At 59.5% G+C, this 56,922-nt stretch carries 56 protein-coding genes, 1 pseudogene and 1 other annotated feature (1 of these 58 only partly in view); of the genes and pseudogenes, 27 read left to right on the top strand and 30 right to left on the bottom strand.

What is annotated here, in order from left to right; translation table 11 throughout:
• The 3 genes from J2W40_RS17665 to J2W40_RS17655 form a co-directional block, all read left to right on the top strand.
• Positions 1-1,725: the 3' portion of a TonB-dependent receptor domain-containing protein gene (locus tag J2W40_RS17665; RefSeq protein ID WP_310227264.1), read on the top strand. Its footprint begins 1,008 nt before the window's first position; 1,725 of the gene's 2,733 nt are visible here — the last part of the coding sequence; its start codon lies off the left edge, out of view; it ends in the stop codon at positions 1,723-1,725.
• Between the two features lie 102 nt (positions 1,726-1,827).
• On the top strand, positions 1,828-3,123 hold the full coding sequence (locus J2W40_RS17660; protein WP_310227262.1) for a spinster family MFS transporter: 1,296 nt from the start codon (positions 1,828-1,830) through the stop codon (positions 3,121-3,123).
• Between the two features lie 7 nt (positions 3,124-3,130).
• Positions 3,131-4,606: a DUF1254 domain-containing protein gene (locus J2W40_RS17655; RefSeq protein ID WP_310227261.1), complete on the top strand. Its 1,476-nt coding sequence runs from the start codon at positions 3,131-3,133 to the stop codon at positions 4,604-4,606.
• Between the two features lie 2 nt (positions 4,607-4,608).
• On the opposite strand, the gene J2W40_RS17650 is transcribed toward J2W40_RS17655, so the two are convergent.
• From J2W40_RS17650 to J2W40_RS17615, 8 genes are all read right to left on the bottom strand, one after another.
• Positions 4,609-5,355, bottom strand: coding sequence for an SDR family oxidoreductase (locus tag J2W40_RS17650; protein WP_310227289.1), 747 nt, complete (start codon positions 5,353-5,355; stop codon positions 4,609-4,611).
• A gap of 11 nt (positions 5,356-5,366) precedes the next feature.
• Positions 5,367-6,365, bottom strand: coding sequence for an acyl-CoA dehydrogenase family protein (locus tag J2W40_RS17645; protein ID WP_310227259.1), 999 nt, complete (start codon positions 6,363-6,365; stop codon positions 5,367-5,369).
• 3 nt (positions 6,366-6,368) lie between these two features.
• A complete protein-coding gene (locus J2W40_RS17640; RefSeq protein ID WP_310227257.1) occupies positions 6,369-7,544 on the bottom strand; it encodes an acetyl-CoA C-acetyltransferase in 1,176 nt (391 codons plus the stop codon).
• A 17-nt stretch (positions 7,545-7,561) separates the two neighbouring features.
• Positions 7,562-8,740: an acyl-CoA dehydrogenase family protein gene (locus tag J2W40_RS17635; RefSeq protein ID WP_310227288.1), complete on the bottom strand. Its 1,179-nt coding sequence runs from the start codon at positions 8,738-8,740 to the stop codon at positions 7,562-7,564.
• 4 nt (positions 8,741-8,744) lie between these two features.
• Entirely contained in the window at positions 8,745-9,893 is a 1,149-nt protein-coding gene (locus J2W40_RS17630; RefSeq protein WP_310227254.1) for a thiolase family protein, read from the bottom strand.
• The gene (locus J2W40_RS17625) at positions 9,890-10,312 is read right to left on the bottom strand and encodes a Zn-ribbon domain-containing OB-fold protein (RefSeq protein WP_310227252.1); all 423 of its coding nucleotides are present in this window, start codon (positions 10,310-10,312) and stop codon (positions 9,890-9,892) included. The genes J2W40_RS17630 and J2W40_RS17625 overlap by 4 nt, the downstream gene beginning before the upstream one ends.
• A gap of 66 nt (positions 10,313-10,378) precedes the next feature.
• A complete protein-coding gene (locus J2W40_RS17620; RefSeq protein ID WP_310227250.1) occupies positions 10,379-11,176 on the bottom strand; it encodes a helix-turn-helix transcriptional regulator in 798 nt (265 codons plus the stop codon).
• A 2-nt stretch (positions 11,177-11,178) separates the two neighbouring features.
• On the bottom strand, positions 11,179-11,796 hold the full coding sequence (locus J2W40_RS17615; protein WP_310227248.1) for a TetR/AcrR family transcriptional regulator: 618 nt from the start codon (positions 11,794-11,796) through the stop codon (positions 11,179-11,181).
• A 218-nt stretch (positions 11,797-12,014) separates the two neighbouring features.
• On the opposite strand from J2W40_RS17615, the gene J2W40_RS17610 reads away from it, so the two are divergent.
• Complete coding sequence (locus tag J2W40_RS17610; protein ID WP_310227246.1) at positions 12,015-12,767, top strand: SDR family NAD(P)-dependent oxidoreductase; 753 nt, start codon at positions 12,015-12,017, stop codon at positions 12,765-12,767.
• Between the two features lie 10 nt (positions 12,768-12,777).
• Here the strand turns inward: J2W40_RS17610 and J2W40_RS17605 are convergent, their stop codons facing one another.
• Positions 12,778-13,470, bottom strand: a complete 693-nt coding sequence (locus J2W40_RS17605; RefSeq protein WP_310227244.1) for a carboxymuconolactone decarboxylase family protein — start codon at positions 13,468-13,470, stop codon at positions 12,778-12,780.
• Positions 13,471-13,640: 170 nt separating this feature from the next.
• Here J2W40_RS17605 and J2W40_RS17600 point away from each other — a divergent pair, with 170 nt between their 5' ends.
• From J2W40_RS17600 to J2W40_RS17560, 9 genes are all read left to right on the top strand, one after another.
• On the top strand, positions 13,641-14,528 hold the full coding sequence (locus J2W40_RS17600) for an SDR family NAD(P)-dependent oxidoreductase (RefSeq protein WP_310227242.1): 888 nt from the start codon (positions 13,641-13,643) through the stop codon (positions 14,526-14,528).
• Positions 14,525-15,277, top strand: coding sequence for an SDR family NAD(P)-dependent oxidoreductase (locus J2W40_RS17595; protein WP_310227240.1), 753 nt, complete (start codon positions 14,525-14,527; stop codon positions 15,275-15,277). Before J2W40_RS17600 ends, J2W40_RS17595 begins: the two co-directional genes overlap by 4 nt.
• Entirely contained in the window at positions 15,274-16,434 is a 1,161-nt protein-coding gene (locus J2W40_RS17590) for an acyl-CoA dehydrogenase family protein (protein WP_310227238.1), read from the top strand. Before J2W40_RS17595 ends, J2W40_RS17590 begins: the two co-directional genes overlap by 4 nt.
• Positions 16,431-17,864, top strand: a complete 1,434-nt coding sequence (locus tag J2W40_RS17585) for a DUF1254 domain-containing protein (RefSeq protein ID WP_310227236.1) — start codon at positions 16,431-16,433, stop codon at positions 17,862-17,864. The genes J2W40_RS17590 and J2W40_RS17585 overlap by 4 nt, the downstream gene beginning before the upstream one ends.
• Positions 17,861-18,931, top strand: a complete 1,071-nt coding sequence (locus J2W40_RS17580) for a phosphotransferase (RefSeq protein WP_310227234.1) — start codon at positions 17,861-17,863, stop codon at positions 18,929-18,931. Before J2W40_RS17585 ends, J2W40_RS17580 begins: the two co-directional genes overlap by 4 nt.
• Positions 18,928-19,710, top strand: a complete 783-nt coding sequence (locus tag J2W40_RS17575; protein WP_310227232.1) for an enoyl-CoA hydratase/isomerase family protein — start codon at positions 18,928-18,930, stop codon at positions 19,708-19,710. Before J2W40_RS17580 ends, J2W40_RS17575 begins: the two co-directional genes overlap by 4 nt.
• Positions 19,711-19,785: 75 nt before the next feature.
• Positions 19,786-20,541: a DUF2889 domain-containing protein gene (locus J2W40_RS17570; RefSeq protein ID WP_310227231.1), complete on the top strand. Its 756-nt coding sequence runs from the start codon at positions 19,786-19,788 to the stop codon at positions 20,539-20,541.
• 261 nt (positions 20,542-20,802) lie between these two features.
• Positions 20,803-21,138: a TfoX/Sxy family protein gene (locus J2W40_RS17565; protein WP_310227229.1), complete on the top strand. Its 336-nt coding sequence runs from the start codon at positions 20,803-20,805 to the stop codon at positions 21,136-21,138.
• Positions 21,139-21,519: 381 nt separating this feature from the next.
• On the top strand, positions 21,520-21,705 hold the full coding sequence (locus J2W40_RS17560; RefSeq protein WP_310227228.1) for a hypothetical protein: 186 nt from the start codon (positions 21,520-21,522) through the stop codon (positions 21,703-21,705).
• On the opposite strand, the gene J2W40_RS17555 is transcribed toward J2W40_RS17560, so the two are convergent.
• Entirely contained in the window at positions 21,616-21,855 is a 240-nt protein-coding gene (locus J2W40_RS17555) for a hypothetical protein (protein ID WP_310227290.1), read from the bottom strand. The genes J2W40_RS17560 and J2W40_RS17555 overlap by 90 nt on opposite strands.
• Here J2W40_RS17555 and J2W40_RS17550 point away from each other — a divergent pair.
• A complete protein-coding gene (locus J2W40_RS17550; protein ID WP_310227287.1) occupies positions 21,778-23,403 on the top strand; it encodes a recombinase family protein in 1,626 nt (541 codons plus the stop codon). The genes J2W40_RS17555 and J2W40_RS17550 overlap by 78 nt on opposite strands.
• A gap of 351 nt (positions 23,404-23,754) precedes the next feature.
• Here the strand turns inward: J2W40_RS17550 and J2W40_RS17545 are convergent, their stop codons facing one another.
• The 5 genes from J2W40_RS17545 to J2W40_RS17525 all read right to left on the bottom strand — a co-directional run bounded on the left by J2W40_RS17545 (position 23,755) and on the right by J2W40_RS17525 (position 29,214).
• Complete coding sequence (locus J2W40_RS17545) at positions 23,755-24,501, bottom strand: DUF2334 domain-containing protein (RefSeq protein WP_310227226.1); 747 nt, start codon at positions 24,499-24,501, stop codon at positions 23,755-23,757.
• Positions 24,488-26,836, bottom strand: a complete 2,349-nt coding sequence (locus tag J2W40_RS17540; protein WP_310227225.1) for a TonB-dependent receptor — start codon at positions 26,834-26,836, stop codon at positions 24,488-24,490. Before J2W40_RS17540 ends, J2W40_RS17545 begins: the two co-directional genes overlap by 14 nt.
• Positions 26,837-26,853: 17 nt before the next feature.
• Positions 26,854-27,840 carry a FecR family protein gene (locus J2W40_RS17535; protein ID WP_310227223.1) on the bottom strand — a complete coding sequence of 329 codons (987 nt, stop codon included), beginning with the start codon at positions 27,838-27,840 and terminating at the stop codon, positions 26,854-26,856.
• Complete coding sequence (locus tag J2W40_RS17530) at positions 27,824-28,489, bottom strand: RNA polymerase sigma factor (RefSeq protein WP_310227221.1); 666 nt, start codon at positions 28,487-28,489, stop codon at positions 27,824-27,826. Before J2W40_RS17530 ends, J2W40_RS17535 begins: the two co-directional genes overlap by 17 nt.
• 206 nt (positions 28,490-28,695) lie before the next feature.
• Entirely contained in the window at positions 28,696-29,214 is a 519-nt protein-coding gene (locus J2W40_RS17525) for a hypothetical protein (protein WP_310227219.1), read from the bottom strand.
• A gap of 142 nt (positions 29,215-29,356) precedes the next feature.
• Here J2W40_RS17525 and J2W40_RS17520 point away from each other — a divergent pair, with 142 nt between their 5' ends.
• A complete protein-coding gene (locus J2W40_RS17520) occupies positions 29,357-30,415 on the top strand; it encodes an endonuclease/exonuclease/phosphatase family protein (RefSeq protein ID WP_310227217.1) in 1,059 nt (352 codons plus the stop codon).
• Between the two features lie 54 nt (positions 30,416-30,469).
• Here J2W40_RS17520 and J2W40_RS17515 read toward each other — a convergent pair whose 3' ends face one another.
• Genes J2W40_RS17515 through J2W40_RS17495 form a run of 5 tightly spaced genes read right to left on the bottom strand, consistent with a single transcriptional unit; the run spans position 30,470 to position 35,398 of the window.
• Complete coding sequence (locus J2W40_RS17515) at positions 30,470-31,579, bottom strand: LptF/LptG family permease (protein WP_310227286.1); 1,110 nt, start codon at positions 31,577-31,579, stop codon at positions 30,470-30,472.
• 8 nt (positions 31,580-31,587) lie between these two features.
• Positions 31,588-32,748, bottom strand: coding sequence for a glycosyltransferase (locus J2W40_RS17510; RefSeq protein WP_310227215.1), 1,161 nt, complete (start codon positions 32,746-32,748; stop codon positions 31,588-31,590).
• Positions 32,749-32,761: 13 nt separating this feature from the next.
• The gene (locus J2W40_RS17505; RefSeq protein WP_310227213.1) at positions 32,762-33,280 is read right to left on the bottom strand and encodes a DUF2141 domain-containing protein; all 519 of its coding nucleotides are present in this window, start codon (positions 33,278-33,280) and stop codon (positions 32,762-32,764) included.
• Positions 33,261-34,199: a hypothetical protein gene (locus J2W40_RS17500; RefSeq protein WP_310227211.1), complete on the bottom strand. Its 939-nt coding sequence runs from the start codon at positions 34,197-34,199 to the stop codon at positions 33,261-33,263. The genes J2W40_RS17505 and J2W40_RS17500 overlap by 20 nt, the downstream gene beginning before the upstream one ends.
• Before the next feature lie 29 nt (positions 34,200-34,228).
• A complete protein-coding gene (locus J2W40_RS17495; protein ID WP_310227209.1) occupies positions 34,229-35,398 on the bottom strand; it encodes a glycosyltransferase in 1,170 nt (389 codons plus the stop codon).
• Between the two features lie 430 nt (positions 35,399-35,828).
• On the opposite strand from J2W40_RS17495, the gene J2W40_RS20605 reads away from it, so the two are divergent.
• Positions 35,829-35,990, top strand: a complete 162-nt coding sequence (locus J2W40_RS20605; protein WP_409050401.1) for a transposase — start codon at positions 35,829-35,831, stop codon at positions 35,988-35,990.
• A gap of 33 nt (positions 35,991-36,023) precedes the next feature.
• On the opposite strand, the gene J2W40_RS17490 is transcribed toward J2W40_RS20605, so the two are convergent.
• The 8 genes from J2W40_RS17490 to J2W40_RS17455 all read right to left on the bottom strand — a co-directional run bounded on the left by J2W40_RS17490 (position 36,024) and on the right by J2W40_RS17455 (position 44,125).
• Positions 36,024-36,320 (bottom strand): hypothetical protein, encoded by a 297-nt coding sequence (locus tag J2W40_RS17490; protein WP_310227207.1) that lies wholly within the window; start codon positions 36,318-36,320, stop codon positions 36,024-36,026.
• Between the two features lie 221 nt (positions 36,321-36,541).
• Positions 36,542-36,898 carry an IS66 family insertion sequence element accessory protein TnpB gene (gene tnpB, locus J2W40_RS17485; RefSeq protein WP_409050400.1) on the bottom strand — a complete coding sequence of 119 codons (357 nt, stop codon included), beginning with the start codon at positions 36,896-36,898 and terminating at the stop codon, positions 36,542-36,544.
• On the bottom strand, positions 36,895-37,287 hold the full coding sequence (gene tnpA / locus J2W40_RS17480; protein ID WP_310227284.1) for an IS66-like element accessory protein TnpA: 393 nt from the start codon (positions 37,285-37,287) through the stop codon (positions 36,895-36,897). Before tnpA ends, tnpB begins: the two co-directional genes overlap by 4 nt.
• 657 nt (positions 37,288-37,944) lie before the next feature.
• Positions 37,945-39,573 (bottom strand): FAD-dependent oxidoreductase, encoded by a 1,629-nt coding sequence (locus tag J2W40_RS17475; protein ID WP_310227205.1) that lies wholly within the window; start codon positions 39,571-39,573, stop codon positions 37,945-37,947.
• A 162-nt stretch (positions 39,574-39,735) separates the two neighbouring features.
• Positions 39,736-40,116, bottom strand: coding sequence for a nuclear transport factor 2 family protein (locus tag J2W40_RS17470; protein ID WP_310227203.1), 381 nt, complete (start codon positions 40,114-40,116; stop codon positions 39,736-39,738).
• 150 nt (positions 40,117-40,266) lie between these two features.
• On the bottom strand, positions 40,267-40,989 hold the full coding sequence (locus J2W40_RS17465; RefSeq protein WP_310227201.1) for a glutathione S-transferase family protein: 723 nt from the start codon (positions 40,987-40,989) through the stop codon (positions 40,267-40,269).
• An 89-nt stretch (positions 40,990-41,078) separates the two neighbouring features.
• Positions 41,079-41,810, bottom strand: coding sequence for an SDR family NAD(P)-dependent oxidoreductase (locus tag J2W40_RS17460; RefSeq protein ID WP_310227199.1), 732 nt, complete (start codon positions 41,808-41,810; stop codon positions 41,079-41,081).
• The gene (locus tag J2W40_RS17455; protein ID WP_310227197.1) at positions 41,810-44,125 is read right to left on the bottom strand and encodes a TonB-dependent receptor; all 2,316 of its coding nucleotides are present in this window, start codon (positions 44,123-44,125) and stop codon (positions 41,810-41,812) included. The genes J2W40_RS17460 and J2W40_RS17455 overlap by 1 nt, the downstream gene beginning before the upstream one ends.
• Before the next feature lie 379 nt (positions 44,126-44,504).
• Here J2W40_RS17455 and J2W40_RS17450 point away from each other — a divergent pair, with 379 nt between their 5' ends.
• From J2W40_RS17450 to kce, 7 genes are all read left to right on the top strand, one after another.
• Positions 44,505-45,233 (top strand): TetR/AcrR family transcriptional regulator, encoded by a 729-nt coding sequence (locus J2W40_RS17450; RefSeq protein WP_310227195.1) that lies wholly within the window; start codon positions 44,505-44,507, stop codon positions 45,231-45,233.
• 182 nt (positions 45,234-45,415) lie between these two features.
• A complete protein-coding gene (locus J2W40_RS17445) occupies positions 45,416-45,787 on the top strand; it encodes a hypothetical protein (RefSeq protein ID WP_310227192.1) in 372 nt (123 codons plus the stop codon).
• Positions 45,788-46,294: 507 nt separating this feature from the next.
• Positions 46,295-47,728, top strand: coding sequence for an IS4 family transposase (locus J2W40_RS17440; protein WP_310227190.1), 1,434 nt, complete (start codon positions 46,295-46,297; stop codon positions 47,726-47,728).
• Between the two features lie 139 nt (positions 47,729-47,867).
• Positions 47,868-48,842 carry a fumarylacetoacetate hydrolase family protein gene (locus J2W40_RS17435; RefSeq protein WP_310227188.1) on the top strand — a complete coding sequence of 325 codons (975 nt, stop codon included), beginning with the start codon at positions 47,868-47,870 and terminating at the stop codon, positions 48,840-48,842.
• A 59-nt stretch (positions 48,843-48,901) separates the two neighbouring features.
• Positions 48,902-49,915 carry an alcohol dehydrogenase catalytic domain-containing protein gene (locus tag J2W40_RS17430; RefSeq protein ID WP_310227186.1) on the top strand — a complete coding sequence of 338 codons (1,014 nt, stop codon included), beginning with the start codon at positions 48,902-48,904 and terminating at the stop codon, positions 49,913-49,915.
• Positions 49,916-50,002: 87 nt separating this feature from the next.
• Entirely contained in the window at positions 50,003-50,638 is a 636-nt protein-coding gene (locus J2W40_RS17425; RefSeq protein WP_310227184.1) for an NADPH-dependent F420 reductase, read from the top strand.
• Between the two features lie 59 nt (positions 50,639-50,697).
• Positions 50,698-51,624: a 3,5-dioxohexanoate:acetyl-CoA acetone transferase gene (gene kce, locus J2W40_RS17420; RefSeq protein ID WP_310227182.1), complete on the top strand. Its 927-nt coding sequence runs from the start codon at positions 50,698-50,700 to the stop codon at positions 51,622-51,624.
• Positions 51,625-51,768: 144 nt separating this feature from the next.
• On the opposite strand, the gene J2W40_RS17415 is transcribed toward kce, so the two are convergent.
• Positions 51,769-52,905: a VOC family protein gene (locus J2W40_RS17415; RefSeq protein WP_310227180.1), complete on the bottom strand. Its 1,137-nt coding sequence runs from the start codon at positions 52,903-52,905 to the stop codon at positions 51,769-51,771.
• Positions 52,906-53,104: 199 nt separating this feature from the next.
• Between J2W40_RS17415 and J2W40_RS17410 the strand changes: the two genes are divergently transcribed.
• Both J2W40_RS17410 and J2W40_RS17405 read left to right on the top strand, forming a co-directional pair.
• Entirely contained in the window at positions 53,105-54,067 is a 963-nt protein-coding gene (locus J2W40_RS17410) for an NmrA family NAD(P)-binding protein (RefSeq protein WP_310227178.1), read from the top strand.
• Positions 54,068-54,108: 41 nt separating this feature from the next.
• A complete protein-coding gene (locus J2W40_RS17405; RefSeq protein ID WP_310227176.1) occupies positions 54,109-54,696 on the top strand; it encodes a nuclear transport factor 2 family protein in 588 nt (195 codons plus the stop codon).
• A gap of 117 nt (positions 54,697-54,813) precedes the next feature.
• Here J2W40_RS17405 and J2W40_RS17400 read toward each other — a convergent pair.
• Positions 54,814-56,042, bottom strand: a protein-coding gene (locus J2W40_RS17400; protein WP_310227174.1) for an IS3 family transposase whose coding sequence is annotated in 2 segments (ribosomal slippage) — positions 54,814-55,754 and positions 55,754-56,042 — 1,230 coding nt in all. Because the reading frame shifts where the segments join, the coding sequence is not laid out codon by codon here.
• Positions 55,645-55,761 (bottom strand) — a sequence feature (AL1L pseudoknot). Its footprint overlaps the gene before it by 117 nt.
• A 100-nt stretch (positions 56,043-56,142) precedes the next feature.
• On the opposite strand from J2W40_RS17400, the gene J2W40_RS17395 reads away from it, so the two are divergent.
• Complete coding sequence (locus tag J2W40_RS17395) at positions 56,143-56,394, top strand: transposase (RefSeq protein ID WP_409050399.1); 252 nt, start codon at positions 56,143-56,145, stop codon at positions 56,392-56,394.
• Positions 56,395-56,592: 198 nt separating this feature from the next.
• Positions 56,593-56,888, top strand: a pseudogene (locus tag J2W40_RS17390) (transposase).
• Positions 56,889-56,922: the final 34 nt, after the last annotated feature.

Here is a 56,922-nt window from a genome sequence, read left to right as displayed (position 1 = left end):
CTCAACCCTGCGGTTCAGGCGCAAATGGGGCCGAATGACAGCTTCACCGTCTTCCGGTTCATCGGCGAGCAGGGTCCGATCCCGACACGCGAAAAGACAGACGCCTATCTGATCAATGGCGGGCTGGAATGGAACCTTGGCGGATGGAACATCACCGCCGACTACACCCATGGCAAATCCATCACCAATTTCGCGCAGACTCAGGTCGAGGTTCCCAAGCTCGCGGCGGCGCTGGACGCGGTTAGCGGCCCTGGCGGTTCGATCGTCTGCCGGGTGACGCTGACCAACCCCGGCCTCTATCCGGGGTGCAGGCCGCTCAATGTCTTTGGTGCAGGAACGCCTTCCGCCGCTGATCTGCAAACCGTCCTGGGCGTATCTCGCTACCGCGCACTGAACAGCACCGACGATTTTGTCCTATCTGCGCGCGGGGATATTTTCGAGCTTCCGGCCGGCCCGGTCACGGTCGCGATCGGCGGGCAGTATCGCAGGCAGAAGCTCGACCTGACGTCCAATTCCGATCCGGCTGTGCCCGTCGACTTCACCGGTCTGCGCGGCGTTCCGGCCAATCGGACGACCCGTTTCAACAACACCAATGTCGGTTCGGCCTTTGGCAAGCTGAACGTGAAGGAGGCGTTTGTAGAAGCACAGGTGCCGATATTCCAAGGGCAGGCTTTTGCGGAGGAACTGAGCCTGAACGGTGCGTTCCGCCTGACAGACTACAGCACCAGCGGGAGCGTCAAGACCTGGAAGATTGGCGCGGTCTACAAGCCAATCGACGACATCATGTTCCGTGTGACACGCTCGCGCGACATTCGCGCGCCTTCCCTGTTCGAACTGTTCGCCGGCACCCAGACCCAGCCGGTGAACTTCAACGATCCCCATACCGGGACGCCGGGGTCGATCCGTCAATTCAGTGGCGGCAACCCCAATCTCGATCCTGAAACCGGTGACACCTTCGCCGCAGGCGTGGTCCTTAGCCCCAGCTTCCTGCCTGGATTTGACCTTTCGGTCGATTATTACGATCTCAAGATCAAGGGCGCTATCGCAACGCAGGGGCTGAACGACGTCGTCAATGAGTGCGAAACGTCCAACGGCACTTCGCCGACATGCGCGCTCATCGAACGACCATTGCCGTTCAGCGATCGGTCGTCCGCGAACTACCCGATTTCGGTCAGCCTCATCACGCAGAATATCAGCTTCCTGCGCACCAGCGGCCTCGACATCACCGCGTCGTACCGGTCCAAGCTGGGCGATGGCGAACTCACGTTGCGCGCCTTCGCCAACTATCTGGATCGCTACAAGTCACAGACCAATTCCATCGCGCCGGTGATCGATTATGCTGGTCATGGCGTCAACAGTCAGACCGGCTACGCCTATCCCAAGTTCAGGGGTACGCTGAGCGCCAATTACACCCATGGTGGCCTGACGCTCTTCGTGCAGGAGCAGATGATCGGCAAGGTGACCATCGGTAACCTCAAGAATGATCCGACCTCTTTCTATGCGGTTCCGGCCATCAAGCCGGTCTTCTATACAGACGCAACGGCAGCCTATAAATTCGACGTGCGCGGAGAACCCGAGCTGTTCGTGACGGCGACCAACCTGTTCGACCGCAAGCCGCCGCTGGTGGCTGCCGCCGCCGCGCCGGGACTTCTCTACCCAACCCTGTTCACGCTTTATAACGTGGCCGGGCGGACGCTTACGGCTGGTGTTCGTTTCAAATTCTGACGGGTTGCCCGACGCGCTCCAACAAAGGAAGTTCGGGACGGGGGGAGGCTCGCCAGAAGGCGGACCGCCCTCCCACATAAGAGACTTTCGAGAGGTAATCGCATGAACAGCGCTCCCATCGGCCTAGCCACGCCGCAGACGACCTCCACGGCCAAGCTGCGGCGCACGATGCTGGTCATGCTGGGCCTGGTTTCGATGTTCAACTATATCGACCGGACGGTCCTGTCGGTCCTTCAGGAGCCGATCAAGCAGGAACTGGGGTTGAGCGACGGGCAGTTGGGCCTGCTCACGGGCCTTGCCTTCGCGTTATTCTATGCCACGCTGTCCCTGCCGATCGCTCGCTTGGCCGACCGCTTCAACCGCCGCAACATCATTGCCGCGTCACTGGCCACCTGGAGCGGGATGACGGCTCTTTCCGGCCTCGCGACCGGCTTTGGATCATTGGTCGCCTTCCGCATCGGCGTGGCGCTTGGGGAGGCGGGTTCCGTTCCCGCGTCCCACTCTATCATCGCCGACTATTACCCGCCCGAAAAGCGTGTTACGGCGCTCGCGCTTTGGGGTCTGGCGCTTCCGGCCGGGATCATGCTTGGCTACGCATCGGGCGGCTGGATTGCTGCGGCGCTGGGATGGCGTCTCGCCTTCGGGGTGATCGGCATTGCCGGACTGGCGCTTGCCCCGCTCGTCCTGTTCCTTGTCAAGGAACCCGTTCGCACCGGATCGGCAGGTCCGAACCAGGCGGAGCCGCCGCCGCCCTTTGGCGAGGCCATCCGCTTCCTGTGGCGGTTGCGGACGTATCGCTACATGTTGATCGGCACGACCCTTCACGCCTTTGCCCAATATGCGATGATGAGCTGGTCCGCGCCCTTCTATATGCGTGTCCACCACATGCCGCTTGCCGACGTCGCTTCCTGGCTGGCGATCATGAACGGCTTAGGGGGCGGCATCGGCATCTATCTGGGCGGTCGGCTTTCGGACGCAGCGGGATCGCGCAATCCTGCGGGCCGCGTCTGGGTGAGCGCCGTGGCGATGGTGCTGATGGTGCCGGCGGCAATGGTCCAGTTCCTGATCCCTTCTCTGGCGGCATCGCTGGCCTTCGGCTTCATCGCGACCATGCTGATGTTCTTCTATTATGGCCCGATCATCGGCGTGCCCCAGTCGATCGTTCCGCCCCGCATCCGGGCATTGACCTCAGCGGTCACCCTGCTGATCTTCAACCTGTTCGGGCTGGGCCTTGGACCGGCGGTGACGGGTTTCCTCAGCGATTATCTGGCAGCGGGCGGGTTGCCCGACACGTCGCTGCGTTACGCTTTGGCAACGGTCGTTCTGTTCTCGCTCGCTGGTGCCGGCAGCATCGCATGGGCGAGCCGCTACTACAGGGCCGAACTGAAGAACCATTGAGGATCGCATGATACCAATGCTTGCCCGCGCTTTGCCGCTTGCCCTGTTGCTGGGTATCATGGTCCCGCAGCCGCTTCGGGCAGGTCCGCTTCAAGGCGTGACCACGACGCAGCAGATATTCGACGGCGCAACTCACGATCCCTATATGCTCGCGGTTCGCGCTACCGTCTGGGGCTATCCTATGGTGCGGGCGGCGCAGCTGCGGCTGAAGGCAACCCAGCCGGACAATCCCTTTGCACCCCGCCCGACGACGGTCGCCACCGCCCCGATCAACCGGATCGGGCATGCGCGCGACCTTGCCGGGCCTGACACGCGGATCGGTGTCGCACCCAATAACGACACGCTTTACAGCCTCGCCTTCCTCGACACTCAGAACGGACCGTTCCAGCTCGAAACGCCCGACTTTCAGGATCGCTACTATGTCTTTCAGTTCGGCGAGGCGGACAGTTCGACCCAGCGGTCCTTTGGCCAGAGCAGTCATGGCGGAAAACTGCCACCCATCGTCATCGTCGGCCCGGACTACCAGGGCCAGGTTCCAGCGGGCGCGCAGATCGTTCGCAGCACGCAGCGCTTTCTCATGGTTGCCGGCCGCATCCTCGTCGATGGATCGCAAGACCTGCCGAATGTGCACCAGCTTCAGGACCAGATAAGGCTACGGCAATGGCTTGGCCTGGATCGCTTTGCCAATGCACCCATAACCTCCCAACGGATTTTGGCCGGCGAAGCGGATGACGTGCCCGATGGGTTGAAGCTCCTGGCCGATCTGGGAACGGTGCTTGGTGACTGGCATGTGTCGGACGAGGATGCCGGTCTGGTCGCGTCCCTGCGCCGTATCGGCCTCACCGCCGGACAAGGCTTCCGTTACGCGCGTCTGTCCTTGGCTGATCGCGCCGCCGTTGAGCGTGGCGTCGCCGATGGCCTCACCCTCATCCGGGAAAAGACGCGCCGCCTTGGCACGATGTCCGGCGGCTGGTCCACCAGCTATGCCGGCTCCCGCTTTGGCGATGACTTCCTCTTGCGGGCAGCCGTGGCGATGGACCAGATTTATGTGCTGGACAAGGATGAGGCGCTGTATCCGGTTGCTCATCTCGAGGCGCAGGGCCGACAACTCGACGGTCGGAACAATTACCTCCTCTGCTTTCGCAAGGATGATCTGCCCCCGGTAAACGGCTTCTGGTCGATTACGCTCTATTATGAAAAGGGCTTTCTGGCCGCCAATGCGCTCAATCGCTACTCGATCGGCGATCGTACGCCGGGTCTCACTTACGGATCGGATGGCTCGCTTGGCCTGCTTATCCAGAACGAAGATCCCGGTGCGAACAGGCGGACCAACTGGCTGCCCGCCCCGCGCGAACAATTCATGTTGATGATGCGCCTCTATCGGCCCAAGGCAGATGTGGCGGACGGAAAGTGGAATCCACCAGCCATCCAGCAGCTCAATGTGAATGTTCAGCCGACCTCAAGAGGCTGCAGCCTGCCATAGCATCAGGCCACCGTCCGGCCATTGTCGATCACAATCTCCGCCCCGTTCAACCGTATCGACTCGTCGGACACGAGAAACAGGACAAGGTCGGCGACATGCTCTGGCTGCCCCTCATGCTTTTGGGCGGCGTCGCGTAGTTCAGGCGCGGAGAAATGATAGGCGTCGCGGACCATCTGCGTATCGTGCGAGCCGGGGAGAACCACATTGGCGCGAACAGAATAGCCTTTCTGCTGGCAATGGACGATCAGGCTGCGCGTCATGGAGACTATGGCGCCCTTGGCCGCGCTATAGGCGAACACCGCCGGATTGCCGCGAATAGCGGCCACGGACGCGATGTTGACGATCGACCCCGCGCCGCTCGCCGCGAGCGCCGGCAGGCAGGTCTTGCATCCCAGGAAAGTGCCTTCCGCCGAAACGGACATCACGCTGCGGAATGCCTCCAGCGACGATTGCTCGACCGTTTCAAAGCGGGCGATACCGGCATTGTTGACCAATGCGTCAAGGCGGCCATAGGCCTGCATGATCTTTGCCAGCGCGGCCTGCCATTGGGCTTCGCAGGTCACGTTCAGCCGCAGGGCCATCGCCGACGGTAGCGTGTCGACGACCCGTTGCGCTTCCTGTTCGTCGACGTCGGCGACGATAACCCGTGCGCCCTCGCGTGCCAGCGCTTCAACGTCCGCCCTGCCCAGACCGTGTGCCGCGCCGGTCACGAGCACGACCTTGCCCTCGACCCTGCCTGGTTGCGCCATGAGCGATTCCATCACGCTGCCAGCGCGGCGCGGGCTGCGATGCCGCCGCCGTGAAGGCGTGACAGCAACAGCACGCGCCGCAGCCCCCGCCCGACCGCCAGTTCATCGGTCACGCCCATGCCGCCATGCAACTGCACCGCCTCTTCCGCGAGTTTCAAGGCGGCGTCGCAGACATAGGCCTGTGCCATCGTCACGGCCCGGCCGCGCGCTTCCTCGTCGACCATGGCGGCCTTCAAAAGCAGGGATCGGGACTGCTCCAGCCAGGTGTACATCCGGGCGCAGCGATGCTGCACGACTTGGAAGCTTGCGATCGTCTTGCCGAACTGCCGCCGCTGCCTGACATAATCGATGGTCAGGTCCAGCATCGTTGCCATCGCGCCGACCAGTTCAGCGACGATCGAAAGCCCTGCCAGAGCCTGAGCCTCTACCCACTGATTCACGGATACCGTGAGCGCAATGGCCTCCGCAGCGTCGAAATGCACACGCGCCGCCATGCTCCCGTCGACCAGACGGACAGGCATCCTGCCGACGCCGCTATCCTGCCCATCGACCAGAAAGAGCGCGCCTCCTTCCGTCTCCACCACAAAGGCGTCGGCATCCATACCGTCCCGGACAATGGTGGCTGATGCAGTAAGCCTTTCGTTCACAAGTTCTCCGCCTCGCGCGAATGCCAGAAGGGCGTCGCCCTGCAACAGCCTTTCGCTCCAGCCTTCGGTGGCCGGATGGCCGATAATAGCTCGGCCGCACATCAGGATGCATTCGGCGAGAGGGGAGATGGCTAGGGCGCGCCCCATCTCCTCCGACACGATCATCACTTCCGCAGCACCGCCCCCCAGGCCACCATCCTGTTCCGGCATCAGCAGCGCGAACAGACCAAGCTCGCCCAACGCGCGCCAGTCATCCGGAGGCATCGGCCCTTTTGCCATGGTTGTCGCGTCATATCGGTCCGCCAGAAAACGGCGGACCATGTCGCGGACCATCGCTTGCTCATCGCTGAGCGTCAGGTTCATGACTCAGAGCACCTCGATGATCGACGCGTTGGCGATACCGCCGCCTTCGCACATGGTCTGGAGACCATAGCGCTGGCCGCGCGCCCTGAGCGCGTGGATGAGCGTCGCCATCAGCTTCGTCCCGGTCGCGCCGAGCGGATGGCCCAGCGCAATTGCGCCGCCGTTGACGTTCAGCTTCGCCGGGTCCGCGTCCAGCGCCTTCATCCATGCCAGGGGGATGGAGGCAAAGGCTTCGTTCACCTCGAAAAGGTCGATATCCTTCATCGTCATGCCCGCGCGATCAAGGACGCGCCGGGTCGCGGGAATCGGTTCCTCCAGCATGATCACCGGGTCGCCCGCCGTCACTGCCAGATTGACGATGCGCGCGATGGGTGTGAGGCCATGGGCCCTGACGGCGGCTTCGGACGCAACCAGCACGCCGCTCGCCCCGTCGCAGATCTGGCTCGCAGCGGCTGCGGACAACGTGCCGCCCTCGCTCAGCAGCTTGACCGAACCGATCGATTCCAGCGATGCATCGGCCCGCACACCTTCGTCGCGGTCGTGGATGGCCTGCTCGCCATCCGCCGTAACGATTGGCACCGGCACGATCTCGCGGTCGAAGGCACCGGCCGCGATAGCAGCCGCCGCCTTCTGGTGGCTGGCAAGTGCGAAACGGTCATGATCATCACGGGTGAAGCCATATTTGTCGGCGATCATCTGCGCCCCGTCGAACTGGCTGAACATCTCAACGCCATAGCGCTTCTGGATGGCTTCGGAGAATGGGTTGGCACCGATGCCGCCGGCTTTGGCCAATGTGATGGGCGACCCCATCGGCACGCGCGTCATGCTTTCGACCCCGCCTGCGATCACAAGGTCCTGAAGGCCGGACATGACCGCCTGCGCCGCAAAATGAACGGCCTGCTGGGATGAACCGCACTGCCGGTCGATCGTCACGGCAGGCACGCTGTCGGGCAGGCTTGACGCCAGCACGATGTTGCGACCGAAGGCGAATGTCTGTTCGCCCATCTGGCTGACGCAGCCGATGATGACATCGTCGATCGCGGCTGGATCGACACCCGCATCGGCCACCAGCGCGTCCAACACCAAAGCGCCCAGATCGGAGGGATGCCAACCGGCAAGGCGGCCATTGCGGCGGCCACCGGCGGTGCGGCGTGCGGAAACGATATAGGCTTCAGGCATGATGCATCCTTCTTTGTCTAAAGGCCGAGGGCGGCCTTTGCGATGAGTGTGAGCTGAATTTCGCTGGTGCCGCCAAAGATCGACCAGGCGCGGGCGTTGAGGTAGCGGGCAGCCGCAATCTGCACCTGGGCCGACCCGACAGGGGCGGGCATGTCGGCGCTGTAAAAGGGGCGCCGGGCAGGCAGTTGAAGGCCGGCCATGCCAAAGGCATCGATCGCCAGCGCCTCGATACCCTGCCGGATTTCGGAAGCCAGCAGCTTGGTGATCAGGCTGCGCGGGTCAGGTGCGATGCCCTGCTCGATCTCCATCAGCGTCCGCAGCTCGGTCATCTCGAGCGCTTCCGCCTCCAGCTGGAGCCGGACGGCGCGGTCGGCCAGTTCGCCAGTCAGCGGCCCTGTCGATGCGCGCAACCGGGCAAGATCGGCCAGAAGCAGCGGCGCAAAACTGGACCCGCCCCGTTCATTCTCCAGGAGAAATTTGGCGATAGACCAGCCTTGCCCCTCTTCGCCGACACGCTCCGAAACCGGCACCCGCACTTCGTCGAGGAAGACCTCGTTCAACTCATGATCGCCCGATGCGCTGATGATGGGTTTTACCGTCACGCCCGGCAAGGTCATGTCGATCAGCAAAAAGCTGATGCCTTGCTGCGGTTTTATTTCGATATCGGTCCGGACCAGAGCAAACAGTCGGTCAGCATACTGGGCCTGCGTCGTCCAGATTTTGTGGCCCGACACGATATAATGGTCGCCGTCGCGCACAGCGCGCGTCCGCAGGCTGGCAAGGTCGGAGCCCGAACCTGGTTCAGAAAAGCCTTGAGCCCAGATATGCTCGCCCGTGCGCAGGCGTGGAAGATATTGGTCCTGCTGCGCCTGGGTGCCGAAAGTGTACAGCACCGGGCCAACGAGCTTCAGGCCCATGAAAGGCAGGACCGGAGCGCCCGCCTCCGCGCATTCCTTCTCGAAGATCCAGCGCTGGATCTGCGTCCAGCCGGGACCGCCTGCATGCTCCGGCCAGTGATAGACGAGCCATCCCCTGGCTTCCAGGATCGCCTGCCATTCGCGCGCGATATCGGGTTCGGCAAAGACACCCGATGTGAGCGCCGCGCCCCGACGGAGCTCTGGCGAGAGAGAATTCGCCAGAAATGCGCGAACCTCGTCACGGAATGCGCACTGTTGATCGGTAAGAGCCAAATCCATCGCTTCAGCGTTCCACGATTGCGACAGCAGATACGCCAGGCGCGCCATAGACATGGCTGTAGCCGAGGCGAAGCTTGCCCGGCACTTGCCGCGCGCCGGCCTGCCCGGTTAGTTGCACATAATTTTCATAGACCTGACGCAGGCCTGAGGCGCCGATCGGTTCGCCGCAAGCCAGACACCCGCCGTCGGTATTGACCGGCAAGCTGCCGTCAATCCGCGTGCGCCCCTCTTCGATCCACGCAGCCTGTTCGCCATCCGCGCAAAAACCGTTTTCGGCCATATGCATGATTTCGGCACCGGCTTCCGTGTCCTGAAGCTGCGCAATGTCGATATCCTCCGGCCCGACGCCCGCCATGGCAAAGGCCGCCTGCGATGCCACGCTGGTCGGTGATCCGCCGCGCTCCAGATCAAGCGCTGGCGAGAACACTTCAAACGATCCAGGGGGCCGCGTGCGAACGGCTGCTGCGCGCAGTCGTACTGCGGGCAGGCCAAGTTCGCGTGCTTTTCTACCGCTTGCCAGCAACAGCGCCACTGCGCCCTCTCCCGGCGAGCAGAACATGAATTTGGTGAGTGGATCGCTGACCATTTGCGAGTTCAGGATCGTGTCGATGTCGACGGCTTCGCGTCGCCAGGCATGATCGGCGAGAACGCCATTGGCGAAGGCCTTTTGGGCGATCGCGCCCAGCATATGCGAGGTGATGCCATAAAGGCTCATGTAGCGCTGGATCTTCATGGCGAAGAACTGCGTAGTCAGCATAAGCCCCGTCTCGCCGTACCAGTCCGGCAATCCCCAGTCCGCCGGCAGGGGGGAGAAGGAGCCGCGCGGATGCTTGTCGAAGCCCACGGCCAGCCCAAGATCGAACTCGCCGGACTTGATCGTGCTATAGGCGCCGAACATGGCGGAACCGCCGGTCGCGCACCCGTTGGCGACATTGATGAACGGGATGCCCGTCAGCCCCAGTTCCGACACCATCGTATCCGCATTCCCGGCGGCGTCCGATCCACCGAAGGCGAACTGAATATTGCGCCATGCAAGCCCCGCGCGGTCGAGCGCTTGCCTCACGGCGAACACACCCTGTTGAAGGCCCGAAAGGCCTGGCGTGCGTCCGAAAGGATGTATTCCCACACCGACGATGAAGACGTCCTCGCTCATGGCTGCGCGCCCTCATTTGGTGCGAAGCCAAAGCTGGCGCGCGGCGTGCCGTCTGTCAGTGTGAAGGGCAGCGGTACAACCCGCATCATCATGCCGATTTCCAGAGCGTCGAATGCCACATCGACCAGGCGACCCTCGACGATCAGTGCGCGATCCAGCTCGATATAGCCCACCCCATAGGGTTCAAAGGCTTCAGGGCCGGCATAGGGTGGCGATTTTGGACGAAAACGCTGAACGGTCCATGACCAAAGTCGGCCGGTTCTTGGCAGCACCACGCGGTCGTAGCGCGTGTCTTCCTTCGGCCGCGCCGGGAAACAGAGCCGGCCGGTCGCACGCTCACGGGATGCGAGTAGGGCAATGCCCTCGGCATGGGGACAGATCAGGTCATCGGCAATCGGAATGGGCATGGTTTCGGGCACGGCTTATCTCCTTCCAAAGATATAGCGCCCGACCGTTCGGTCGGCTTCTGACCAATGCGACAGCGGCTAGTTTATCATCCCCAGAAAGCCGAGCTGTGCCGCCTTGAACATCGTCTGATCGCGATTCACGGCATCAAGCTTTACCGATGCCGAACGGATATGGAATCGCACCGTCGTACGTTGCAGACCCAGAATGATTCCGATTTCCTCGTTGGTCTTTCCGGCTGCCGCCCAGCGCAGGCATTCCACTTCGCGCTTGGTCAACGATATGCTCCCCAGACCCGGCCGTGCCCGCGCCGTTACCTTGACATAGCTCTGCACGAACGCGCGTGCCAGCACGGCCAGTGTGTCCGCGGCGCGGAAATAGGCATCGGAAAGGTCATTGGTGTCCGGCTCGGGCGATAGGAAACTCGCCGCACCGATCTGACCGAACGGCAGGTGGATTGGAACCACGATCGCGGCCGCTGTCATCGCCCGGATCCGGAAATCGTGAAGATCGATGATGTTGAGCAGCGGGTTGGGCAGACGGGTGCGAAAGCCGTGCGCATTGCACCAGAATGGTTCGGCCTCCACCCGGCATGCGTGAACGATCGGAGAAGAAAGGGCCAGTTGAGGCACTTCCCACCAGCGCGATTCCGCGCCACGAAAGCCGAAAATTTCACTTGCAAGGACAGCGCCATTGCCGTCGCGCATCGGTTCGCGCGAGGCCACATTATGCGTGACCGCTGTGCGTAGCCCGCAAAGCTCTGTCACCGCATCGCGCAGCCGCTCCGCCGCCGGTCCTATGCCTCCAGATTCAGAAAAACGGACCGCGTCGATCAAAGCGCCAGACAGCATCGTGCAGGAGTGTTCTGTTGCGGACATGGTCAGCCGTTCTTGAGGCTCAGCCCCTCAAAAAAGGGCTGGCAGATGGCGTCGGCGACATCCTCGGGAGGCCTGCGCTTCGCGAGGGGAGGATACCATTTATAAGCCCAGTTGCACATGCCGAGGAAACCGAGTGTGGTAAGACCTGGGTCGCACTGCCGAAAATGGCCATTGGCTATCCCCTGTTCGATAATCCCGCGCATTCGCTGAAGGTAGGCGTTGCGCTGAGTCCGGATATGATCGCGCATCTCGCCTTCGAGATCTTCATAATGATCCATAAAGGCCCGGACATAACCCGGATGCTCGGCTATTTGCCGCAATATGTCGATACAAGCCGCGCGCAAGCGATCGAGCGGCTCATCCGAATCTCCTTCGCCATCCAGTCCGGCCAACAGAGCGCTCATATGCGCATCGTGCATTGCAAAGAGAATGGCGTTCTTGCTTGGGAAATAGTGATAAAGAGTGGGTTTGCCGAGGCCTACCTCGTCAGCGAGCATCTGCATTGACGCCTTGTGATATCCGACCCGGTCGAACAGCGCCGCGCAATGCCTCAATATGTCGTTGCGCTTTTCGTCATGCGCTTCGGTCGTCTGCCGCTTTTTTGCTGCTTGTCGCGCCATTGTCGACTCTGTTCCCTATGTCTGCGCCGGCCAGCCCGCGCCGACGCTTTTAATTCTGGTCATTGGATAGCCTGAATGGTGGCCGGATCACAACGGATGATGACCCAGCTTACGGAGTGGAGGGGCCCCACCTCTCCAAAAGGTAAGTCGACCGTCTGGTCGGTTCGTCTTAGGGATGACGGCTGGATCACAGAAATGCAAGCATAAGGAGACGAACAATGCAACTTGAGGGCAAGACAGCACTGGTAACCGGAGCCAGTTCGGGCTTGGGCCAGCATTTTGCTCGCCTGCTGGCGCGGGAAGGCGCAACGGTCGTGGCCGCGGCGCGTCGCGTCGACGCTCTTCGCGCTCTCTCTGCTGAAATTGAGCAGGCGGGCGGGGCATGCATCCCTGTCGTAATGGATGTGACCGATCCGGAATCGGTCGCGGCAGCCTTCGGCCAGATCGAACGGGATGTGGCGGGGGCGCTTTCGATCGTCGTCAACAATGCGGGCGTAGCGCATACCCGCGCGGCGCTTGATCTCGACCCGGACGAATGGGCGCAAGTAATTCAGCCCAATCTGACTGGTGCCTTCCTCGTGGCCCAGCAAGCGGCCCGCCGGATGCAGGGCAAGGGCGGCACAATCGTCAACGTGGCCTCGATCCTTGGGGAGCGCGTATCCAAGGGTCTGGCAGCCTATGCCGCCAGCAAGGCCGGCCTCATCCAGTTGACGAAGGTGCTGGCGCTGGAATGGGCACCGATCAACATCCAGGTCAATGCGCTTGCGCCCGGCTATATCGAAACGGACCTCAATCGGGACTTTTTCGCGTCCGACGCAGGCCAGCGTCTCGTCTCGCGCATCCCGCAAAAGCGACTTGGCCAGATGTCAGACCTTGACGGACCGCTCCTTCTGCTATGCTCCGGCCAGTCGCGCTACATGACAGGCGCAGTCATCGCGGTGGATGGCGGGCACCTTGTCAGCGGTCTTTGAGCGCCTTTCGCTACGCCGCGGCCATCGCGGTCGCGCCGATGACCCATGCAGACAGGCCGGCGGCTGGCACAGCGCAGATCACCGCTTCCGCTACAGCTTCCTCACTTGCACCGGCAGTGCGCGCACCTTTCATGTGGACGGACGCCCAGGAACTATAGTCGGCGACAAGAACGGTAACGAGCAGAAGCTCTGCATATATTGGTCCCAGCGCTGTGCCTGCCAGAGTGCCCTCGCGCATCAGATAATAGGCGTCGGCACCAAGGGGCTTGACCTCCAGCAACTTGCCCAATGAAGGCGGCATTGTGCCGAAATATTGCAGGAAATTGGCCTCCGCAGCGCCCTCTTCCACGATCATGTCATCGTCGGGCCAGTCGGGGTCGGTCGCTTGCGGATAAATCTCCCTGAAAAGATCATGGAAACGCAGCGACGCGCCCTCGCCGCGTACGCTGGCCAGGATCGCGATCGCGGCGCCGGCTTCGGCTTCGGTGAGACCAGCCGCCCGTGCCGCCGCCAGTTCCCGCGCCGCAAGCTCCCTATATCCCTTCACCGTGGCTGCGCAGGCGACAAACAATCGCTTCATCCTCGCCGGGACGGCGCCATCGGTATCGATGATCGCACGCCAGCGGCGAAATCCCGCGACCGTCTTCGGGGCGTCGCGGCGCAGGCGGCCGAGACTGGCGAGCGGGGGCAGAAAATCAGACATCGGCTCTCCGATAAATATGCAGACCGTCCGGTCGGTTGAACATGGCTATGCCGCTTCGCGCACAGGGTCAACTGTCCGATATGGAGTTGACGTCCGACCGGACGGTCGATTATATCGCACCCTATAACGGACTGATCCAATCCGGCCGACGCGAGAGGAGTAGGCTCCCGATGAGAGACTTCAAGGGCCGAACGGCAGTCATTACCGGCGCGGGCAGCGGTATCGGCGCGGCGCTTGCGCATCTGGCTGCGCGGGAAGGCATGAACCTTGTCCTTGCCGACATCAATCTTGCCGACCTTGAAGCGGTGGCGGCCGCCATCGACAGTCCGGCAATCGCGCTCCACAGGACCGACGTGGCTGATCCGGAGGCGGTACAGGCTCTGGCCGACGGCGCATGGTCCCGCTTTGGCGAGGTGTCCTTGCTGTGCAACAATGCTGGCGTCGTGCCCGGCGGCCGTCACCGCCCGGTCTGGGACTATGCGCCGGAAGACTGGCGTTGGGCCTTTGGCGTCAACATGGACGGGGTGGTCAACGGCATTCGCAGTTTCGTGCCCAGGATGCTGGCCGAGGGACGGCCGGGGCATATCCTCAATACTGCATCCGTCGCCGGTTTCGTAAGTGGCGAGGGCTCTGCCGTCTATGGTGCGTCGAAACATGCCGCCGTGCGCATTACCGAAGCTCTTTATGCCGGCCTGCGAGCGCGCAATGCGCCGATCGGTGTCACCATGCTGTGTCCGGGCCTGGTCGCGACGCGCATTTACGAGGCCGAACGATCACGGCCCGCCCACTTGCAATCTCCCTTCGGACAACCGGCGGAAGCTCCGGAGTTCCAAGCGATTTCCGACAATCTGTTTCAGAACGCTCCGTCGCCCGAAGAGGTGGCCGCCCAGGCATTCGATGGCATCCGCAAGGATCAGTTCTATGTTTTCACCTCGGCGCGGTACGACGGAGCGATCGCACAAAGGGCACAAGCCATTGTGAATCGCGAAAATCCCCAATTCGACAGTCTGATGGCCCTCAGCGAAGGCAAGGCTGATCTGGACAAGGAAAAGATATGAACAGGCTGGACGCGCGAATTGCGCTGATTACCGGCGCTGCCTCCGGCATCGGACTCGCCACGGCCCGGCGTTTCGCGGAGGAGGGCGCAAAAGTCGTGATGGCGGACCGCAATGAAGTCGCCTTGTCGAACGCATGCACATCCCTGCGCGGCAGCGGGCATGAGGCGGTGACGATGGACGTCACCGATGAACAGGCATGGACCGCACTGGCAGATCGGATCGACGCCCGGTTCGGGAAGCTAGACATTCTCGTGAACAACGCCGGCTTCGGCAAGTTCGCGTCCATCACCGACACGACGTTGGCGCAATGGCGATCGATCCTAGCTGTCAATCTGGACAGCGTATTCCTGGGGACCAAATATATGCTGCCTTTGCTCGCTGCCTCCGGCCGGGGCGTGATCGTCAACATGTCCTCCATTCGCGGCATCGTGGCTGGAGCCGGCGCCGGCTCGTACAGCGCCGCGAAGGGAGGCGTTCGGATGTTTACCAAGGCAACCGCGCTTGAATGTGCTGCGGCGGGCAATGGGGTACGCGCAAATTCCATTCATCCCGGCCACATCGCAACGCCGCTGACCGCCCCTGCCCATGCCGATGCGGACGTCGCCAGAACCCTGCTGGCGGACGTCCCCCTTGGCCGGATCGGACAAGCAGAGGAGATCGCCGATGGCATCCTGTTTCTGGCAAGTGACGAATCCCGTTACATGACGGGTGCCGAACTCGTGATCGACGGGGGGAGCACCGCGCAATGACCGATCGAGCCACCGCCATCGCATCGAAGGTCGAAGCCTTTGTGCGCAGCGAGGTGATCCCATATGAAAGGGACAGTCGCCTTGGTTTCCATGGCCCGCAGGATGCACTCGTCCAGGAACTGCGCACCAAGGCGCGCGAGGCGGGGGTCCTTACCCCGCATATCCTGAACGACGGATCGCATCTGACGCAGCGGGAAACCGCTATTGTCCTCGTCAAGACAGGGCTGTCGCCACTCGGTCCGCTGGCGTGCAACACGGCTGCGCCTGACGAAGGTAATATGTATCTGCTCGGGAAGGTTGGCAGTGCCGCGCAGAAGGCACGATTCCTCGACCCGCTGGTGAAAGGTCAGGCGCGTTCCGCCTTCTTCATGACCGAACCAGCCGAAACGGGCGGTGCGGGGTCCGATCCGTCGATGATGCAGACGACCTGCCACCTCGACGGCAACCACTGGGTTATTAATGGCCGCAAGAAATTCATCACCGGGGCCGAAGGCGCGCGCGTGGGCATTGTCATGGCCCGATCCGACGAGGGCGCATGCATGTTCCTCGTCGACCTGCCTGACCCTGCCATCCGTACAGTGCGCGTGATCGACACGATCGACAGTTCGATGCCCGGCGGACATGCGGAAATCGATCTTGTCGACCTGCGTGTTCCGGCCGACCAGATGCTTGGCGCAAGCGGTGAGGGCTTTGCCTATGCGCAAATCCGTCTCAGCCCCGCGCGGCTGTCCCACTGCATGCGCTGGCTCGGCCTTGCCATGCGCGCGCATGACATCGCCACCGACTATGCCTGCCGCCGCAACGCCTTTGGCAAACCGCTTGTCGATCATGAAGGCGTCGGGTTCATGCTGGCGGACAACATCATTGATCTGAAGCAGGCGGAACTCATGATCGACTGGTGTGCTGGCGTGCTCGACACGGGATCGCTCGGCACCGCCGAAAGCTCGATGGCCAAGGTCGCGGTGTCGGACGCCCTGTTCCGCGTCGCTGACCGGTGCGTTCAGGTGATGGGCGGCACTGGTGTTTCTGGCGACACCATCGTCGAGCAGGCGTTCCGGGAAATCCGTGCTTTCCGCATTTATGACGGTCCAACCGAGGTCCATAAATGGAGCCTGGCCAAAAGGATAAAGCGCGACTGGAAGGGAGGGCAGGCATGATCGCCAGACTCTATGGGCCTGCGGTGCGATCGTTGCTGGTTCTCCTGCCGCTCCTGACATCGACGGCAGGGCAGGGCCAGGCTGGGAATTTCGCCGCGCCCGAAGCCCCCGCCACGCAATCGGGCTATGGCGACGATCTGCTTCCCAGGGACGAGAAAGATCGCGCCACGCTGCTTCGCACCATCGCGTTCGACGCGACTGTCTATGGCATGGCGGCTTATCTGCACTATGAGCAGCTCCATCGACAGGTGTTCGATCGCAGTTCAGACAATTACACCGGCTTCAACCGCTTTGCGCATGACCGCAATCTGGCCGGGCCGGACTATGCCACTTTCAAGGTGCCCAATACCGATACGCTTTATTCGACCGCCTGGATCGACCTCAGCAAGGGGCCGGTCGAAATCGATATCCCGGCGACGCCGCTCAAATATTTCACGCTCAACATCTTCGACATCTTCGGCAATCCCAGTAATCTGAGCAACAGGACGATTGGTTTTAAGGGCGGTCGCTTTCTGCTGGTCCCGCGTGACTGGAGCGGAACCCCGCCCGAGGGCGTCAGGGTCTATCGGGCGAACACGACCCAGCTCTGGATTCTCATGCGCGCCTTCGCCCAGTCTGACAGCGATGTAAGGATAGCGCGCGCCTTTCAGGATGCGGTCAGGGTCATCGCGCCGGAAGGCCAGGGAACGGCGCATGGTCATGGCGCGCCGCCGCCGCCCGCGCCCGGTGCCATCGGCTATCTTCGGGCGCTCGACTATGTGCTTCGGGCCAATGGCTGGCAGACCGGTGAAGAGGCGCTCGTGGCACGGTTCCGGCCGCTCGGCATAATGGGCGACAAGCCATTTGATCCCGATGCCCTGAGCCCTGTCGCGCGCGCGGCGGTCGAAATCGGCTATGCCGACGCGCTGGCCATGCTCACCCGTGCCAAGTCGCAACTGGGCGAACCTACCGGCACCGGCTGGATGAAGGTCAACAAGGGCGTCTATGGCTTCAACTATGTGCGCCGGTCCGTCATCAACATTGCGGGACTCGGCGCAAATGTGCGGGAGGAAAATGCCTCCTACACGTCCTTCGTCGATGGCAAGGGCGCGGCGCTGGACGGCGCGTCGTCCCGCTACATGCTCCGGCTGCAAACGCCCCCGCCCGTCAACAGTTTCTGGTCCGTCACGCTCTACGACGCCAAAACGTTCGCTCTCTATCCCAATCCCTTGAACCGCTATCTGGTGAGCGACCGGACCAAAGGGTTGAAGGTGCAGAAGGACAGGTCGATCGACATTCGTATCCAGCACGAAGCCCCGGCCGGCGGGAATTGGCTGCCCGCTCCGGCGGGGCCATTTTTCGTCGTCATTCGCGCCTACGGGCCAAAGCCAGAGATGCTCGACGGCCAATGGCTGCCGCCCGCCATTTCGGAAGAGCAGGACACGCGATGAGCACTTTGGTCGATGCCAACAGCGGCAGCGCCGCCGTCCGTCCCGGTTACGAACTGGATATGGGGGCGCTGGATGTCTGGATGCGCGCCAACGTGGCCGATTATGCGGGGCCGCTCAGCGTTGAGCAATTCAAGGGCGGCCAGTCCAATCCTACCTACAAACTGATCACGCCCGGCAAGACCTATGTCCTGCGTAAGCAGCCGCCCGGCCCCTTGCTCAAGAGCGCGCACGCGCTCGACCGGGAAGCCAAAGTGCTGACCGGCCTTGCGCGCGCGGGCTTTCCTGTCGCCGCCGTCCATGGTCTGTGCACCGATCCCGCCATCATCGGCACCATCTTTTACGTCATGGACATGGTGGAAGGCCGTATCTTCTGGAACGCCGCGATCCCGGCCGTCTCAGCCCCCGAACGCGCCGCGCTCTTCGACGCGATGAACGCGACAGTCGCAGACCTGCACAGCATAGATCATGTCGCGGTCGGCCTTGCTGACTATGGCCGACCCGGCAATTATTTCGAACGGCAGATCGCGCGCTGGTCTCGTCAATATGTGGAGGATGCAGACGCAGGACGCGATCCTTATATGGATCGTCTTGTGGAATGGCTCCCCGCGCATATCCCGCCGGGCGAGGAAACCAGCATCGTCCATGGCGACTTCCGCATCGACAACCTGATTTTCCATCCGACGGAGCCGCGCGTGCTGGCCGTGCTTGATTGGGAGCTTTCGACCCTGGGGCATCCGGGGGCCGACTTCGCCTATCATGCAATGATGTATCGCATGCCCCCGCACATCGTCGCCGGGCTTGGCGGGCATGATCCCGCCGCGCTCGGCATCGACGATGAAGCGGCCTATCTCGCCGCCTATTGCTCGCGCAGGGGTCTGGCGGACATGCCGGGTTACGACTTCTATGTCGCTTTCAACTTCTTTCGGCTCGCTGCCATCTTCCATGGCATCAAGGGCCGGGTGATCCGTGGCAACGCTTCGTCGGCTCAGGCACGCGAACGCATTGCAGTGCTGCCCGAACTCATGCGCCTCGCATGGGAGCAGGCGGAAAAGGCGGGTGCCGAATGAACGGTCCGGCCATCACGCTCGATATTCAGGACGGCGTTGCATGGCTTACGCTGGCCCGGCCCGAAAAGCGCAATTCGGTCGATCCGGCATTCGCATTACGCCTGTATGAACTGGCGGAGCAATGCGCGGCTGATCAGGACATTCGCTGCGTCGTCCTTACCGGAAGCGGCAAATTCTTTTGCGTCGGTGGCGACATCGACGCCTTCTCCGCTGCCGGAGAGGCTGCCGAAGCGGCGGTCGGTGCATTGGCCCGCAGTTTTCATGCGGGCATTTATCGGCTTGCCACGATGGAAAAGCCCTTCGTCACGGCGATCAACGGTCCTGCCGCCGGCGCTGGGCTCAGCCTGGCGATATTGGGGGATATCGCGCTCGCCGCCGCTTCCGCCCATTTCACCTCAGCCTACAGCGCTGTCGGACTGACGCCGGACGGCGGCGCATCATGGTGGCTACCACGGCTCATCGGCATGCGGCGGGCGCAGGAGATACTGTTTACCAACCGGCCGATCGGGGCAGAAGATGCGGCAGCCATCGGCCTTGTCACGCGCGTGGTCGCCGACGATGCACTGCGTGCCGAGGCGTCAGCCGTCGCGACGGCCCTCGCGAACGGACCAGTCCGTGCGCTCGCCCGATGCCGCGCCTTGCTGATGGAATCGGCGAACACCGACTTTCGCGTCCACCTGGATCGCGAGGCCGCGTCGATCGCCGAGTCCGCCGGTGCGGCTGAAGGCCGGGAGGGCGTCGCCGCTTTCCTGGCGAAGCGATCGCCGCAGTTTGCATAGCCGCGTGTCAATGGGCAAAGCCTGTCATAACTCCGATGAGCATTGTATCCGGTTCGATGGGTCTTCGCACTTGTCGTGAGACCCAAGCAGCTCAACTTTCCACCCAATCCGGATTACGGGACCGGTTCCACCATTCGTCGGGTGTCCCTGCGCGCGGGGACCGATCGGATCGACGGCCATCTCCTCGACAATTTTCATGAAATGCGCTGCTCCATCATGCACGACGCGTCAATCGTGACGGCTATCACGGGACAAAGCATCCGCATTCCCACTACGGTATGCCCTGGCGCGGTCGACCAGCTTCAATCCCTGGTCGGGATTCCTATCCGCACATCAATGCGCGATTTCTACGCCAAGGGGATTGCGCGCCATCATTGCACACATCTTCTGGATTTGGCAGTCATGGCCATTGGTCATGCTCAAAGCCCATCGACGGAGATGCTCTATCAAGCAGAGGTCCCTGACGAACTCGAGTTGCCCGTCCCTATCAGCATCTGGCGAAATGGTCGGCTCGTCTTTCGCTGGCTCGTCCGTCAGGGCGCAATTCTCGAACCGCAGGAGTTTCAAGGAAGGCCATTGGGAGCAGGTTTTGCCGCGTGGGCCAGTCTCGCTTTTGAGCGAGATCAACTTGAAGCCGCCACCATCCTGGCGCGAACCTGGCTCATAGCTATCGGTCGGCGCTATCGCCCTTCACAGGCCGCAGGTCGACCTGCTCGCGACAACCCCGAGATGATCGGGCGATGTTACGCCTACAGCGCCGGACTAGTGAAAACTGCAGTTATGACTGGAGCGAAGGAGGTTCATTTAAACCATCATCGGCGTAAAGCATAGGTATCTTTTGGAATTCAAGGTCATAGTTCGAACGCCTGCGGAGATCCTGGGAAGGTTCTGCAATTCAAGGCGAAACGGTGGCTTATCGCGATCTTGGTCTCAAAAGCCGACTATTAGGACTGCCCAACATTCCGGACGTTGAGAAGGCGGCAACCGCATCCTGTTCTATGTCCGCTTCCGGGGAATGGAAAAGCGACCGGGAAGGACGACAAAGGGTCGATTGACCCTCGACCTTTTCATCAGGACCGGCGATATCGCCTTATGGCATCCGATCGTAAAACCGTTGAATTCCTTGTTGAGCAGATGGCAGGCGGCGGCACCGTTTCAACCAAGGAGATGTTTGGCGAATTCGGCATTTATTGCGATGGAAAAATGGTCGCACTGGTGTGCGACGACCAGCTATTCGTGAAGCCCACGGTTGGAGGGCGGGCATTCGCTGCCGGTGCGGAAGAAGCCCCTCCATATCCCGGTGCAAAGCCCTGTATCCTGATCGAAGCGGACAAGTGGGATGACCGTGAGTGGCTTGCCGAGATCATTCGTATAACATCCCAGGAATTGCCTGCTCCCAAGGTCAGGGCCAAGCGCAAATCCGGTTGATGCAACGCTTGGCAGAAGCCCGTGTTCGTTAAACAACTGTCCGCTTTTGGAACGTGCAGGTGGATCGTTGGGTATCCGGTAAGGTTCGATGATTGCCCTACTCCGCCACCATCGCCCGCTGGATTAATCGAGTGATGTCGGTGCCAGCAACAATTTGCAAAACTGACACCGTTGCAGAACGACGCATTCCAAGGCATGATCGGGAACGTGGCGGGCAGGCCCAGTGTAGGGCATGCCAAGTGATTGTCTTTTCATTGATCGCCGGGTTTCGGCGAGATCGATCTCAAAACGAAAGCCTCCCGTTCCGCCGGGTAGCTTTAGCGCTCCGGCGGGACGAGCCGGACCCAAATCATCTTGCAATCTGCTGTAAACGGATTCACGATGGCGACCGGTAGCCGTCAGCAGCGAAAGAAGTCGTCCCGGCCTGATGAGCCGGTGCTCAGCCTTGCATTTTCTGGCAGCAGCCCCGATCCGCGTCTAGTCAAGCTGGTTCGCCTGCTTGCTCGTCGTGCCGCGCGGAAGGCCTATCTGGAGATGCTGGAGGAGCGTCGCACGACCCGCTCCTGAAAAGAGGAGTTCCGTTCCGTGAAGGTTGCATTGTACGCCCGCTATTCTTCCGACAATCAACGTGACGCCTCCATTGCCGACCAGTTGCGCATCTGTCGCCTGCATGCCGAAAAGCAGGGCTGGCAGATTGTCGAGGAATATACCGATCATGCCATTTCGGGCGCTTCGCTGCTGCGCCCGGGCATTCAGGCGCTGATCGCAGACGCCAGTCGCGGCCGCTTCAACTTTGTGCTGGCCGAAGCCATGGATCGCCTGTCGCGCGATCAGGAGGATATTGCCGGGCTGTTCAAGCGGATGGCCTATGGTGACGTGAAGATGGTCACCCTGTCGGAAGGCGAGATCACCCATCTGCATATCGGCCTCAAGGGTACGATGAACGCCCTTTTTCTCAAGGATCTCGCCGACAAGACACGACGGGGCCTGCGCGGCCGGGTCGAGAAAGGCAAATCGGGCGGTGGTAACAGCTATGGCTATGACATCGTCAAAAGACTCGACGCCAACGGCGAACTGATCCGCGGCGACCGCTCCATCAATGACGCACAGGCAAGCGTGATCCAGCGCATCTTCCGCGACTATGTCGCTGGCAAATCGGCCAAGCGGATAGCAACCGAGCTGAACAAAGAAGGTATCGAGGCACCGACCGGCGGCACCTGGGGCTTTAGCACCATAAATGGCAATCCCAAGCGCGGCACCGGCATCCTTAACAATGAGCTTTATATCGGCAAGCTGGTCTGGAACCGGCAACGCTTTATCAAGGATCCTGATACAGGAAAACGACAAGCGCGCCCCAACCCAGAATCCGAATGGATCGTCCAGGCGGTGCCTGAAATGCGTGTCATCGACGATGCATTATGGCAGGCGGCCAAAGAACGGCAAAAATCCTGCCAGATCGTGCGATCGGATAGTTCTACCACGCAATTATGGGAACGCCGGCGCCAGAAATATCTCCTGTCCGGCGTGCTGCAATGCAGTTGCTGCGGCGGTGCCTACACGATGATTTCGGCAGCGATGATGGGGTGCGCGGCTGCTAGGAATAAAGGCACCTGTGACAACCGCCTCAATATCCGACGCGATCGGTTGGAGGAACGCGTGCTTCATGCGTTGCGCCATCATCTGATGAACCCGACCCTGTTCGCAGAATTTTGTGACGAGTTCACCAGGGAGATGAACCGCATGAGGGGGGGCGCTGGCGCTGCTATCGCGGCGGCGCGGGCAGAGATTGGCAAAATTGACCGTGATCTCGACATGCTGGTGAACCTGATTCTGCGGGGCGGTGCCGCAGACAAGATCAACGCCAAGATGGTTGGATTGGAAACGCGCAAGAAGGAACTTGAACGAGGCCTCGCGCAGGCCCAGGAGCCTCCTCCCCTGCTCCATCCAAACATGGCGCACCATTATCGGGCGCAGCTTGATAATCTCTATCAGGCCCTGGAGCATGACGACGAGAACAAGCGCTTCGAGGCGGCTGAGATTATCCGTTCGCTCATCGACGCGATCATTCTTGTTCCCGAAGACGACGAGCTAAAGATCGACGTGCGCGGCGATCTGGCGGGCATCCTCACGATTGCGGTAGAACGCAAAAAACCCGCCTCAAGGGCGGGTATTTCGAAGGCTGCGATCCCCGGTGGGGTATCGCAATTTCAGATGGTTGCGGGAGTAGGACCCTTAGGTCAACTACCACCTTTGATAACCCTATGATTTATAAAACCATTTTTAGATTTCAGATATCAAGCACCCCCTTATGTACCCCACATTGCAAGATATGCGATGAAATGCCCTGAGATTTGGTCAGGCCGCTATCGGTTCCACAGACATCTGTTCAGAGCAGAGGTGCATGAGTTTAACATACCTATTATTATCAAGCTTTAATCATGTTCTCGGGCGGATTCTAGATCGAAGTGCGAAACCCTAGGATTTATAGGGTTTTATCGTTTTTGCAGGAAGGTGTTTGAGACATGAATCCTGTCGGCATCTGCATCGCCATCCCTCGACGATCTATCGTAAGCTGCACCGCAATCGCCATCATGACGTGCATCCGCCATTTCGTGGCTATTTCAGAAGTGACTGGTAACTTCCGGCCTGGCGGCTCTTGGCAAAGCATCTCAGCGTTGTGTCAATGCTGGATAGAATCGAGTCCTTGCTTATGTCGCTCGGATGCACGGCCACCCGAATCGTTCTGAGCGGATGAAGCACCTTGCAAGCGAGCGCTGCGAAGGCCACGGAAGACGCCGTCCTTGCAGTGGATCTGCTGGCCCAGGTGATCACCGGCCCGCGTGCCACGACCTTACCTGTCTGCGGGATCCAGACCTTCATGTGATCTTCTGCAATGTCAAAGCTGCTGTCGAGCAAGGCTTCCATTGCTCCCCACCCATAGAGCCACGCTGGTGCGATGAACCCGGCGGCTTTCCGACCGATGATATCCTCAACGAGCGCCCGCCCGTCTTCCATTCTCCGAGCCGCTTCGCTGTAGGAAAGACCAAGAAACTCGCCTTCGCGCGCCGTCATGTATCTCGCCTTCAGACCTTTGATGCCATGGTGTTCGACGATGTCCTTGTGATACCAGCCATGCACGAACATCTCGATACCGCTCTCGGACCAAGCCCGAAGACGGTTAGCAAATGGTGAGCCCGAGCGGATCGGGTGGCACCCCCAATGATTGGGTACGACGAGCATGGCAAAGCGGGAACATCGCAGCGTATCCGTCATCAGCCCGACGAGCCGGTCAACTTCCTTCTCAAACCCTGGTCCGACATCGTGAATCGATGCAAGCAGAGCGCGACTGTCAGAACCTCGCATCGATCCCGATCCTTATCGTTCTGGGCCTCAGCGGTGTGCGTTGATTTCCATCGGCCACAGAAAATGGATTGCCGTAAGAGAAGCGATTGGCTCGACTGTCCAACAGGTTGTCGATGTCAAATGAAACGCCCCAGCGGCTAAATTCGGCCCGCGCGCCCATAGCTGTATCGAAATAATCCCCCTGCGAAATATCGAAAGGAGCGCCGACACCTAGATACGAAGTTCCGATGTAGCCGACCGACCCGTCGAGCGTAATCTTCGCGTTCCCGATCCGGCGCTTGAAGCTACCGGTGAGCCGCGAACCACTGTCGGCAACATTGGGCAAGTTCCGCTCCACATCGGTTCCGGACCCAGATGTAGGCCCATCAAGATGACTGGCTGTGTAGAATCCCGACAAATCAAAGCTAAGCTCCGATGTCGCCTTCCAGCCGAGACTGGCCGAGACATAGTGCACCTTCGCCGAGCCGAGATTGGCAATATAGGGGAAACCAGAATTTGTTACGAGATCGGCCTGCACCCTGCTCCACTGTGAATAGGCATAAGAAAGCCCACCTGACAGCCGTGAGCCGTCATCGGTGCCAAAGCGCATGCCAATCTCAGCTGTACGGACCGCGTCGGGCTGAAAGCGGCTCACCTCGGCTTGATCCCCGCTTCCTGTCAGCTGCTCAGCTCCTGGCCTGAATCCCTCTTGATACCGTAGATAGCCAATCGCAGCTTTCCAGGGCTTCCACGCAAGAGCAGCGGTCGGCAGAAACCGTGTCTGGCGACGGGTTGGCTCAACTAAAGCTCTCCCCGCCCCGGTATTGAATTCATCGAATCGCGTAAAAAAAGACAGCCGCCCTCCCGCAGTAATAGAGACATTATGCCACAGAGGCACTGTCGCCTCGCCAAACACGGCGGCGTCCAAGGTTTCCGACTGAACATTGGAGATCATCGCGAGCGTGTCAGCGGGGCCGAGAAACCGATCTATATTGTTGATGTTATGCGCAAACGAAAAGCCGGACACCCAAGTTGAAATCCAGTCCGTCGATCCTGAAAGCCGGGTCTCGTGAGTCAGCAGCTTAACCTGCATGGACTCTCTGAAAACTATAGGAACTTGCATGCTGGGCGACGTTGCGTCGAATACTATGTCGATCGGGTGATAGGTATAGGACGTGTTCGACACGAGCTTGGCGAAGCCGAGGTCCGCCCGGAGCGTTCCGAACATCAGGCGGTAGTCATTGTCGAATGGTTGGGCGACAAAAGACCGACGGGTTAGTGCGGAAGATCGTGGACCATCGGTATATTGGCCGTCCTTGCTGCCCGTGTCTTGAGACACGATCCCGGCGTCCATGCTCAACCTAGCATTGAACTCCATGCGAAAGGTTGCCCGCACTCCAAATACGGTCGTACGATTTACGTCGGAAAGGCCGCGTCTGACATCGTCGATATAACCGGGACGTACGATACGATATCCGACAAGTCGGAGTGCAGCGCGTTCGCCAACCGGAATGTTGGCAACCATGGCACCGTCTCCGCCTAAGTTTTTGCCGGTCACGCCGATAGCTGCGGTTCCACTGGCCGAGTACTCGCCAAGCACGGGGACGCGCGGTGTGATTCGGATCACGCCGCCTAGAGAGCCTGCGCCATAGAGGGCCCCCTGGGGGCCCTCGACCACCTCGACCTTTTCGATGTCATATAGTGCGAGGTCGGGATCAGGAGCGCTATAGGTAAGTCTGCTTTCTCCGAAATACTGGCTGACAGTCGATTGCAATTGTCCGTTGAAACTGCTATCAGCGATTCCCCGGACGAAGATCTTGTTTCGACCCGAACCGAGATTGGTTGAAGTCAGATTCGGAAGCTTCCGAAGCAAGGCCTCACTCCCCCTGCTACCAAGATGAAGGCTGTGTACTTCGTCGAAAAGCGCAACATGGAAGTCGCCCGGATAGTCGGCAAGCGCTACATTCTGTTTGCTTGCAGTGACGATAATCTGTTCGGGTGGTGACGGAAGATCGACCGGGGCTCGGGGCGAATGGGATGTCGCCGCCGTCCGACGGCCAGGAACAAGACGGGTGGGTCGGCGAAACACCCTCACCACGTCTCCGCGCAAAATTCGAGAATCGTATCCCGTGCCTTTTAGCAGTCGCCCCAGCCCTTCGCGAAGACTGAAACGTCCCCTTAGGCCCGCAACCTGGACCAACCGTAGTTCCGGATCACTGGCGTCAATGGATACGTTCGCCTGGGTGGCAAAAGATATAAGCGCGACGTTTAATGGTCCTGGCGGAACATCTAACGAGAATTCTTCGGCAGCGTGCGCTGGGAATGCTGTCGCTGTGCAGACAATCAGCGCGCTCACAATAAAACAATTACTGCTCACCGAACTTCGACTGACCAGCGTGTCCCGTCAGCGACGATCTTTTCACCGATCAGTTCTGCCAGCCTTGCACGCACAGCATCCCGATCGCCACCAGTCTGGATCACGCCTGAAAAGCTCCTGGAGCCCATTCCTTGTGGAATCTCGAGCGATATGCCGATCGACCGGGACAGATCATCGGCGACTTGTTCCAAAGAAGCTTGATCGTAGACGAGTTTGCCACCTGCCCAGCTCCCAATCGACGCGACCGGATCCTTCGAAATTTTTACTTTCCCGTGATTGTCGGCGGCAAGGCTATCACCGGCCTGAAGATTGACAGTCTGGGCCGTACCCTCGAAACGCACCGCGCCTTCCGCCACGCCGACGCGAAGCTGCCGATCGGTGCGGACCACGTTGAACACCGTTCCTATATCGACCAGACGCTGCTCGCCGGCGACGACGGTGAACGGCTCAGCGTCGTCGTGCGTGACAGAAAACCGTGCTTCGCCTCGGGCAAGCTTCACCAATCTGGCGTCGTTCTTGTCGAGGACAATCCTGGTGCCGCCGTTGAGCTGAATCTCGCTTCCATCCGCAAGTGAGACGGTTCGAGTCTCGCCTGCGCCAGTTTCGATTGAATAATGCGCATCCCGATTGGGCAGCATTTGCACCCCGAAGAGGCCGGCCAGCGCTATCGTAGCTGCCACCGCACCCCAGCGCCAGCGATTCCGGCGGCCCCCCTCGCCTCCCACAACATAAGCAGGACCATCCTCGTCATTGCCGAACTCCGGTGGTTGCTCGTGATGATCGTTGAAGGGAAAGGTTGCTCGTTCGAGCACGGGCAGCATACGATCATCACCGTCTGCGACCGCTTCATAGAGGTTGTTATGAGCGGGATCGGCACCTAGCCACTCGGCGAACTCAATCCACGCATCCTCGTCCGTATCCTTGAGCCGAAGGTGCCAGGCTATTGCCTGCTCGACCATGGCGCGATCAGGAAAAGCTGACATCGTCTGCCTCCTTTTGCGAGCGTTGCGGGGTGCGATCCAGTTCTTTGCGCAAGATCAACAGCCTGCGATAAGCCCGCTGGAGCTGCTTTTCTACCGCGCTCAAGCTGAGATTCAGGCTGTTTGCGATAGCCTTTTGCGACAGACCGTCGAGCCGATACATCTTCAGAATTTGCGCGGTCCGATGCGGCATCGACGCAAGCGCCTCGTTGACGCGCTCGAGCTCGTCGCGCGCGATTGCGCTCTCCTCTGGCGACGGTGCGGCGTCCTTTTCAAGATCGGAGCCTACCCGATTGCGCGTCCATTGATCGTCTCGCGCCAGCTGTCGCCGACGTGCGCGGCGATGATCGTGCAGGAGGTTGTTCGCCATCTGATAGAGATAGGCCCGCGGGTTACTCACAGGACCGGTACGGATGATCGTCAATTTCACGTAGAGATCCTGCAACAGATCTTCTACTTCTGCAGAGTTGCACCCGCGCACAAGCATGAAGCGCAACAATTCGGAGCGCATGTCGCCCAGTAGCTGCGTCAGGCCTGTTTCGCCTGCGCGCGAATCTTCGCACTCTCGTGACATTCCGCCTTCATAGGGGCGGGGCTGCCGCCGGAGCAATGAGTAAGGCGACGACGCGAGCTCTTTAACGGTTCCGGGCATTACAATCCGACTTTCCAGGATAAGTTGGCCGATGTGTCCGACCTTGCGGTGGTATGCGCACGTTCCACCCGAAACATGAATTGCGATTCCTACCGGGCATTTCGGGGCCGAAATCCAAACCTTCCGATCTCGATCGCGACGCCTTTGCGCGCGGCGGACTCTCCATCCACGATGCGGCCAATAAGCCCTGGGGCTGCGCCTTCAGACTATCCTCCATTATCGAACGCAAGCAATGTGATGGATGAAAAATCGCTTATCTGCGCGCCGACATAAGCCATTTGCGCTACAGATTTTGTTGACGCGGAGGGCAGCGGACCTCCAGCCACTCCACTATTTGGGCGCTCAAGGCGCGCTCCGGCTGCTAACGCAATACCGAGAGCTGCGTTCTCCCAAAAACTCAGATCTGCCGCATATGTTCGCTGCCACCGACTGCCCCGGCGAAGGGTATCGATCACCTTGCTCGCTGGCCCGGTACGTTCCCCCTGTAACTCGAAACCGCCTGTGCCCCAGTCGAGCATGCCTGACCTGGCGTTCGTGCGCAGCTGGCCGCCACGGGAGATCGTGCCTCGCATTCTGTCGTGCTGCGGATTTTCTCCTCGAGCATCAACCACGGATCGTTCCATTACACCAGCATTCTCCTGTGTCTGTGTCTGTGCTGCGCTAGCCAAGAGAGAACGCGACAGCACCCCCAATGCAGATCTCCCGATCCCGTTGATGCTGCCCATGCTTGGTTCCTTTTGGCGGCTCCGTCCGCTTGTCCGACCGCTAGACGCCGAAGCCTACGCATACCCGCACATGCGCGAGAAAGTGCGGGAATCGGCAGAAGATGGCGTCTTGCGGGCCCGAGCCTCCAGGGAAGCAAGATGTATGATCGCTATCAGAACTTTTGCCTTAATCAACACTGCAGCTCTTCTGGGTGCGCCGGTCACGTCGTCGCCCAGCTACGACGTGGACCTGGCTCATAGATCCACTTGGCCCACACCTGCCGGCGCACTCTCGATCATGTCTTACAACATCAAGGGCTTGCCTTGGCCGATCGCGGGTGGTCGCGAGGAAGCAATTTCCGCAATGGGGCAGCGCCTTGCCGCGATGCGGTTGAGCAATGCCCAGCCCCATGTTGTCCTGTTGCAGGAAGCCTTCGGTGACGGTGCCCATACGCTCGGCGAGGCTGGCGGCTATCGATATGTAGTCACTGGCCCTCAATTCTCCAGGGCCGATGAGCCTCAGCCATTGGGCCAGGCGTTTGCCGAGGGTGCGCAATGGGTCAAAGGTGAAGCGAGCGGCAGCCTGATCAATAGCGGACTTGCAATTCTTTCGGATTATCCGGTCATCAGAATAGAGCGCTATGCTTTTCCCGAAGGCGCGTGTGCGGGCTATGACTGTCTTGCAGCAAAGGGCGTTCTTGTAGCTTGGATCGATGTCCCGGGGACCGGCGGACCGATCGCCGTTATCGACACACACCTTAACTCGCGCCGCGCAACGCGTGTGGCGAGTGAACGGGCCGATCGTGCCTACGCCTGGCAAGTCGCCGCAGTCCGGCAATTCCTGGCGAGAGTGCTACCCTCCGGCACGCCGGTCATCTTCGGCGGAGATTTCAACACGGGACAAGCGCCCGCACGCATAGCGGCCCTATCGCAACCACTTATCGAGGGTACCCAGAGCGATGGTCTCAGGACCGTTCTAACCAACGGCGGTGTCATCTCAGGTTCGCGGAGCGAAGCACAACGGATCGTAGGGCGCAACAAGGACAAGATACTCTTCCGCGATGGGTTGAGGGTTTCGCTCCGACCCGAACGAGCATGGGTCCCCTTCCCAATCACCTCGCCGGCGCCGCTTTCCGATCATGCCGGCTTCGTCCTCGACTTTTCATTCCAGCGACGCGACACTCGTGAATGTCTGGGAGCCTGTAATTCGATTGGCGCGTGAGAGGACTGAACTGATAAAATCGGTAGCGATCCGCGCCGGGGATATCACGATCGGCTACGCGGTCCATCGGCGGAAGCGTCGGAAAATCCGGCTGACTAAAAGATCGACATAGCCCTGACCGAAGACCCTCTCGGCCCTGACCAGCACGGAAACGAATAAGCCCCAGGCTACGAGAATGCCGGTGGCCTGTAATTCGGGCTGGCTCGAGTGACCGTCAATTAGCGGAGTTATCATTTTAAGACCCAGCACAAGCAAAACTACGCCAATGAGAATGCCGGCTGCTCCCGACTGTCGCCTGGGGGGCTTGCCCAAGATCAGCGCCAGCAGCGGTAAAGGTAGGACGAGCGCTGCCCAAAGGCATCGTCCATAGACGGCCGAACGACTCGACGTTGCGCCATCTTCCCATAGCATTCCGATATCGACCCGCTTCAGAAATTCGTCTTCTGGCTCCTTGTCTGGCGCGCCGTCTTCGTCGCCAACGCGGTACTCAAAACGGGCGAAATCAACCACCCTTGCATGGCGTTCTTGTACGATCTGTCCGTCGCGCAACTCGATAGCTGTCCCCCCCGAGGGCAGTTGCCAAAAGCGTCCACGCCTTGCGGTGATAATATTTTCTTCTGCCCGCAGGAACAATCCGACAAGGTCTCCGGTGACCGCATCGACTTGCTCAAACAGCAATACGCTTCCGGATCCAAGATCAATGAACTGCCCTGCCTCTAACCGATGACCAAATTCACCGGCCTCCATGCGTTGGGCGATTGCCGCAAGCTTGGTTTCACCGGCGGGCACCAACCAGCCTTGGTTTAATATTGTCAGAACGCTCACCATCGCAGCGAGCCCCAGTGGGAAGCGCATCCAACGGAATGGAGCGATTCCGCACGCCTCGATCACGTCCAGCTCACCGCCAAGTGCGAGATTTCGTATGGTCAAGGCGATGCCCAGAAACAGCCCCACCGGTAAACCGATGCCGCCATACTCCGGAAGCAAAGCGGCGACAGTATGTACCACGATGTATCCGCGATGCCCCGAAAGGCGGGTGATCTCCAGGAGACGGGGAAGATGTTCAAGGATCATCAGTGACGTGACCACGGCCAGGACACTGCCCATCGTTCCGAGTATTCGGCCCAGAATGTAGCGATCAAGGGTAAGGACGCGAAAAGGCATTGCCGCGCTCAAGCCGCCCGAGAAAGTTCGCCCGAGGTCAGGTTTTGATAGATCGCAAACAAGGCTGCGAAATGATCGTCCATTGCTCGCGTTTTGCAACTGGGCGAGCGCGCGGCAAAGCCGTTTGGCAGAGTGAGAATGACGCGCACCAGGTCCTCGAGGTCCGCTGCACGATAGGACAGGCCTCTCCCTTCCCTGGCAAAGTCAGCGGCACCGCCGCGATCAGGCACGATCACGGGTATGCCGCTGGCGCTTGCCTCTGCGGCCGTCATGCAAAAAGTTTCGGCCTCACAGCCGTGCACGAAAGCGTCGGCGCTTGCCAGAACGCTGGCAAATCTTTCCCGGTCGCGTTCGGGGTGAAACAGCCGAATATGAGGATTCCCGCCGATCGACCGCAGGATATTCGTATCGTCGCGACCTTCGCCAAAGATCGCGAGGCCCTGTTGGCGATGCCGACCAGCGATCGTCACCGCCTCGACCAGCATCGGCACACGCTTTTCCGGCGCAAGCCTGCCTGCGGCAACTAGCAATGTTGCGTCAGGGCCTAGACCACATTGGGCGAGAAGGCTGGAACGCAGGTTTTCATTGCGCTTGCCGGCCGAAAAGCGTTGCGCCTCCACACCCATCGGGACTGTGACGACATTACCGACACGGCCTGCCTTCATCCGCGAAGCCAGATCGTCGCTGGCGCAAACAACCGCGTCATAAAGTTGCCCGAGCTGTCGCAAGTGATCCCAATATCTCACAAATCTCCGGTCGATCATCTCACGACTGACGAGGGGTTCCAGCCACCGATAGGCGTAGGCGGACAGAGGATCGGCGTGCATGACAAGCGACTTGGGTGTCGCTGACCGCCAATTTGCTACCATGAGGGGACTTCGCCACGGCGAGGACGCTTCGACGAAATCCGGCGCCAACGTGTCGAGTGCGGCATGGAGCGATCGTTCATCGTTGAAGTACCAGTATTTTCGGTCCAATGGGAAGCGCGGGGAGGCTATCGTCTGTATGCGGGCGCAGGGGCCGAACTCGACAACCGCATCGTCGTCGCCAGGGGCCAGGATCGTAATATCCTGCTCCATTCTCTCGGCTATCGCGAGCTTCTGGCCGACATAGGTTTTTACACCACCGCCTCTGGGGGAGTAGAAGGCACAGACATCCACGATTTTCATCGGCAAGTTCCAATCATCGAATGGGGCGCATGCCGAAGCCGCGCCGATAGTTCATCACAATCTCGATCTGTGTCGGGCCCGAGCGCGCTATCGCGGTGGCATCGGAAGCGGGAGGTTTGCTCCATCCAAGCTTTGGATTGCCCGCAAATCCGATGCCATCGACGCGCCAGCTGAATTTCCGGTTGCTGTCCCGGTCATGCAGCAGACTCACCGCATAGCTGCCTGCCGAAGGAAGCCGTACGCACAGGCGCACTGGCCCCGAAGCGGGGACTGACTGCTCAACCCTGCGAAAGGTCTTGCCGGCCGAAATCAGGATATTGTCATCTTCGAGGAAGTCCGGGTCATTTGCCGGATAAACTTCGAGCTTGAGTTTGCCACTGCGGTCCTTGAGCCCCTCGACGGTGACCAGAAACGAGGGTCCAGGTTCATGGGAACGGCATCGCCCTTCCGCCGTCCCAAGGTCCGGCGTCGATGGGATGGTAGCGGCGATTAAAAAGGGGCTCCCCATGACGCTAACGAGCAGGCGCTTCATGGCTTCTCCCTTTCGAAAACAGGTCTCCAAGCGCGAAGCCCAACCCGACAAGCATATGAGCCGCGAGCGTCAGTCCCGCCATGAGCGCCATCAGTGCCGACATTTCGACAGCGCCACCCAGTGCGAACACCGCTATTCCGGCGAAGACGACGTCCTTGTTCGGCACGAACGGCAGTCGGGAGATCAAAAGGCGGATAGTGACCAGAATGAGCCACCAGCCCAGTTCGACGTCCGGCAGCACGAGATGCCACAGAGCAGCTGAGAGAATCGCCGTCGCAAGAATTCGCAGGAGATGGACCGCGAAGACCATCCTGAGCTCCTTTCTTTCCAGTGAAAAAAGCGAACGGCGCAGCAGCAAGACTGCAAGCGAAGTTCCGATCACGAACGCGAGCGACAGAGAGATTGCGGTCGCATGGTCATGAAGCGACAGCATCCTCGCCAAAGGGAACGCTACGGCAAGAAAGACGAGGGTTGTTACATTGCCCGCAATAGCCGAAAGCACGGCGACGTCCTTGACCGCTCCAAAAGGCGTGGTCACGAATTTGAGGTTCTGGCGCGCCCAACCGTAGAAATAGATCTCTCCTAGATAGCCGACCAGCAGTTCGTTGTAGATGAGCTTGCGGACCAGAGCACCGAAGGCGCTGGCCCCAATCCCCCAAAGACGTTGGAAAATGAACCAGTCGCCTGCCGGTCCGATCAAATAGCTGACAGCGAATAGGCCCCAAAATGTCGGCGACGTCGGCACCAGCGCGAGTATCATCGAAAAATCGAGGTCTCTCACCTGGTAGATCGCCGCGCCGGCAACGACCAGCGAGAGCATCGTACCAAGAACGCCGCTCGGAGCCGGCTTCGCCTTGCGATCTTGTGGTTCGAACGCGAACGTTCCAGTCGGCGCAAGCGCCATGGTTTGATCGGGCATCCCGGGGCCTTGCTGATTGGTCAGGCCCGCTAGACTCCGCCCTCGTGCCATACCCGCACACCGCCGCGCATTTTCTCGCGACGTTGACGATTAGCATCGCGGACCAAAGCCGCGAGACTGGACAGATAGAGCTGACCCGAGCTTTCCAACGTGAAACTGGCGGCAAGGCATTGCATGGCCGATCGATCCGGTCGCAGGAGCCTCGCGACGTTCATCGCAATACCCAAAGCATCGGGATCGCCAGGGGGAACCACCACACCAAATTGCCCGTAGCCTGTCAGCCATTCCATGCTGACGCAGCAGTTCGTCGCGGCGATCGGCAGACCCGCGGCCAGAGCCTCCAGAATAACGGCTGGCGCTCCTTCGTAGCGAGACGAAAGGACAAAGACGTCTGCTTCTTCGTACAGGACTCGAACATCGTCGACGTGCCCGACAAACCGGACTTGCGATCGAAGGCGTAACGTGCTGGCTCGCTCGACCAGTCTGTTGCGCTCAGGACCATCGCCAGCAATGATCAGCGTGTCTTCGGGCCGGGCGTGACGTGCAAATGCCTCGAGAAGCAATATCTGGTTCTTCTGCGCGGCAAGCCTGCCGATCGTAAGGAAGCGGCAACCGGGGTGTGGCTTTTTGGCCAATCCTGCACCGGAAAGCCTATGCAGTTCAGATTGGGATAGTGCGGGATCGGAAATGACGCTGACCCTGTTTTCGGCGACCGCCAATTCGCGCTCGACTTCGACGCGCATCGGGTCCGCAATCGCAATGAAGCCGTCGAGGACGGCACCCTGTACTCTTAGCCAAGATCGATAAAATGGCCGGATAAACATCGGAAGATCACGCCGCTCCAGATCATTGCTGATCTTGACGAGAACGGGAGGGCATCGATCCCCGAGAAGAAGCTTCATTGCTACGCATACAACGGTGTAGGTGTTGCCTGGGCAAAAGACCGCATCGACCTTTTCCGTAAGCAGAAACTGGAAGGATGACCAAATCATCCAGATCGTTTCCCAACCATCGGTCGAAAACGGTTCTCTCCTGACGCGATAATCGAGGTTGGGAGCGGTACCGACACATGCGCCGCGACTTCGGCCGAGGACTATGACGGGATCATGCCCTGCGTCTCGCCAATGTTCGGCAAGACGCAGGGCGACGCGCTCGCCCCCTCCTGGTTCGAAGCTATGGATGGGAATGGCAATGCGCATGCCCGGCTAGACGCCAACCGTATCTAAAACCCGCACTGTGTGTTGCGGCGGAATCTACTGCTTGTCATCGACGCCCGCATGGACTTGGATGAACCGCGTCGCTCTCATGCCGTGCGGGCGAACACCAGAGCGGCATTCGTCATGCGCCATATACCCCATGGAGCGCAGTCCCCGGCTCAATGTCTGCTTGCTGATGCTGATGGCGATCTCGTCCCACACACACTGCGCAGAGCGATCAGCCGCCAGCGTACGACACCGTGCGATGCCGGGATCGGGCCACTCTCGACGATCTGCGCCAAGAAGCGACGCTGCGAGTCGTCGAGCGGCGATCGCCTCCGGGCGGCACCGCGTCGATTCGCCACCGGCATGTGGGCCGTGACGAACCTGAAACGCTGCGCAAGCTCCATGATGGAACCGACCAGCCCCCCCCGTGCGTGGCCGGATCGAGAAGATTTTCGGGACATGGAAGCGCTGGTACGGCCTGCGCCGAATGCGATGGCGAGGTCTCGCCAAAGCCGCCGTACAGGTCCACGTCACCGCCATCGCCTACCACCTCAAGCGCACCATGAACATTCTCGCAGCCCAAGTATGAAGGTTTTGGCGGCGCGGTTATTGCGGGATGCGCTCAGGCCTCGCTTACCGTCGCCACCCAGCCACGGAACGAGAAGGCGGCATAAAAGAGCTCGACATCCGAGAACCCGGCCTCGCATAGTAGGTCTTCCTCCTCGGCACCCGAAAGCAGCGGCAAACGCCCAGCTATTTCTGCCGAGGATACGGCCTTTCCCCAATCAATGCTGGCGCGGTCGGCAAAGGCGGCCGAACGCGCCAACCAGCGCTCCGCCGTTCCGTCCGGCGCGCTGTGATGGGCGACAACAAGGCGCGCGCCCGGTTTCAGCCGCCGTTGGATGTTCTTCAAGGTCATCAGCCGCTCGCTTCTGTCGAGAAAGTGCAGCGTAAGCAGACATGTCGCTCCGTCGTACGAACCCGGTGGTGCCGCATCAACCGTGCCCCATCTCCAGCAGCATTTTCTGCAGGAGGACCGGGTCAGTGGGAAGGCGATCAAGGGCGAACCGCATGCCGCAGATAATAGCGGAAGCCCACAGTAAAACCTACATAAAATGGCGGTTTTCCTGATCATTTTCACTATGCGAGGCTCGGCGTGATGACCTCGTCGTGGATGATCGCCTGCTTCCAGTTCAGGCCTTCGAGCAACATCGCAAGCTGGGCTGCCGACAGCCGCAGCGCACCCTCATGGGCACGTGGCCAAACAAACTTTCCGCGCTCAAGACGCTTTGCATACAGGCATAGCCCTGATCCGTCCCAGACCAAGGCCTTAAGCCTGTCGCCCCTTTTTCCGCGGAACAGGAAGACCGCGCCGGAGAATGGATCGAGCTGAAGGATATTGCGCACCTGCGCCGAGAGCCCGTCAAAGCCCTTGCGCATGTCGCACGGCGCCAGCGACAGGTAGACCTTCGTCGAAGGCGGGAACGCCAGGCTCAATGATCCAGCTCCCGCAGGACATCGAGCACCTGTTTCAGGGCGGCCCGATCAACTTCGCCATCGACCGACACCGTCAGGCCGCACCGCCCTCGAACCTCGATCCGCCCTGGTTCCCCCGCTTTGGTCGACGGCGAAGACGATGCCAGTTCGACAGGCACGAAGCCTGCCATCGCTCCGCGGAGCAGTTGCTTGCGCCAGGTGTAAAGCTGGCCGGTTCCTATGCTGTGCCGCCGAGCCACGGCCGAAACGATCGCCCCCGGCTCCGTCGTCTCCTTCAGGATCGCCAGCTTTTCCTCGTCGCTCCAAATCCGACGCCGCTCCACCTGTACAAGCGCTCCGCCATCCCCGCGACCGCTCATACGAGCCTCGTTCGACTGCTCACCATCCATGCTCACGCCTCCTTAAAGGCTGCGAGCTTTCCTATTTCGGTGATGCCGACAAGGCCACGTTCCGTCGGCGCTTACCATACTGCCGCGTCGAAAACGGACGTCTCCACGTTGCACCCCGCCAACCATTCCAGGTGCCAGGGAATGAATCATGCCTGATTCCAGGCGAGCAACGCTCATGCGGCCAACGGAATTGCGCTCGCGACCACTTGTGGGTAATTGAAAGATGAAGGCCCCGCTTACGATGTACGGACGAGCGCACTACCAACTCCTGCGACAGCGAGTGTTGCTGGCCGCCTGACCATCGGCCAGGCTTCCAAAGCTTCATCGAGCAGACTGCACCAAAGATGCGGAAGAACCCCTGATTGTCGCGCGGCAGGGTCATCTCACTGCTTCGAGTGCAGCGCCGCGAACTGCCAGTTCAGGATGCGGCAACACTTCTTGGGATGTCACGGCGGCGGATTAGTCGGCTGCTGGCGCGACTAGATGTGCAAAGCCCCGAAGGTGGGCCGGTCCGGGAAGGCGGCATTGGTCTATCATAAAGCTGCTACCGGAGGACCATGGATCTATCGCTTTGGCTCGCTTCAACCCAAGCGTATGATTTTCACCGCTAGGTTTGGGCGGCCGCAGTCAGGCTCATGCGCGACGAAAAATAGCTTGCTATTCAGTTGCCCCCCTAATTCGATCAATCACAGCAAATGGGTCCTCCGGCATGGTGTTCCCTCTCCACGCAACATGCTGATCTGGACGTATGAGAACAAAGTCGCGTTCGTAGATGCCGCGAACATGCTGCTCTTTTATGTCGAGCAAAGTCAGGGGAACGTTTCGTTCACTTGCGGCGTGAAGAAGAGGTTCGGGTGATGCGTCCGTGAAGCGAATAAGAGTAAACCAAGGTCCGAACAAATCAAAGATGGCTGTGCCGGACTCAAGGAAAACATGAGGCGCTCTTACGCCCGGCCAAGTGCTCGGTACATAGCTGCGCACCTGCCATTGCGGTTCGTCATCTTCGTGGCAGATGATCGGAGAACTGCGATACCGATATCCTAATTCGATCCCGTGAGCCTCGTTTTCGAGATTGCCGAGATCCTGGATCAGCTTGCCATAATTTGCACGAGCTTGAGCACCTTCGACCGAGTCCTCATGGATCATCGGATTGTACGCCTCGGCTATCCGCAACCTTGTCCGCATGTGGGTGCCGGATGCTTCTATTATTCGCTCGCCGACGGGACGACGTTCCGTGTCGATACTCGTCAAAAGCTTCGGGCCACCCCAGCCTTCTAGGACAGCAGCATATTTCCACGCGAGGTCGGCAGCATCGCCCATCCCGGTATTCATCCCATAGCCACCCGTCGGGATTACTTGGTGTACCGAATCTCCAGCCATCCATACGCGGCCGTGACCATAGCCGTTCGCACAGACCAGGTGAGCCGACCACGGGTTGGCCTGGATCACCTCGATCGGAAACTCACGGCCGAGGGCTTCGAATACCAGCCGCTCCGGTTCAATCGAAGAGGCGTCGACATCTTCGGGAAGTATGCAGTGGATCGTCCAGATCTGCTTGTCGTCCTGCGCGATAAGCGTGCTACCCAGCGGCGACTGATAGTGCCAGGCAATGCCGAAATTTTGGAGAAGGTCCGTCGCATCCGAATGGAAATGCACCATGTAAAAGCGGGCGACATTCAAATTGCCCTGCCACGAGAAACCCAGTTGCTCACGCGTCAGGCTCCCGCCGCCGTCACAGCCGGCGAGCAGGGCACAGCGTTTATATTCGATCTTATCGCTAGCTACCTCGCGAAGCTTGACGGTGACGGCCTCGTCGTCCTCTTCGAAACCCTCGAACGCCCACCCGAAGCGCATTTCGACCCGCGGGCATTTCTCTAGGAATTCCTTCAGCTTGGGTTCGAGAACCACCTGACTGAGTCGCATATTGGGCTCAAGCGGCTGGGAACCGTCATTGCGCTCTTTGATCAGCGCGCGGACCTCGTCGACATTCGGATAATGGAACCTCGCCAGTTCCCACTCCGCCAGCCGTGTTACCCAGACAACGTCCATCGGATTGCTGCGGGAAACCGCAACGTCGCGGATCGCCTCTGCAATCCCCAGGCGCCGGAAAATCTCCATGCTGCGACCGTTCGTGACGTCCATCTTGGGATGACGCGTGGTCGAAGGGTTTCGTTCTACCAAAAGGACGTCGACACCGCGGGCTTGAAGTTCAAAGGCGGTAGCAAGACCGACAGGTCCCCCACCTGCAACAATTACAGGAACATCCACCGCAATCTCCAGTATCAAGTCTATAACAAAAGTTATGGTTTAATTAAAGCTCAAAGCTCGCATACAAGCTGATAATTAAGATGAACCACGACCTGCATGTAGAGATTAAACCATCAACAAGTCGCGAATCCGACAAGTGGTGCTTCAAGATCAACGGGCCGCAACACATAAGTTACGATCTTAAGAGCCTTTATTTCTCGGATCTTGTGCCGAATCCCACCATTCATCAACGCGGATAACTCTTCCATCCAAGACTTCGACGACGATGCAAGTCCGGAAACAAAAGCCTACTCCGTTCATGCGACCGGACGTGTCGCGCTGCTCGACATAACCGTCGTCTCCGTAAATACGGCGAACATTGGTAAATTTGAGACCCTCAATTGCTTCTGACAGGCCATTTATCACTCCAAACATCTGCTCTTTTCGTAGAGTTTGTTGAGTGGTATTATACCAAAGCTCCAGATCCGGAGACCAGATTTCATCCAAGCGCGCCAGATCACAAACCTCGGTTGCTCGCATCATGTCGTCAGCGAGCTGTTTCAAGCGCTCTTGATTTGACATCTTGACCTCCAAAATCCGAGAATGATGGCTGGCCGCGATTTAGCAATCACGGCCATCGGCGGCGTGCGCTGGCACGATCATGCCAGCGCAGCAGATTACGAAACGCAGCGTCCACACAGCGCGCACGACACCAATACTCGCAGCCAAACTCTAACCAACTCTAACGGAAGCCATTTGCTTTTCGCCAAAAGCATTCGACCATTCCTCGTCATTTAGCTTTGCCTTTTCCTGCATGTATTTCGGGTTAGGCTCGGTTGCTTTCTTCGAATAAGCGCTTTGCACAGCCGGACGCTCGCTCAGCGTCTGGAGCCACCGCGTTACGCTCGGGAACTGCTCCAGGTCGATACCAAACATCTTGGTTCCCATGACCCACGGCAACACTGCCATATCGGCAATCGAATACTCGCCAGCCAAGAATTCCGACACACGGAGCCTGTTTTCGAGGACCTGCGTGAGCCGCTCCGACTCCTTCAGGTAGCGGGTATGGGCGTATTCCTGCGGCGGCGGTGCATAGCGGCCAAAATGATTCAACTGGCCATACATCGGTCCCAAACCAGCGACCTGCCAGACGAGCCACTGCAAAACCAAGGACCGGCCAAGTGGATCGGACGGCATGAATTGCCCGGTCTTTTCCGCCAAATAGATAAGAATCGCTCCACTTTCGAATACCGGAAAAGGAGCGCCGCCGCCGATCGGATCCTGATCGACGATCGCCGGAATTTTGTGATTGGGATTGATTGCCGCAAATTCGGGTTTCAGGTGCTCGCCCTGGAAAATATCGTAAGGAATGACGTTGTAGGGAAGGCCTGTTTCTTCCAGCATTATCACGATTTTCCAGCCATTCGGCGTGGGACAGAAGTGGAGATCAATCATAGTTCTGGTCCTTATCTAACAGCATGCATCAACATTAGGATCACTGGCAGGCTAGGGCATAGTCTCAAGTGAAACCGGCTTTGCCTCAATCAGGCAAAAAAGCCGCCGTCTACTTCCACTTCGGCACCGGTGATGTAGCTTGCATCATCGGACAGCAGAAATGCCGTGGTCGCCGCTATCTCGCGCGGATCTCCAAATCTGCCCATCGGTATCATGCTCTGAACCGCCGCGCGCATCTCACCAGGAAATGCTGCAATCATCGGCGTGTCGGTGGGCCCGGGATTGACGGAGTTTACCCGTATGCCGTGGGCCGCGAGGTCGAGTGCGGCGCATTTGGTCATGCCGCGAACGGCCCACTTGCTGGTGCTATAGGCAAATTGGCCGGCAACGCCTCGCATCGATACACAGGAGGCGATGTTCACGATCGCGCCCCCTTTATCCTTCATTGCCTCGGCAGCTTTCTTCATGCCGAGGAAAGTACCAATTTGATTCACGCGTAGCGTTTTCTCGAACATCTCTGTTTCGGTTTGCTGAAAAGGTGCCAGTTCACCCCAACCTGCATTGTTCACCAATCCGTCGAGCCTGCCGAAGCGATCGATCGCGCTGGCTATTACAGTGTCCCAATCGCGTTCACTCGTGATGTCATGGCGGGCAAACTCAACTCCGTCGATGGGATCCTGCGGTTCCCGGAGGTCAGTCGCTATCACCCTGGCGCCTCGTTCTTTCAAGGCGCGCGCAATCGCCAAGCCCATACCCCCGGCACCACCGGTCACTACAATCACGCGCTCATTCAGCTGGGACATTGTCGTTTTACCTTTCATCAGTATCGGAAGCCAAAGCTGACACCATAGGTGGCGGGCATGCCGGCAAAGCGCGTCCCGGAGTCCGAAGCCCGGGTTGCTGTGTACCAATAATATTCATTGGTAATGTTGCGCCCCCAGATGCCAGCGCGCCACCTGCCGTCGCCCCCTTCGATCTCCGCTCGAAGATCGACCAGCGTATAGCCTTTGACGCGGTAGAGGGCTTCCTCGCCGAACCCGCCATTGGTGGAGCTGTTATATGTAGCCGTGGCACCAAGCACTGCGTTCAGACGCTCGCTGAGCGCCCAGCGATATTCGACATCGGTGTTGCCCGACCATTTCGGCGTATAGGGGAATGCCTGACCATTGAAGTCAGCGGGAATGCTCGACGGCGTCAGACCGATGAACGCGCCACGCACCTTTGAATCCACATACGTAATCGCCGAAGAAACCGACAGTCCACTAAGCGGACGGACGGCAGCACTGAACTCGAAACCCTGGACCCGCGATTTTGGAATGTTGACGAGCGCCTCGACCCCCTGAAGAACCAGATCAGAGCGAATGGACCGGATCTGCTTGTTCGCATAGTCGTAATAGAAGGCAGCACCATTGAGCTGGAGCCGACGATCGAGCAAGCCGAGCTTGAAGCCAGCCTCGTAGGCAGTCAGCTTCTCCTGCACCACCGGCGACAAGGTATTCGCCGTAGCGGCGGCCAGCGACTGATAATTCTGTGATTTGAAACCTCGGCTAACGCTCACGTAGAGCAGCATATCTCGATCTGGCTTGTAGTTGAGACCGGCACGCCAAGAAACATTGTCTTGGTCGAGGCTGCTGACAAAGAGCCCGGGTTGCAAATTGTCCTGCAACGTGAAGCACTGTCCAGGCTGAATGGTGAAACCAAGGGCTCCGCCGAGCAGTGCCGTGAATGCAGCCGCCGCCGATCCATCGCCGCTGTCCCTGGTGCATCCCGAATAATCGTGATTGACCTTCGTATAGCGAATGCCGCCCACTATGCTGAGTTCCGGAAGGATGGGCAAATCCCCGCTTGCAAAAATGCCCTTGGCCTTCACCTCTTGGCTGTTCTGATTGACGAAATTGGTACCACCGACAATGCGGGGGGTACCCGCCGGCACAAAAAGATGGGTTTGTTCGTCAACTGAGTCGGACTGGTAATTCGCCCCAACTGTGAGATTTCCGGTTTCCGCGAGGCTCATGCTCGCGCGGAGTTCCTGGAAGAACGTTTTGACCTTGCCGGAACTGATCTGAAAAAGCACCGGCACGCTCGTGCCACTGAAATCATTCGGGCTATACCGCTTGTAAACCTGATATGCGGAAATAGATGTCAACGTTAGATCGTCGCTCGCCTCATAGTTGATCCGGCCACTTACCTGCCAGAAGCTGTCACGATGCTGGTAATCCCGAGTAGGATCCCAGTCGGCGGCCCGCGCATTAGCAGGAGCAAGTGGATAGGCGGCGAAAACAGGATCCAACGGGACTAGCGGGACCGCGGGATTCTGGGTGATCAGTTGTCCGGCTTGGGATTCGGAGTGATCCCGCCAGCCGTTGACGTTGAGCTGGATTTTGAGCTTGTCGGTCGGATGCCAGTCCGCAATGATGCGGCCGAAGAGCTGGTCCTTCGCGCCAATCTTGTCGTCGCGCGTATAGCTTTTCTGCCAGCTTCCACTTTTCAGCCAGCGGCCCGACAAGCGGACGGAGAGCGTATCGGTGACAGGGCCACTGACAAAGCCAGTGAGGTTGCTTGTTGTGAAGCGACCAAACTCCCAGTTCGCGCCCGCCGATAATGTATTCATGGGCTTCGCGGCGATATAGTTGATCGCGCCGCCGGTCGAGTTTCCACCATACAGGGTGCCCTGGGGGCCTTTGAGCACCTCAACGCGCTCGATATCCAATGACGCTCCGAGCGTTCCGCCGGAAAAGGAGATCGGGACCTCATCGACGTAAACAGTCACCGCTGGACTGGCCGCCACGCTGCTATCCTGATACCCGACCCCGCGAATGGAATAGACTGGATTGCCGGAAGCGGTTTCATTGTAGTTGAAACCTGAAACGAGCTTGGCGAGCTGCGAAGGGTCGTTGACGCCGCGCGACGTCAGCGTATCGCCGGACACCGCCGTGATCGACAGGCCAACATCGTTGACCGATTGCGCGCGCTTTTGCGCAGTAACGATGATCTCGCCGACCTCTTGCTCCGAAGCGGTTTGCGCCGGCCCCTGGCTGGCCGTCGCATTGTTCTGAGCCCGCGCCGCTTGCGAAGGCCCGAACCCGATTGTGCAGCTTATAGCCGCCGACGCCATCAATATCGCCCGCATTTTCATTAATTTCAACTCCCCTCGTCTGAGCGGGTCGCCGTACGACCGTCCAGCCACATCCTCGCCATTCTATGTCCCCGATGCTTTCCGCGGGGTTGGAAGGTCCGTCTATCAACTGCGCGGTGGCAGGTCAAATATTTTTCCACGTTCGTGGAGTTATAGCTGTATGTCGTTGATATTGTGGTATTAGAGGGATGGAATTTTTGCCTGCCGATCTGGCAAGGATGTTGGCGGTTTTCCCGAACGCGAAGGCAGCGCTGGCGCGCGCTCGGGAGCAGCACGCCCCGGTCAGGCCCGATCGGTTAAGAGGTGGTCATAGGCGCGCGAACTCGATAGATGCGCAACTTGGAGTGATAGGCCCACAGGAGCGGCACCGGAGACGTCAATGATTAACCCTAGCCCTGCAGTGAGTCGCCGAAGCGCGCAACAGCGAGCCATCAAGACCCGAACAGCGTTGTTGGAAGCCGCACTGGGCGAGTTCGCTGAGCACGGCTTCGAGGGAGCCAGTATTAGGGGTATCGGTCAGCGGGCCGGCCTCGAATATACCCTTATAAAATATCATTTCTCCGACAAGGAAACGCTGTGGCGATCGACGGCCGCCTTTGCCTTCGAGAAAATCTATTCGCTTTGGGAAGAGGCGATACCGCCCGATTCGGACATGACTCCCGCCGAGCGGGTCGCTGTCGAATTTCGAACGCTTCTACGTTTCACCGTTGAGTATCCCGACTTCCATCGATTCATGGAGCGCGAAAACAGCGTCAACAGTCCAAGGCTGGAATGGCTGGCGACTGAGATGTTGAAGCCAACGCGCGATCGCATCTTGCCGCAGATTATTGCGGCCCAACAGGACGGCGAGATCATCCAGGGCGATCCCGCCCAAGTCTACCATATGCTGGTCGGCATGGCGACAGCGCTCGCCTCTCAACAAGGCGAGATGGCCTTCAACGGGTTCAAGCTGACGGATCACTCGGCGGTGGATGCTTACTGGAACCTGGTTCAGCGCGTGATCTTCCCGAGAGCCGAGCAGGGGCGACGGTTGCAGGACAGCTGGGACGAATCCTCCACTCCGAAGAAAATTGTTCGACGGCGCTCATTCGCTTCTGATAACAAGTAGAGACTTCCTGAACACGGCCTTGGCAGACGCGCGATCCTTGAACGTGAGTGCGAATTACGTGCGATCGCGGATGAGTCGTGACGGATCGATCTGGCATGATGACTTGCGTCGTTTCGGATATTTCGTGACAGACTAGGGCCCGGGGTGGTAGGAACAAACTTGGATAACATGCAGGAAGAGCGATGTTTTTCGAGGTTGATTGGGAAGACCGGGGTGGAATTCTAGTCGCCAGGTGCATGGGCATCTGGGATCAGGAAATCTTGCGCGATTTCAGGTTGGCATTGTTCAAAAGACTGGATGCTGCGCGGTGCAGTTCCTTCGATCATCTCGTAGACAGCCGCAACACAGCCCCGCAGCCCAAATCCCTTACGGATGAGATGGAAGATCTCATCAGGGATCTCAACGCGCGAGGAATGCAACGGACGGCGGTCGTGGCAACCAGTTCGATCCTGCGGATGCAGCTCAATCGCATCGGATCGTCATCCAATCGTCGGTTCTTCGAAGATGAAGCCCTTGCAAGAGCGTGGCTCACGAGCGACGGGGAAGTGGAATAGCGCTGCTGGCGCTGGTCAAAACTGGTCGCCCCGCAGCAAAGGGAAGTCGCATGCGTCGTTCGAGGCGCGGTCGTCCAAGCAAGCATGCCATAAAGGTCAAACCCGGAGCGTAAGGTCGCGCCGGTGGAGATGGCCACGATTGACGACTGCTGGAACATCCGCTCCTTGCCCCATCCCAAGCGACCGTTGCAGCGCCCCTCATTGTTGATGCGTTCGAAGCTGAGCCGCAAATCGGGGATTTGATGATTGGTGCGCATCTTGAGACACACAGAATACGGCTTGCTCAATCACGACAGTCTGCATCGACAAAGGCTCCTGCACGTCGCGGGAGCGCTCGCAGCACCGAGGCACGTAGTAACAATGCGGGAATAAGGTATCCATCCGGCGGCGCTTGCGATTACCCATAAGTATTTGAATCGCTACGGGTGTTGGAGAGAAAATTGTTGAATCGGATGAATCAGTTGTGATTCATTCACGAGCACCGTGATTGGGTTCGTGAGGTGCGCGATGCAGGCCGAGAGCGAGAAACTGCTACCTGTGGGTGACCACTGGTCGCGCAGCGAGGTCGATGAGACTGCGTTTAAAGATGCCCGTCTTGGGCGCCGGTTTGGCGATTTGCTTTGCCGCTTGAGCGATAGAATGGGAGGGACAATCCCGCTGGCCTGTCAGGACTGGGCGAGCACCAAAACCGCATATCGGTTCTTTTCCAATCCAAAGGTCGAGGAAGGGGACATCCTTGCAGGCCACCTCAAGGCGACGAAAGCGCGGCATGCTGCATCTGAGGGGCCGATCTTGGTGCTTCAGGATACGACTGAGTTCACCTATCAGCGCCGGAACCCGCATGACATCGGCTTCACCAAAAGCGTCAACAGTGGTCGCGACAAAGATGGTCGGCTTCGGCACCATGCGGTATGCGTAATCCTGATGCATTCCAGTCTGGTTATCACTCAGGATGGCCTTCCCCTCGGCCTGGCCGCAGTCAAATTCTGGAACCGCGATAAGTTCAAGGGCACTGCCCAGCTCAAGCGGAAGATCAACCCGACTCGGGTTCCGATCGAAGCAAAGGAGAGCGTTCGTTGGCTCGATAATCTCCGCCAGTCAGTCGCTCTGCTGGGGCAGCCCGATCGCTGTGTCCATGTCGGCGATCGAGAGAGCGACATTTACGAACTCTACTGCCTCGCCAAGGATCTCGGCACCCACTTCGTCGTCCGCACCGTTGTCGACAGGCTCGCTGGTAACGGCGACCACACCGTGAAAAGCGAAATGCATGAGGCTCCAAGCACGGGCACCTATAGTATCGAGGTGAGGGTCGATAATGACATGGTCGAGAGTGTGACTCTCGATATCCGGTACAAACGCATCCATATTTGCCCACCGATCGGGAAGCAGAAGCGCTACCCGGCGCTCGATCTGACGGTGATCCATGCATCGGAGGTCGGTACCCCATTGAGCCGGAAGCCGATATTTTGGAAGCTCGTGACCGATCTGGAAGTGGCCGACCTCGACGCAGCGATCGAGAAAATACGTTGGTATTCCGCACGATGGAAAATCGAAGTCTTCCATAAAATCCTGAAATCAGGATGTCGTGCTGAGGATGCCAAGCTCCGCACGGCCGATCGCTTAGCCAACCTTGTCGCGCTGTTTTGTATCGTCAGCTGGCGCGTATTGTGGATGACCATGATGGCACGTGCGGCCCCCGACGTCGACCCAACGATTGCATTCACAGCGACGGAAATTTCAATCCTCGACCGCCTCGTTACCGATAGAGGAAATCGCAGAGCAAAGCCGGGCACGCTCCAGCTCTATCTCATTAAATTGTCCCGCCTTGGTGGCTACCTCGCGAGGACGTCCGACCCACCGCCTGGAAACACCGTTGTCTGGCGAGGCCTACGCCGCCTCGTCGATATCCAGATCGGTGCGGAGCTCGCCACTTATGGGTAATCGCAAGCCTCACCGGATGCATACGGAATAAGGGCTAATTGCCAGTTGCAAAAAAAACTCGACGAACGTGGAAATTTAGACGAAGAGATGGCCCAAGTTGGTGATTCACGCTGCATGATCAGCGGGGTGGGAGAGACACATGGGCCGGTTTATCGTTCGCTTCTGGGATGGCGGCATAGTGCGTTGGGCCGAACTAGCCAGCGAACCACCCGTGACGCGCACCGACCTCATCGCCGTGCATGCGTTGCCCGTCGATGCGCGGACCACCCGCGAACTGATCGAGGCTCTAAACACAACGGTGGGTGCGGCCGAGACCGTCGAAATTCGGGCCGATCAGCTACTCAGCCCGGTTACTGACGACGCGGCGATCTATGCTCAGGGTCTCAATTATCATGCTCATGCAGCTGAGGCCTCGCATGGTCATCGCAAATCGAACCTCATCTTCGCCAAGGCAAGTTCTTCGCTGACCGGGCCGTTCAGCGATATCGTCCGTCCTGCAGAAGTCGAGCTCCTCGATTATGAGGTAGAATTCGGGATCGTGCTGCGCCGTGACATCGGAGCGAATGACAGCATCTCCGACCAGAATCTTGGCAACGCCGTTGCGGGTATCGTGCTTTGCAACGACGTCTCAGCACGCGACACGATGTTTGGCAGCGCATTCCTGCAATGGTTCCGAGGGAAAAGCTTCCGCACCTTCTGCCCGACAGGCCCGGTCCTCTGGCTGCTCGACCCGAACGAAGTGGGCCAGGCGCTGCAAGGTTTGGAGCTGAAGCTCTGGGTCAATGGCGAGATCCGGCAGCAGGCGACTTCCGACGACCTAATCTTTCGACCTGCTGAGACGATCGCCTATATCGCGAAATCTATGGATCTGCGCGGCGGCGACCTGCTTCTGACGGGAACGCCGGGCGGTGTTACCGCAGTCGCGACCCCCCGTGTGGTGGAGATCCTGAAGGATCATCTTCTCCAGGACGAAACGCGCCGCGATGAGCTGCGGGTCGAAATGGTCAAAGGACGTGCCTTCCTGCAACCCGGCGATATTGTGACGGCAACGCTGACCGGCGCCGACGGCAAGTCGCTTGGGGGGCTTGCGAATCGTATCGTCGACGCTGGTTAGGAAGGCCCGCCCCGCTGAACGTGAACGGTGCCCTACCCTATCATATTAAGGAGTAACCGATGAAGGCTATAGTCCAGAGTGCGCTTGGTGAGCCGGCGACGGTGCTGAAACTCATCGATATTCAGGACACCCCCCAGCCCGGGCCAGAGGAAGTCTTGATGGACGTCAAGCTTGCGTCTGTGCATCATGGCGATCTGGGCATGACCCGTTTCCAGCCGAGCATTCCCGAGGATGTCGGCTATGTGCGACGCGGCTCGGAGGCGGTCGGCATCGTTCGCGCGCTTGGCTTCGAGGTCGAAGGCCAAGGCAATCTCAAGGTCGGCGATCGCGTGATCGGATTTCCCGCTCTTGGATCATGGGCAGAAAGCGTCGCCATCCCGGCGCTTACGGCGATCCCTGTTCCTCCGGAGGTTGGTGACGAGGTCGCGGCACAGCTTCTTATCAACTATGTTACCGCGCGCATGATCTTGCGTGGATTGCGCAAAACCGTTTCAGACGAGGTGCTTGGCGGCGGGGCGATACTCGTCACTGGAGCGAGCACGGTCGTGGCTCGCCTGCTGCTGCATTTCCTCAACAAGGAAGGACTAAAGTCGATTGGTCTCGCCCGAAGTGCAGTGAGCGCCAAGCGAGTGGCGGATGAGCAGCGAGGCGTTCAGGTGGCCGCCACCGAAGACGCCGATTGGCAGGCACAGGTTACTTCCATTGCGGCGGGCAGGAAAATCGTCGGCGTTCTCGATTGCGTTTCCGGCGCTGTGGTCGAGGACATCGTGCCGCTGCTGGCTGACGACGCGGCGATCATTACCTATGGCGCCCTGGGCGGGGGCCAGCTCGGCGTCAACCTACCCAACATCATCAACCGCCAGTTCGTCATCCGCGGCGTGACGTTCGGACGGTGGTTCTATGAAGTCCCCAGGGAAGAGCAGATCAACGATATCCAATCGGCCTTCAAGCTCGCGGATGAATTGCCATCGCTGTTCAAGGTCGGCGGTATCTATAGCCTCGCCGATTTCCAGCAGGCCATCGCGGCGGTCGAAGCCCCGAATCGGGATGGTTTTGTCTTCCTCAAGCCATAGCAGGATGCATTCAAGTCTTGCTGGTCGCTAGAGCAACCACGTCACTCAGTCATCGCCCGTCAGCTGACCTTTAGGAAATCTGCTCCAGTGGCAAATCGTTCAAGCAAGGAGAAGCATATGATAGTCGGTATTATTGGAGCCGCTACCGTCGGCACTACGTTGGGCGAGCATTTCGCCAAGGCTGGTCACAAGGTCTTGATCACAAATAGTCGCGGTCCGGAAACACTCGCCGACAAGTTGGCAGGAATGAGTCAGCCTCTCGAACCGGTCACCATGAAGGAGTTGGCGGACGAAGCGGAAATAATCATCTTGGCTATGCCGTGGCACAAGGTAAAGAACGTCCTGCTCACCGACATCCGTTGGGATGGGCGCGTCGTCATCGATGCTATGAACATCTTTGGAAGCTATGACCCTATCCAGGTGGACGACCTCCAAGGAGATTCCGGCAGCGAGATCGTCGCCCGTCTAGCGCCATCGGCACGCGTGGTTAAAGCCTTCAATACTCTTCCATTCGAGAAAATGTTCGCTCCGGTTCCTGAAGGCTTCAGACGGGTCCTGTTCGTCGCAGGTGACGACCAAGACGCTGTCTCCGCGGTAACGACTCTGATCGACCAGATCGGCTTCCGAGCCGTTGCGATAGGCGAGCTTGCTACCGCTGGCCGACAAATGGAGCTAGGAGGCGTTTTCAGTACGCTCGAGTTGTTCGCTCCCGAGTCTCAATAAACGATCCGTGTTTGTCGGTAATTAAAGGCCATGCACGGCCACATTTTTGAGAAAATGATATGAGCAAAGTCATCATTAGCTGCGCGGTAACCGGATCAGTCCACACACCGTCGATGAGCCCACATCTTCCGCTGACTCCTGACGAGATCGCGCACGCCTCTGTCGAGGCGGCGGAGGCTGGAGCATCAGTACTTCATCTCCACGCCCGGGATCCGAAGGATGGCCGACCGAGCGCCGACCCAAAGCTTTTCATGGAGTTCCTGCCACGCATCAAGCAATCGACCGATGCCGTAGTCAACATCACAACCGGCGGCGGGCAAGGCATGTCGCTGGACGATCGGTTGGCGGCCGCATTGACCGCGTCTCCCGAGCTTGCCTCGCTGAACATGGGATCGATGAATTTCGGGCTTTTTCCGGCGCTGGGCAGGTACACCAATTTTCAGCATGCGTGGGAGCCGGCCTATCTCGAGGGGTCGCGCGACTGGATCTTTAGGAACACCTTTGCTGACATCGAGGGGATCCTGTCCCGTCTCGGCCAGGGCCATGGCACCAAGTTCGAGTTCGAATGCTATGATGTCGGGCATCTGTACACGCTCGCCCATTTCCTGGATCGCAAGCTCGTAACTCCTCCCCTGTTCGTGCAATCGATCTTCGGCGTGCTGGGAGGCCAGGGTGCCGATACCGAAAACCTGCTCCATGCGAAGCGGATTGCCGACAAGCTTTTCGGCGGCGATTATCGCTGGTCCGTCATGGCGACCGGCCGTCATCAACTCCCGTTCACCACGATGGCCGCGATCAATGGCGCGAATGTGCGCGTCGGGCTGGAGGACAGCCTTTATGCCAGGAAGGGCAGGCTCGCGACGTCCAATGCGCAGCAGGTATCAATCATTCGGTCGATCCTGGAGCAACTCTCCATCGAGATCGCCACCCCGGCGGAAACGCGCGAACTGCTTGGCCTCAAGGGCGGGGACAACGTCGCGTTCTAGCCTCGGCGTGCGCTCTTGTCCGGCACTTCCTCGTCAGGACGAAAATGATCGCGGCCGCAGTGATGCCCGATCGGCACGTAGGCCCACGGCGTTCGTCACAGACGGACCGTCCGCCTTTGCGAAAATCACACTGCGGTCGGTGGATCAGCGCAGCCAAGGGCGCGGCGGAATGTGAAGCGCCTTGAATAGCTGGCGAGCCGTTTCGAGCGGGAATTCACCGAAACCACCCGAGGCGTGGATCTGATCTACCTCTTTCAGTGGGAACGGCGGTCGCATAGAGTCCGGGAGGTCGTCGCCCCAGGCCCAGAGCGTGCCGCGAGCCAGGCTGTGGTAACCGGTCTCGACGGTGTTATCCATCACATCGCCATCGGCGTAATGCTCCCACTCGTCACCTGCCGGATCCTTCCAATAATCGAAGAACTGGCTACCGAGATTGTGGCGGCCGATCCCCCAATGATGAGTCCAACCTTTGGACTTTAGAAATTGATGGCCCTGGCCCAAGCTGTCGATGTCGAAGGTCTCGAACGAGACATGCAGCAAGCCCGGCGCCGGGCCTCCTAGGATCGCGATGCTGTGGTGGTCCGCCGGCTCGGCTCCCCGGTCAAATCTGCAAAACGCGAGAATGGCAGTCCCATCCTCGACAACTTGGATATCGCTCGGGATCACGCCTAAATGCCTCATATACCATTCCAGTGACACCGCGAAGTTCGGGCGCTGGAAGACGATATGGCCGAGCTTGAAGATCGGCGACGGTGCAAGAGGCGGTCTGACCGTGCTATTCACGCGGTTCTTGTGGAACGGTGTATTCACCGGACCGAGCTCTGCGGCCTCCAGCAAGGGATGAACCCCCGTCGCGCCATAAACCACGTCGACAGTGACGCCGACGGGATCGACCAAGCGAACCCGCTGCCCTCCGCCGGGTATGGATGCCGGCTCGACCGCTGCTCCCATAGCTTTGGAGAGCGTCACCAAGTCGTCGGCATGACGGGCGTTTACGCCGAAGCCGAGAAAAGCGTCGACATCGCCGCGTTCGACCTCGACGAGAAAGGGATCAGTCCCGGCACCGCGATAATAGCGGACATCGGCCGCCTCGCGAAGCGGCGTCAGCCCGAAATCCCGAAGAAAGCGGTCCATCGCGTCGATATCTGCACGGCGAAATCGAACGAAAGCCATGCTTTCCGCGCGAATAATCGGTTCGACGGGTACGACCGGCTTCACGTGCGGAGGCATGCCTGCTTCAGGCCCTGACTTTATTTCGCTCACGGTTCCCATGCCTGACATCGTCCATCCTCGGTTCCGAATTTTGTCATTGTGCAAGTCACAAACTGAAATCGGGCCATGACTCACTTCTCGACATGGATACGATTCAAAAGACTAACAGTCAACGGAAGTTCCACGATCGAGGAGTTTTTGTTGACAGCGTGCGGTCGTACCGGTTACCTGATCGCGGCCCTCATTTGGGCTATAGGAGAGATAAGCGATGGAATATGAGAAGAAGCCCGTCCCTAAGTCGATCGCCGTGTTTGGGGCGGCTGGGCGTATGGGGCACCCGGTAGCCGAATATGTGAACTATGCGGCGCCCGAGGTGAAGCTTCGCCTTATCACAAGTTCCCACGGCGCTGTCGCTACTTTACAAGCCAAATTCCCGAACGCGGAAGTGATCGTCGCCGACTATCTCGACGCGGCTTCGCTCGATGTTGCGCTCAAGGATATCGAGGGCATCTTCGTCGTCACGCCTTCGGGAATAGACGAAGAGTGCGCCATGGGGAACTTGGTGGCGGCCGTGGGATCAGCGGGGACCGCCAAGCACATTGTCCGCATTGTGGGTTATGTGCCAGAGACTTCTCCTGATCATGTGCCGGAAAGTCTGGCCAAGCGCGGCGGGGACGGAAGCCAGCATTATATCGCAAAGGCCGTCCTGACGAAAAGCAAGCTTCCCGTAACCTATCTGAATTGCGGCGCGACGCTGATGGACAATTTCCTGCTCGCTGCGGAAGGAATTCGGCAGAGCGACACATTCATATATCCGCCACGCGATATCCCGTTCGTCGATGCACGCGACCTGGGCGAGGTGGGTGCACGCCTTCTCCTTTCAGACGACGCCCGGCATATTGGTCAGTTCCACACGATGAACAACGGACAGGACCATCTCCTCTCGGAGGAGGTGGCTGCGCTGATGAGCGACGTGTTCAAGCGCAAGATCATTCACGACGGCAGCCGGGAAACCTTCCTCGCTGTGTTAGGCGCTTTGCTGGACCAGCGCGCCGGCCGCGCGGGCGAAGGCGAATATCGCTGGGATTTCGTGCAGTGGGAAAATAATGATGCCGTAGCCTGGTCGCTCAACAATTTCGCCGAACGCATCCTGGGCAGGAAGCCGGTAACCCTGCGTGAATGGTTCATGGAGCACAAAAGCTTCTTCGAACCCGCACCAGGCCGAAGCTAGCTCGATATGGCGCGGCTCACATTCGGCAAGAGACTTTGACAATGACCCGACAGTCGAAAATCGTCCCGATGCTCGGCGTCGGGCTCGGAGTAATGCTAGCCGCGCCGGCATGTGCAAGCCATTTCACCAAGGTCGCTTTCGATAGCGCCCCTTCAAGAATGCGCATTGCTGGGCTGTCACCGAGTACCGTTCAGGTAGTCAGTTCGCCTGGGGGAAGTGCGGCTGACCTTGGAACCAAAATCCTTCACGGGGCAACGGAAGCTCGTCCAATGACTCTTACGGCCGAGGAAAGCGCTAATGTCGAGGCGGTGAACAACTTTATCGCCGCATGGAACGCCAAAGACGGCAAACGAGCGATGTCCTTTTTTGCCGAGGAGGCCCGCTTCTCCGTGGGCAAGATTGGAATGACGCCGGACTTCAAAAAGCCGGACTTCATGGACCTATTGCAAACTGCTTTGAGCATCAAGATGGCAATAACACCCGGCACGACATGGGCGCGGGGCCCTGTCGTCAGTCATGAACGCGTCGATGAAATCATTCTTCCAAATGGGAGGATTGCTGGTAAATTTATCGGCGTGTTCACGCTACGGGACGGCAAGATCGTCGATTTTATCGACTTCGAGTTCTAAACTGATCGAACGTAACATACGCCGATGCCTGAAAGGCCTCTAATCTTACTGAGTCACGAAAGTGGACGAGGGGGGATTTGAACCGCACCGGGTCTGCCGGAGGCGTTGGGTTGTGAGTCACGCTGCCATATCAATGTTGTCCGCGGCAGCATAATATTGATCTTCGGCTTCGGCAGGCGGGATATTGCCGATGGGCTCCAGCAGCCGACGATGATTGAACCAATCGACCCATTCGAGGGTCGCGTATTCCACGGCTTCGAAGGATCGCCATGGACCACGGCGGTGGATGACCTCGGCCTTGTAGAGGCCGTTGATCGTCTCGGCTAAAGCGTTGTCATAGCTGTCGCCGACGCTGCCAACCGACGGTTCGATCCCGGCTTCAGCGAGGCGCTCGGTGTACTTAATGGACACGTATTGCGACCCGCGATCGCTATGATGGATGAGGCCGCCCCGATGGGTCGGCCGACGATCGTGGAGCGCTTGTTCCAGAGCGTCGAGGACGAAGCTGGCATGGGCCGTCCTGCTGGCCCGCCAGCCCACGATCCGTCTGGCGTAGGTGTCGATGACGAAGGCAACGTAGACGAAGCCTGCCCAGGTAGCGACGTAGGTGAAGTCCGACACCCATAGCATGTTCGGCGCTGGCGCGTAAAACTGACGGTTGACGTGATCGAGCGGGCACGGTGCCGCCTTGTCGCTGATCGTGGTGCGCACTGGCTTGCCCCGGATTACTCCTGCCAAGCCCATCTCGCGCATCAGCCGAGCGACCGTACAGCGGGCGATCGGAAAACCTTCCCGCATCATCTGCCGCCATACCTTGCGCACGCCATAGACCGCGAAGTTCTCGGAGAATACGCGCGCGATCTCTGGCTTGAGGACCACATCCTGCTGCGCCCGCGCGGATAGGCGTGCCGGATCCTGTCGCTGCGCGACGCGCTCGTGGTAAGTAGATGGGGCGATCGGCAAGACGCGGCAGATCGGCTCGACCCCATAGGCATCGCGGTGATCGTCGATAAACGCGATCATCGCCGGAACGGGCGGTCGAGCTCCGCCTGCGCAAAATATGCGGACGCCTTGCGCAGAATCTCGTTGGCCTGCCGCAGCTCTCGGACCTCGCGTTCTAGCGCCTTCACCTTGTCGGCAACTTCGGTCGGGACACCGGCGCGCTTGCCGCTGTTCACCTCCGCCTTCTTCACCCACTCATGCAGCGTCTGCGGCACACAGCCGATCTTCTCCGCGATCGACACCACCGCCGCCCAGCGCGAGGAATGATCCCGCTCGTGGTCGAAAACCATCCGTACCGCGCGCTCGCGAACTTCCGGCGCAAACTTGTTCGTTGTCTTGCTCATACAGGCTCCACCTTCTCAGGAGTTGGAGCCTCCGGCAAACCCGGCGCGGTTCAATTCGCTGCGCGACTTGTTGTGATAGGCTGCTGATTGACAGCGATGGATGAGCGGCATGGTGAGCGAGGACGGTAGCGAAGCAACGGCATTTGACGGATATGTGGAAGGGCTGATCGCGGTCATAGGGCATGCCGGTCGAGCGGAGCCGCTTCGGAATTATTGTACGGGTCTGATGATGCCGGCTGCGCGCAAAAGCGTGGAGCCGTTGGCGGCGGTCACGGCGCCGTCGCGTGTTTCTGCCAAGCACCAGTCACTTTTGCATTTCGTGGGCCAGGTGCCTGGTCTGACGAGGCGTTGACGGGGCGGGTTCGTGACTGGGCGTTGCCACGTATGATCGAGCGAGGCGGTGCGATCACCGCCTGGATTGTCGACGACACTCAGTGTCTGGCGTCCAGGCGAAGGGCCATTGCCGCCCAAGGCGTGGAGCGGAAAGGGCTGGCAGCTGATAGCCAAGTATCAGCGCCGCTTTCCGGGCTTCGATGAGAAGATTGTGTCGATGTATGCGCGGGGCATGAGCACCCGGGAGATTACCGGGCATCTTACGGCATCGATGTGTCGCCCGATCTCATCAGCACGCTGACGGACCCGGTGCTCGATGAAGTCGCCGTCTGGCAGCAACGCCCGCTCGATGCGATCTATCCGCTGGTCTTTTTCGATGCGATCCGGGTAAAAATCCGAGATGAAGGCATGGTCCGCAATAAAGCGATCCATATCGCCCTTGGCGTCCGCGCGGGACTGTCAGGATTTCCGTGTGCGGCCGGGCGGTTGATCATCAGGCCGCCATGGCTCTGATGAAACGTTCGCCGAAGATCACGGCAAATTGCGC

The organism is Sphingobium xenophagum, assembly GCF_031457465.1.
In the GTDB taxonomy this organism is placed as follows: Bacteria; Pseudomonadota; Alphaproteobacteria; order Sphingomonadales; family Sphingomonadaceae; genus Sphingobium; species Sphingobium xenophagum_A.
Note: the sequence above shows the minus strand (reverse complement) of the source record. Positions and strands in the feature narration are given on the sequence as shown.

Bases quoted from the DNA above. Each gene is read 5' to 3' on its own strand.
- J2W40_RS17660 (WP_310227262.1), top strand. From the start codon at position 1,828: ATGAACAGCGCTCCCATCGGCCTAGCCACGCCGCAGACGACCTCCACG.
- J2W40_RS17655 (WP_310227261.1), top strand. From the start codon at position 3,131: ATGATACCAATGCTTGCCCGCGCTTTGCCGCTTGCCCTGTTGCTGGGT.
- J2W40_RS17650 (WP_310227289.1), bottom strand. From the start codon at position 5,355: ATGGCGCAACCAGGCAGGGTCGAGGGCAAGGTCGTGCTCGTGACCGGC.
- J2W40_RS17645 (WP_310227259.1), bottom strand. From the start codon at position 6,365: ATGAACCTGACGCTCAGCGATGAGCAAGCGATGGTCCGCGACATGGTC.
- J2W40_RS17640 (WP_310227257.1), bottom strand. From the start codon at position 7,544: ATGCCTGAAGCCTATATCGTTTCCGCACGCCGCACCGCCGGTGGCCGC.
- J2W40_RS17635 (WP_310227288.1), bottom strand. From the start codon at position 8,740: ATGGATTTGGCTCTTACCGATCAACAGTGCGCATTCCGTGACGAGGTT.
- J2W40_RS17630 (WP_310227254.1), bottom strand. From the start codon at position 9,893: ATGAGCGAGGACGTCTTCATCGTCGGTGTGGGAATACATCCTTTCGGA.
- J2W40_RS17620 (WP_310227250.1), bottom strand. From the start codon at position 11,176: ATGTCCGCAACAGAACACTCCTGCACGATGCTGTCTGGCGCTTTGATC.
- J2W40_RS17615 (WP_310227248.1), bottom strand. From the start codon at position 11,796: ATGGCGCGACAAGCAGCAAAAAAGCGGCAGACGACCGAAGCGCATGAC.
- J2W40_RS17610 (WP_310227246.1), top strand. From the start codon at position 12,015: ATGCAACTTGAGGGCAAGACAGCACTGGTAACCGGAGCCAGTTCGGGC.
- J2W40_RS17605 (WP_310227244.1), bottom strand. From the start codon at position 13,470: ATGTCTGATTTTCTGCCCCCGCTCGCCAGTCTCGGCCGCCTGCGCCGC.
- J2W40_RS17600 (WP_310227242.1), top strand. From the start codon at position 13,641: ATGAGAGACTTCAAGGGCCGAACGGCAGTCATTACCGGCGCGGGCAGC.
- J2W40_RS17595 (WP_310227240.1), top strand. From the start codon at position 14,525: ATGAACAGGCTGGACGCGCGAATTGCGCTGATTACCGGCGCTGCCTCC.
- J2W40_RS17590 (WP_310227238.1), top strand. From the start codon at position 15,274: ATGACCGATCGAGCCACCGCCATCGCATCGAAGGTCGAAGCCTTTGTG.
- J2W40_RS17585 (WP_310227236.1), top strand. From the start codon at position 16,431: ATGATCGCCAGACTCTATGGGCCTGCGGTGCGATCGTTGCTGGTTCTC.
- J2W40_RS17580 (WP_310227234.1), top strand. From the start codon at position 17,861: ATGAGCACTTTGGTCGATGCCAACAGCGGCAGCGCCGCCGTCCGTCCC.
- J2W40_RS17575 (WP_310227232.1), top strand. From the start codon at position 18,928: ATGAACGGTCCGGCCATCACGCTCGATATTCAGGACGGCGTTGCATGG.
- J2W40_RS17565 (WP_310227229.1), top strand. From the start codon at position 20,803: ATGGCATCCGATCGTAAAACCGTTGAATTCCTTGTTGAGCAGATGGCA.
- J2W40_RS17560 (WP_310227228.1), top strand. From the start codon at position 21,520: ATGGCGACCGGTAGCCGTCAGCAGCGAAAGAAGTCGTCCCGGCCTGAT.
- J2W40_RS17555 (WP_310227290.1), bottom strand. From the start codon at position 21,855: ATGATCGGTATATTCCTCGACAATCTGCCAGCCCTGCTTTTCGGCATG.
- J2W40_RS17545 (WP_310227226.1), bottom strand. From the start codon at position 24,501: ATGCGAGGTTCTGACAGTCGCGCTCTGCTTGCATCGATTCACGATGTC.
- J2W40_RS17535 (WP_310227223.1), bottom strand. From the start codon at position 27,840: ATGTCAGCTTTTCCTGATCGCGCCATGGTCGAGCAGGCAATAGCCTGG.
- J2W40_RS17530 (WP_310227221.1), bottom strand. From the start codon at position 28,489: ATGCCCGGAACCGTTAAAGAGCTCGCGTCGTCGCCTTACTCATTGCTC.
- J2W40_RS17525 (WP_310227219.1), bottom strand. From the start codon at position 29,214: ATGGGCAGCATCAACGGGATCGGGAGATCTGCATTGGGGGTGCTGTCG.
- J2W40_RS17520 (WP_310227217.1), top strand. From the start codon at position 29,357: ATGATCGCTATCAGAACTTTTGCCTTAATCAACACTGCAGCTCTTCTG.
- J2W40_RS17515 (WP_310227286.1), bottom strand. From the start codon at position 31,579: ATGCCTTTTCGCGTCCTTACCCTTGATCGCTACATTCTGGGCCGAATA.
- J2W40_RS17510 (WP_310227215.1), bottom strand. From the start codon at position 32,748: ATGAAAATCGTGGATGTCTGTGCCTTCTACTCCCCCAGAGGCGGTGGT.
- J2W40_RS17505 (WP_310227213.1), bottom strand. From the start codon at position 33,280: ATGAAGCGCCTGCTCGTTAGCGTCATGGGGAGCCCCTTTTTAATCGCC.
- J2W40_RS17500 (WP_310227211.1), bottom strand. From the start codon at position 34,199: ATGCCCGATCAAACCATGGCGCTTGCGCCGACTGGAACGTTCGCGTTC.
- J2W40_RS17495 (WP_310227209.1), bottom strand. From the start codon at position 35,398: ATGCGCATTGCCATTCCCATCCATAGCTTCGAACCAGGAGGGGGCGAG.
- J2W40_RS17490 (WP_310227207.1), bottom strand. From the start codon at position 36,320: ATGACCTTGAAGAACATCCAACGGCGGCTGAAACCGGGCGCGCGCCTT.
- tnpA (WP_310227284.1), bottom strand. From the start codon at position 37,287: ATGGATGGTGAGCAGTCGAACGAGGCTCGTATGAGCGGTCGCGGGGAT.
- J2W40_RS17470 (WP_310227203.1), bottom strand. From the start codon at position 40,116: ATGTCAAATCAAGAGCGCTTGAAACAGCTCGCTGACGACATGATGCGA.
- J2W40_RS17465 (WP_310227201.1), bottom strand. From the start codon at position 40,989: ATGATTGATCTCCACTTCTGTCCCACGCCGAATGGCTGGAAAATCGTG.
- J2W40_RS17460 (WP_310227199.1), bottom strand. From the start codon at position 41,810: ATGAAAGGTAAAACGACAATGTCCCAGCTGAATGAGCGCGTGATTGTA.
- J2W40_RS17455 (WP_310227197.1), bottom strand. From the start codon at position 44,125: ATGAAAATGCGGGCGATATTGATGGCGTCGGCGGCTATAAGCTGCACA.
- J2W40_RS17450 (WP_310227195.1), top strand. From the start codon at position 44,505: ATGATTAACCCTAGCCCTGCAGTGAGTCGCCGAAGCGCGCAACAGCGA.
- J2W40_RS17445 (WP_310227192.1), top strand. From the start codon at position 45,416: ATGTTTTTCGAGGTTGATTGGGAAGACCGGGGTGGAATTCTAGTCGCC.
- J2W40_RS17440 (WP_310227190.1), top strand. From the start codon at position 46,295: ATGCAGGCCGAGAGCGAGAAACTGCTACCTGTGGGTGACCACTGGTCG.
- J2W40_RS17435 (WP_310227188.1), top strand. From the start codon at position 47,868: ATGGGCCGGTTTATCGTTCGCTTCTGGGATGGCGGCATAGTGCGTTGG.
- J2W40_RS17430 (WP_310227186.1), top strand. From the start codon at position 48,902: ATGAAGGCTATAGTCCAGAGTGCGCTTGGTGAGCCGGCGACGGTGCTG.
- kce (WP_310227182.1), top strand. From the start codon at position 50,698: ATGAGCAAAGTCATCATTAGCTGCGCGGTAACCGGATCAGTCCACACA.
- J2W40_RS17415 (WP_310227180.1), bottom strand. From the start codon at position 52,905: ATGTCAGGCATGGGAACCGTGAGCGAAATAAAGTCAGGGCCTGAAGCA.
- J2W40_RS17410 (WP_310227178.1), top strand. From the start codon at position 53,105: ATGGAATATGAGAAGAAGCCCGTCCCTAAGTCGATCGCCGTGTTTGGG.
- J2W40_RS17405 (WP_310227176.1), top strand. From the start codon at position 54,109: ATGACCCGACAGTCGAAAATCGTCCCGATGCTCGGCGTCGGGCTCGGA.
- J2W40_RS17395 (WP_409050399.1), top strand. From the start codon at position 56,143: ATGAGCGGCATGGTGAGCGAGGACGGTAGCGAAGCAACGGCATTTGAC.